General features: G+C 73.7%; 53 protein-coding genes (2 of these 53 running past the window's edge). 24 read left to right on the top strand and 29 right to left on the bottom strand.

Annotated features, from left to right (window positions below; all coding sequences use genetic code 11):
• Positions 1-1191, top strand: partial view of a PHB depolymerase family esterase gene (locus ACFYM6_RS04790; protein ID WP_387272294.1) — the 3' portion only. 6 nt of this gene lie to the left of the window's left edge; the window shows 1191 of its 1197 coding nt (coding positions 7-1197); its start codon lies off the left edge, out of view; it ends in the stop codon at positions 1189-1191.
• A gap of 24 nt (positions 1192-1215) precedes the next feature.
• On the opposite strand, the gene ACFYM6_RS04785 is transcribed toward ACFYM6_RS04790, so the two are convergent.
• The 5 genes from ACFYM6_RS04785 to ACFYM6_RS04765 all read right to left on the bottom strand — a co-directional run bounded on the left by ACFYM6_RS04785 (position 1216) and on the right by ACFYM6_RS04765 (position 4016).
• A complete protein-coding gene (locus ACFYM6_RS04785) occupies positions 1216-2115 on the bottom strand; it encodes a TIGR01777 family oxidoreductase (protein WP_387272292.1) in 900 nt (299 codons plus the stop codon).
• A gap of 141 nt (positions 2116-2256) precedes the next feature.
• On the bottom strand, positions 2257-3258 hold the full coding sequence (locus ACFYM6_RS04780; RefSeq protein WP_387272290.1) for an aldo/keto reductase: 1002 nt from the start codon (positions 3256-3258) through the stop codon (positions 2257-2259).
• A gap of 97 nt (positions 3259-3355) precedes the next feature.
• Positions 3356-3631 (bottom strand): hypothetical protein, encoded by a 276-nt coding sequence (locus ACFYM6_RS04775; RefSeq protein WP_387272288.1) that lies wholly within the window; start codon positions 3629-3631, stop codon positions 3356-3358.
• Positions 3628-3888 (bottom strand): hypothetical protein, encoded by a 261-nt coding sequence (locus ACFYM6_RS04770; RefSeq protein WP_387272286.1) that lies wholly within the window; start codon positions 3886-3888, stop codon positions 3628-3630. The genes ACFYM6_RS04775 and ACFYM6_RS04770 overlap by 4 nt, the downstream gene beginning before the upstream one ends.
• Before the next feature lie 2 nt (positions 3889-3890).
• Entirely contained in the window at positions 3891-4016 is a 126-nt protein-coding gene (locus ACFYM6_RS04765) for a hypothetical protein (protein WP_387272284.1), read from the bottom strand.
• 337 nt (positions 4017-4353) lie between these two features.
• Here ACFYM6_RS04765 and ACFYM6_RS04760 point away from each other — a divergent pair, with 337 nt between their 5' ends.
• Positions 4354-4593: a winged helix-turn-helix domain-containing protein gene (locus tag ACFYM6_RS04760; RefSeq protein WP_387272282.1), complete on the top strand. Its 240-nt coding sequence runs from the start codon at positions 4354-4356 to the stop codon at positions 4591-4593.
• A 13-nt stretch (positions 4594-4606) separates the two neighbouring features.
• Positions 4607-5059, top strand: a complete 453-nt coding sequence (locus tag ACFYM6_RS04755) for a YfbM family protein (protein WP_387272280.1) — start codon at positions 4607-4609, stop codon at positions 5057-5059.
• Here the strand turns inward: ACFYM6_RS04755 and ACFYM6_RS04750 are convergent.
• Positions 5049-5834 carry an aminoglycoside adenylyltransferase domain-containing protein gene (locus tag ACFYM6_RS04750; protein WP_387272278.1) on the bottom strand — a complete coding sequence of 262 codons (786 nt, stop codon included), beginning with the start codon at positions 5832-5834 and terminating at the stop codon, positions 5049-5051. The two genes, ACFYM6_RS04755 and ACFYM6_RS04750, sit on opposite strands and share 11 nt — an antisense overlap.
• Positions 5835-6058: 224 nt before the next feature.
• Here ACFYM6_RS04750 and ACFYM6_RS04745 point away from each other — a divergent pair, with 224 nt between their 5' ends.
• On the top strand, positions 6059-6820 hold the full coding sequence (locus tag ACFYM6_RS04745) for an SGNH/GDSL hydrolase family protein (RefSeq protein ID WP_387272276.1): 762 nt from the start codon (positions 6059-6061) through the stop codon (positions 6818-6820).
• A gap of 163 nt (positions 6821-6983) precedes the next feature.
• On the opposite strand, the gene ACFYM6_RS04740 is transcribed toward ACFYM6_RS04745, so the two are convergent.
• From ACFYM6_RS04740 to lpdA, 5 genes are all read right to left on the bottom strand, one after another.
• Positions 6984-7907, bottom strand: a complete 924-nt coding sequence (locus tag ACFYM6_RS04740) for an LLM class flavin-dependent oxidoreductase (protein ID WP_387272274.1) — start codon at positions 7905-7907, stop codon at positions 6984-6986.
• 163 nt (positions 7908-8070) lie between these two features.
• Positions 8071-8565, bottom strand: a complete 495-nt coding sequence (locus ACFYM6_RS04735) for a hemerythrin domain-containing protein (protein WP_387272272.1) — start codon at positions 8563-8565, stop codon at positions 8071-8073.
• Between the two features lie 109 nt (positions 8566-8674).
• Positions 8675-10006, bottom strand: coding sequence for a low temperature requirement protein A (locus ACFYM6_RS04730; protein ID WP_387272270.1), 1332 nt, complete (start codon positions 10004-10006; stop codon positions 8675-8677).
• 95 nt (positions 10007-10101) lie between these two features.
• Positions 10102-11916, bottom strand: a complete 1815-nt coding sequence (sucB, locus tag ACFYM6_RS04725; RefSeq protein ID WP_387272268.1) for a 2-oxoglutarate dehydrogenase, E2 component, dihydrolipoamide succinyltransferase — start codon at positions 11914-11916, stop codon at positions 10102-10104.
• Between the two features lie 67 nt (positions 11917-11983).
• Entirely contained in the window at positions 11984-13375 is a 1392-nt protein-coding gene (gene lpdA / locus ACFYM6_RS04720; RefSeq protein ID WP_387272266.1) for a dihydrolipoyl dehydrogenase, read from the bottom strand.
• A 177-nt stretch (positions 13376-13552) separates the two neighbouring features.
• Here lpdA and ACFYM6_RS04715 point away from each other — a divergent pair, with 177 nt between their 5' ends.
• Positions 13553-13882, top strand: a complete 330-nt coding sequence (locus ACFYM6_RS04715; RefSeq protein WP_387272798.1) for a hypothetical protein — start codon at positions 13553-13555, stop codon at positions 13880-13882.
• A gap of 155 nt (positions 13883-14037) precedes the next feature.
• Here the strand turns inward: ACFYM6_RS04715 and ACFYM6_RS04710 are convergent, their stop codons facing one another.
• Positions 14038-15606 carry a leucyl aminopeptidase gene (locus tag ACFYM6_RS04710; RefSeq protein ID WP_387272264.1) on the bottom strand — a complete coding sequence of 523 codons (1569 nt, stop codon included), beginning with the start codon at positions 15604-15606 and terminating at the stop codon, positions 14038-14040.
• Between the two features lie 162 nt (positions 15607-15768).
• On the opposite strand from ACFYM6_RS04710, the gene gcvT reads away from it, so the two are divergent.
• Complete coding sequence (gene gcvT, locus ACFYM6_RS04705) at positions 15769-16899, top strand: glycine cleavage system aminomethyltransferase GcvT (RefSeq protein ID WP_387272262.1); 1131 nt, start codon at positions 15769-15771, stop codon at positions 16897-16899.
• An 82-nt stretch (positions 16900-16981) separates the two neighbouring features.
• On the opposite strand, the gene ACFYM6_RS04700 is transcribed toward gcvT, so the two are convergent.
• The 4 genes from ACFYM6_RS04700 to ACFYM6_RS04685 all read right to left on the bottom strand — a co-directional run bounded on the left by ACFYM6_RS04700 (position 16982) and on the right by ACFYM6_RS04685 (position 23254).
• The gene (locus tag ACFYM6_RS04700; protein WP_387272260.1) at positions 16982-18274 is read right to left on the bottom strand and encodes a DUF2314 domain-containing protein; all 1293 of its coding nucleotides are present in this window, start codon (positions 18272-18274) and stop codon (positions 16982-16984) included.
• Between the two features lie 62 nt (positions 18275-18336).
• Entirely contained in the window at positions 18337-19110 is a 774-nt protein-coding gene (cobS, locus tag ACFYM6_RS04695; RefSeq protein ID WP_387272258.1) for an adenosylcobinamide-GDP ribazoletransferase, read from the bottom strand.
• Positions 19100-21049: a bifunctional adenosylcobinamide kinase/adenosylcobinamide-phosphate guanylyltransferase gene (locus tag ACFYM6_RS04690; RefSeq protein WP_387272256.1), complete on the bottom strand. Its 1950-nt coding sequence runs from the start codon at positions 21047-21049 to the stop codon at positions 19100-19102. Before ACFYM6_RS04690 ends, cobS begins: the two co-directional genes overlap by 11 nt.
• Positions 21050-21133: 84 nt before the next feature.
• Positions 21134-23254, bottom strand: coding sequence for a protein kinase (locus ACFYM6_RS04685; protein WP_387272254.1), 2121 nt, complete (start codon positions 23252-23254; stop codon positions 21134-21136).
• Between the two features lie 135 nt (positions 23255-23389).
• Here ACFYM6_RS04685 and ACFYM6_RS04680 point away from each other — a divergent pair, with 135 nt between their 5' ends.
• Entirely contained in the window at positions 23390-23590 is a 201-nt protein-coding gene (locus ACFYM6_RS04680) for a hypothetical protein (RefSeq protein ID WP_387272252.1), read from the top strand.
• Positions 23590-24384: a site-2 protease family protein gene (locus tag ACFYM6_RS04675; protein WP_073833656.1), complete on the top strand. Its 795-nt coding sequence runs from the start codon at positions 23590-23592 to the stop codon at positions 24382-24384. Before ACFYM6_RS04680 ends, ACFYM6_RS04675 begins: the two co-directional genes overlap by 1 nt.
• Before the next feature lie 103 nt (positions 24385-24487).
• Here the strand turns inward: ACFYM6_RS04675 and ACFYM6_RS04670 are convergent, their stop codons facing one another.
• Positions 24488-25486: an aldo/keto reductase family protein gene (locus ACFYM6_RS04670; protein WP_387272250.1), complete on the bottom strand. Its 999-nt coding sequence runs from the start codon at positions 25484-25486 to the stop codon at positions 24488-24490.
• Between the two features lie 85 nt (positions 25487-25571).
• Positions 25572-29927, bottom strand: coding sequence for a WG repeat-containing protein (locus ACFYM6_RS04665; RefSeq protein WP_387272248.1), 4356 nt, complete (start codon positions 29925-29927; stop codon positions 25572-25574).
• 161 nt (positions 29928-30088) lie between these two features.
• On the opposite strand from ACFYM6_RS04665, the gene ACFYM6_RS04660 reads away from it, so the two are divergent.
• The 3 genes from ACFYM6_RS04660 (at position 30089) to ACFYM6_RS04650 (ending at position 32819) form a co-directional block, all read left to right on the top strand.
• The gene (locus tag ACFYM6_RS04660) at positions 30089-30940 is read left to right on the top strand and encodes an ABC transporter permease (protein ID WP_387272246.1); all 852 of its coding nucleotides are present in this window, start codon (positions 30089-30091) and stop codon (positions 30938-30940) included.
• 113 nt (positions 30941-31053) lie between these two features.
• On the top strand, positions 31054-31845 hold the full coding sequence (locus ACFYM6_RS04655; RefSeq protein ID WP_387272796.1) for an ABC transporter permease: 792 nt from the start codon (positions 31054-31056) through the stop codon (positions 31843-31845).
• Positions 31842-32819 (top strand): ATP-binding cassette domain-containing protein, encoded by a 978-nt coding sequence (locus ACFYM6_RS04650; RefSeq protein ID WP_387272245.1) that lies wholly within the window; start codon positions 31842-31844, stop codon positions 32817-32819. The genes ACFYM6_RS04655 and ACFYM6_RS04650 overlap by 4 nt, the downstream gene beginning before the upstream one ends.
• 34 nt (positions 32820-32853) lie before the next feature.
• Here ACFYM6_RS04650 and ACFYM6_RS04645 read toward each other — a convergent pair whose 3' ends face one another.
• On the bottom strand, positions 32854-33414 hold the full coding sequence (locus ACFYM6_RS04645) for a helix-turn-helix domain-containing protein (protein WP_387272243.1): 561 nt from the start codon (positions 33412-33414) through the stop codon (positions 32854-32856).
• A gap of 66 nt (positions 33415-33480) precedes the next feature.
• Here ACFYM6_RS04645 and ACFYM6_RS04640 point away from each other — a divergent pair, with 66 nt between their 5' ends.
• Positions 33481-34290 (top strand): AzlC family ABC transporter permease, encoded by an 810-nt coding sequence (locus tag ACFYM6_RS04640; protein WP_387272241.1) that lies wholly within the window; start codon positions 33481-33483, stop codon positions 34288-34290.
• Positions 34284-34592 carry an AzlD domain-containing protein gene (locus ACFYM6_RS04635; protein ID WP_387272239.1) on the top strand — a complete coding sequence of 103 codons (309 nt, stop codon included), beginning with the start codon at positions 34284-34286 and terminating at the stop codon, positions 34590-34592. The genes ACFYM6_RS04640 and ACFYM6_RS04635 overlap by 7 nt, the downstream gene beginning before the upstream one ends.
• A gap of 52 nt (positions 34593-34644) precedes the next feature.
• Here ACFYM6_RS04635 and ACFYM6_RS04630 read toward each other — a convergent pair whose 3' ends face one another.
• The 3 genes from ACFYM6_RS04630 to nadA form a co-directional block, all read right to left on the bottom strand.
• The gene (locus tag ACFYM6_RS04630; protein WP_387272237.1) at positions 34645-35292 is read right to left on the bottom strand and encodes a DUF3043 domain-containing protein; all 648 of its coding nucleotides are present in this window, start codon (positions 35290-35292) and stop codon (positions 34645-34647) included.
• A 36-nt stretch (positions 35293-35328) separates the two neighbouring features.
• On the bottom strand, positions 35329-36684 hold the full coding sequence (murA, locus tag ACFYM6_RS04625) for a UDP-N-acetylglucosamine 1-carboxyvinyltransferase (protein WP_387272235.1): 1356 nt from the start codon (positions 36682-36684) through the stop codon (positions 35329-35331).
• 213 nt (positions 36685-36897) lie between these two features.
• Positions 36898-38073, bottom strand: coding sequence for a quinolinate synthase NadA (gene nadA / locus ACFYM6_RS04620; protein WP_387272233.1), 1176 nt, complete (start codon positions 38071-38073; stop codon positions 36898-36900).
• A gap of 68 nt (positions 38074-38141) precedes the next feature.
• Between nadA and ACFYM6_RS04615 the strand changes: the two genes are divergently transcribed.
• The 3 genes from ACFYM6_RS04615 (at position 38142) to ACFYM6_RS04605 (ending at position 41012) form a co-directional block, all read left to right on the top strand.
• Positions 38142-39278 (top strand): glycerate kinase, encoded by a 1137-nt coding sequence (locus tag ACFYM6_RS04615; protein ID WP_387272231.1) that lies wholly within the window; start codon positions 38142-38144, stop codon positions 39276-39278.
• A 164-nt stretch (positions 39279-39442) separates the two neighbouring features.
• Positions 39443-39811 carry an iron-sulfur cluster insertion protein ErpA gene (gene erpA, locus ACFYM6_RS04610; RefSeq protein ID WP_387272229.1) on the top strand — a complete coding sequence of 123 codons (369 nt, stop codon included), beginning with the start codon at positions 39443-39445 and terminating at the stop codon, positions 39809-39811.
• Positions 39812-40034: 223 nt separating this feature from the next.
• Entirely contained in the window at positions 40035-41012 is a 978-nt protein-coding gene (locus ACFYM6_RS04605; protein WP_387272227.1) for a carbohydrate kinase family protein, read from the top strand.
• Positions 41013-41240: 228 nt separating this feature from the next.
• Here ACFYM6_RS04605 and ACFYM6_RS04600 read toward each other — a convergent pair whose 3' ends face one another.
• Complete coding sequence (locus ACFYM6_RS04600) at positions 41241-43274, bottom strand: BTAD domain-containing putative transcriptional regulator (protein WP_387272225.1); 2034 nt, start codon at positions 43272-43274, stop codon at positions 41241-41243.
• Between the two features lie 170 nt (positions 43275-43444).
• On the opposite strand from ACFYM6_RS04600, the gene ACFYM6_RS04595 reads away from it, so the two are divergent.
• The gene (locus tag ACFYM6_RS04595) at positions 43445-44317 is read left to right on the top strand and encodes a M23 family metallopeptidase (protein ID WP_387272223.1); all 873 of its coding nucleotides are present in this window, start codon (positions 43445-43447) and stop codon (positions 44315-44317) included.
• A 112-nt stretch (positions 44318-44429) separates the two neighbouring features.
• On the opposite strand, the gene ACFYM6_RS04590 is transcribed toward ACFYM6_RS04595, so the two are convergent.
• Together ACFYM6_RS04590 and ACFYM6_RS04585 are read right to left on the bottom strand one after the other, a co-directional pair.
• Positions 44430-44657 carry a sulfurtransferase TusA family protein gene (locus ACFYM6_RS04590; RefSeq protein ID WP_357435065.1) on the bottom strand — a complete coding sequence of 76 codons (228 nt, stop codon included), beginning with the start codon at positions 44655-44657 and terminating at the stop codon, positions 44430-44432.
• 144 nt (positions 44658-44801) lie between these two features.
• Entirely contained in the window at positions 44802-45953 is a 1152-nt protein-coding gene (locus tag ACFYM6_RS04585; protein WP_387272221.1) for a cysteine desulfurase family protein, read from the bottom strand.
• A gap of 241 nt (positions 45954-46194) precedes the next feature.
• On the opposite strand from ACFYM6_RS04585, the gene coxB reads away from it, so the two are divergent.
• Both coxB and ACFYM6_RS04575 read left to right on the top strand, forming a co-directional pair.
• Positions 46195-47166 carry a cytochrome c oxidase subunit II gene (coxB, locus tag ACFYM6_RS04580; RefSeq protein ID WP_387272219.1) on the top strand — a complete coding sequence of 324 codons (972 nt, stop codon included), beginning with the start codon at positions 46195-46197 and terminating at the stop codon, positions 47164-47166.
• A gap of 10 nt (positions 47167-47176) precedes the next feature.
• Complete coding sequence (locus tag ACFYM6_RS04575; RefSeq protein ID WP_387272217.1) at positions 47177-47602, top strand: cytochrome c oxidase subunit 4; 426 nt, start codon at positions 47177-47179, stop codon at positions 47600-47602.
• A gap of 199 nt (positions 47603-47801) precedes the next feature.
• Here ACFYM6_RS04575 and ACFYM6_RS04570 read toward each other — a convergent pair whose 3' ends face one another.
• From ACFYM6_RS04570 to ACFYM6_RS04555, 4 genes are all read right to left on the bottom strand, one after another.
• Positions 47802-48011, bottom strand: coding sequence for a hypothetical protein (locus ACFYM6_RS04570; RefSeq protein WP_387272215.1), 210 nt, complete (start codon positions 48009-48011; stop codon positions 47802-47804).
• A 185-nt stretch (positions 48012-48196) separates the two neighbouring features.
• Positions 48197-49243: an anthranilate phosphoribosyltransferase gene (trpD, locus tag ACFYM6_RS04565; RefSeq protein WP_387272213.1), complete on the bottom strand. Its 1047-nt coding sequence runs from the start codon at positions 49241-49243 to the stop codon at positions 48197-48199.
• A 77-nt stretch (positions 49244-49320) separates the two neighbouring features.
• Positions 49321-49719, bottom strand: a complete 399-nt coding sequence (locus tag ACFYM6_RS04560) for a hypothetical protein (protein ID WP_387272211.1) — start codon at positions 49717-49719, stop codon at positions 49321-49323.
• Positions 49720-49866: 147 nt separating this feature from the next.
• The gene (locus ACFYM6_RS04555) at positions 49867-50820 is read right to left on the bottom strand and encodes a cytochrome c oxidase assembly protein (RefSeq protein ID WP_387272209.1); all 954 of its coding nucleotides are present in this window, start codon (positions 50818-50820) and stop codon (positions 49867-49869) included.
• Positions 50821-50928: 108 nt separating this feature from the next.
• Between ACFYM6_RS04555 and ACFYM6_RS04550 the strand changes: the two genes are divergently transcribed.
• The 5 genes from ACFYM6_RS04550 to ACFYM6_RS04530 all read left to right on the top strand — a co-directional run.
• Positions 50929-51528 (top strand): heme-copper oxidase subunit III, encoded by a 600-nt coding sequence (locus ACFYM6_RS04550; RefSeq protein WP_387272207.1) that lies wholly within the window; start codon positions 50929-50931, stop codon positions 51526-51528.
• Between the two features lie 72 nt (positions 51529-51600).
• Positions 51601-52434: a c-type cytochrome gene (locus tag ACFYM6_RS04545; RefSeq protein WP_387272205.1), complete on the top strand. Its 834-nt coding sequence runs from the start codon at positions 51601-51603 to the stop codon at positions 52432-52434.
• Between the two features lie 67 nt (positions 52435-52501).
• The gene (locus tag ACFYM6_RS04540; protein WP_387272203.1) at positions 52502-53587 is read left to right on the top strand and encodes a ubiquinol-cytochrome c reductase iron-sulfur subunit; all 1086 of its coding nucleotides are present in this window, start codon (positions 52502-52504) and stop codon (positions 53585-53587) included.
• On the top strand, positions 53584-55209 hold the full coding sequence (locus tag ACFYM6_RS04535; RefSeq protein ID WP_073833634.1) for a cytochrome b N-terminal domain-containing protein: 1626 nt from the start codon (positions 53584-53586) through the stop codon (positions 55207-55209). The genes ACFYM6_RS04540 and ACFYM6_RS04535 overlap by 4 nt, the downstream gene beginning before the upstream one ends.
• A gap of 208 nt (positions 55210-55417) precedes the next feature.
• On the top strand, positions 55418-55679 hold the 5' portion of the coding sequence (locus tag ACFYM6_RS04530) for a DUF4142 domain-containing protein (RefSeq protein ID WP_387272201.1). The gene runs 440 nt beyond the window's last position; the window shows 262 of its 702 coding nt (coding positions 1-262); it begins with the start codon at positions 55418-55420; its stop codon lies off the right edge, out of view.

Raw genomic sequence — 55679 nt, 5'->3', positions numbered from 1 at the left:
CGCTCCTCATCCATCCTCACCCGCCTAGCCGGGGCGGCGGCCGGGGTCGTGCTGGCCGCGGCCGCGGCGCTCACCGTCGCCCTCCCCGCCCAGGCCGCTTCGCTCACCCAGGTCACCGGCTTCGGCTCCAACCCGGGCAACCTCGGCATGTACGCGTACCGGCCGGACGGCCTGCCGGCCAACGCGCCGGCCGTGGTGCTGCTGCACGGCTGCACCCAGAACGCCGCCGGCTACTTCGCCAACTCCGGCTGGCAGAAGTACGCCGACCTGTGGAAGTTCGCGCTGATCGTGGCGCAGCAGCCGGCTGCCAACAACTCCAGTTCCTGCTTCAACTGGTTCGAGACCGGGGACACCGCGCGCGGCCAGGGCGAGGCCCTGTCGATCAAGCAGATGGTCGACTACGCGAGGACCAACTACGGCACCGACGCCGCCCGGGTGTACGTGAGCGGCCTGTCCGCCGGCGGGGCGATGAGCGCGGTGATGCTCGCCACCTACCCGGACGTCTTCGCCGCCGGCTCGGTCATCGCCGGCCTGCCGTACCGCTGCGCCACCAGCAGCACCAGCGCATACTCCTGCATGAACCCCGGCGTCGACAAGACCCCGGCCCAGTGGGGTGACCTGGTCCGCAACGCCTACCCCGGGTACGCCGGGAAGCGGCCGCGGGTGGCGATCTGGCACGGGACCGGTGACTACACCGTCGCCGTGGCGAACGCCGTCGAATCCCGGGACCAGTGGACCAACGTGCTCGGGGTGTCGCAGACCCCCACCAGCACCGTCACGCTGCCCGCTGGCACCAGCCTGGAGGTGTACGGCAGCGACCAGGTCCGGCTCTACCGGGTCGCCGGGATGGGCCACGGCACCCCGGTCGACCCGGGCTCGGCCACCGACCAGTGCGGGACCGCCGCCGCGTACTTCCTGGACACCATCTGCTCGACGTACCGGGACGCGCTCTTCTTCGGCCTCGACGGTGGGGTGACGCCCAGCCCGACGCCGACCGCGTCGCCGACCCCGACGACGCCGCCGGCCTGCGTGACCGCCAGCAACTACGCCCACGTGAGCGCCGGCCGGGCCTACCAGTCCGGCGGCTACGCCTACGCCCTGGGCAGCAACCAGAGGATGGGCCTCTACAACACCTTCTACACGACCACCCTCAAGCAGACCGGCCCCAGCTACTGGGTCATCGGCTGCTGACCGCCCGCCGCCGCTCCCGCCGGGTCACTCGGTGAGGGCGGCGTGCAGCGCGCTCGGCAGGTCACGGTGGGCCCAGGTGAAGCCGGCCTTGGTCAGCACGCCGGGCAGGACCCGCGCGCTGGTCAGGGCTTCGTGGGCGAAGCCGCCGAGGGCGATCTTCAGGGCCAGTGCGGGGACCGGCATGATCGCCGGCCGGTGCAGCTGGCGGGCCAGTTCCCGGGCGAACTCGGCGTTGGTGACCGGGTTCGGGCCGGCCGCGTTGACCGGGCCGGCGAGGTCGTCGCGGGCCAGCAGGAAGGCCACTGCGTCCAGCCAGTCCCGCATCGAGATCCAGGGCAGCCACTGCCGGCCGCTGCCCAGCTTCCCCCCGACGCCCAGCCGGAACGGCAGCAGCTGCGGTTTGAGCATCCCGCCGGCGCGGTCCAGCGGCAGGCCGGTGCGCAGCCGCACCACCCGTACGCCGGCGTCCTCGGCCGGCCGGGTCGCGGCCTCCCAGACCCGGCACACGTCGGCCAGGAAGCCCTCGCCGGCCGGGGCGTCCTCCTCGACGACCCGGTCGCCCGTGTTGCCGTACCAGCCGACCGCCGACGCGTTCAGCATCGCCGCGGGCCGGTCGGCGGCGGCCAGGCCGGCGATGGTGATCGCCAGCGTGGTGGTGGTGTCCACCCGGCTGGTCCGGATCAGCCGCTTGTACTCGTCGTTCCAGCGCCGGTCACCCACCCCGGCGCCGGCCAGGTTGACCACCGCGTCGGCGTCGGCGACCACCGCCGGGTCGAGCTGCGCGGCGGACGGTTTCCACTGCCGCTCGGCCGGCTTGCGCGGCGGGTGGCGGACGAGACGGGTGATCTGGTGCCCGTCCGCGGTAAGCCGGTCGACCAGTCGGGTGCCGAGGAAGCCGGACACTCCGGCCATGAGGATCCGCATGCTCATATCTTCGGGTACGGACCCGGCGCCGGATGCGTTGAGCGGCATACGTCACTCGCCGGTCCGGCCCGGACGCGGGCGGTCGACGGCTGACCGGGGCGGGAGGCCGCCGCCAGTTCGCTGTCGAGCTGATGGCACGGATCAGCGTGCCGCCCCGGCCGGGCGCAGGTCGGCCAGGAGCCGTTCCACCTCGGCGAACGCCTCGGCGGGCAGCGGACCGAGCGCGAGCGTCGCGAAGTTCTCCTCCGCCTGGGCCACCGTCCGGCAGCCGGGGATGGGCACCGTCCGCGGGCTGCGGGCCAGCAGCCAGCCCAGCGCGCCCTGGGCGGGCGTACGACCGTCGGCGGTCAGCGCCTCCCGGATCTGCGTGACCCGGGCCGACCACTGCGGGGTCGGCCGCCCGTCGGTGAACCAGACCAGCCACTCCGGGGCCACCCCCCGCACGTCGTCCCGGCCGACCGCCCGGGTCGAGCCGGTGAGCAGGCCCATCGCGAGCGGGCCCCGGTCGAGGCTGGCCAGGTCGAGCGAATCGCAGACCGCCAGCATGTCGGGGTTGTCGTGGAGCACCGACTCGTCGTGCTGAATCGCGGTGCAGTGCGGTCCCGCCTCGGCGAACGCCCGCGCCGACGACGGATTGTCCGTGCTCCAGCCGTACGCCCGGATCTTGCCCTGGGTGACCAGGCCCTCCAGGGTGTCGATCAGATCGAGCGCGGCGGACGCCGGCAGGTCGTTGATGTGCAGCTGGTAGAGGTCGACGTGGTCGGTGCCGAGCCGGCGCAGCGACTCGTCCAGGCTCGCCACCGCGTACGCCGGGCTGGCGTCGGTGCCGGTCCAGCGCCGGCTGGCCTCGTCGGAGCGGTTGCCGAACTTGGTGGCGATCACCGCGCCGTCGCGCCGCCCGGCGAGGGCGCGGCCGAGGACCCGCTCGCTGTGGCCGGCGCCGTAGTTGCTGGCCGTGTCGAAGAGGGTGACGCCCAGGTCGAGCGCCCGGTGGATGGTGCGGACAGACTCGTCGTCGTCGACCTCGCCCCAGCCGAACGGCTGCCCGCCGTCGCCCCACAGTGGCCCGCCGATCGCCCAGCATCCCATGCCGACCGCGCTGACCGTGATGCCGCTGCGGCCGAGTGTCCGTGTCATCGTCATGCGGTCCAGTGTTCGACTTCGAGTGCTCTCCAAGTCAAGGCCTGCGCTGCCCCTCCCGTCGCCCCTCCTGACGAAGGCGGAGTGAACTGTTCGGCCGCTACGAACTTGATGACGTGAATGGATCGCGGCGAGAGCCGACTGCCCAGCCGAGGAAGCGGGCGTAGAGCTGCCCCGGCGTCGGCCCGTCCTGCGGGTGCAGGAGGTGTAACTCGCCGGCCGCGTCGTGCAGCATCCCGCCCAGGTAGACCAGCAGCGCCACCCGGTCGTCGACGTACTCGCGGAGCAGGGTGAGCCGCGCGATCGGGCATGGCCAGGGCGCGGCGCAGGCCCGGCAGAGCCAGAGCGGCCGGAGCGGCGTGTGCGGCCGACTCACCACCGGCCGCCGTTGGCCCGCCAGGTCTGCGCCGGGGTCAGCCAACCGGCCCGCCCGACCTGCGGGTTCGCCCGGGTGGCCTCGTCCCACCACCGGCTGTTCGGCGGCGGCGCGGGCGGCTCGGTGGGGATCGGCGAGTGCCGGTCCGGGCAGGCGGTCCAGCGCAGGCCGCACGAGCACCAGCGCCGCCCGCGTCGCCAGGTCCGCCGGTGCCGGGGCGCGAGCGGCACCGGCGCCGCGTTCCGTCGTGGCCACATCGTCAGCACCCCCCATCGGGTACACGGACCAGCAGCTCACCGTGGGCCTGCAGCTCGTCGATCACCATCCAGGGCATCGGCGGCTCGCCGAGCACCTTCTCCATCGCGTCCACCGGTTGGTCGACCACTGACCGCACGCTGCTCCGCCTCCTCTTGGATGCGGCGCCGAGACGGGCGGGGTCGACCGTGCGCGCGCATGGCCGGCCGGAGCCCGGCACCCGCCCCGGGCCTGCTCACGAGCCCGTCGACACCGGGTCGCGGGCATGGGTGGCACCCGGCCGACTACCGGGGGAGTACTCGGCCGGGTGGTCCTACGGGACGACCAGCTCCGGGTTTGCAGACCAGGAGGAGCCGGTCGAGCCGAGCCTAGGATAGGCGCTTATATAAAGCAAGGGTATGGCTGGGCATTGGTTGCCATAACAAGCTGGCTCGTGCTCAAATGGCGGTGCAGACCAGGGAGAACAGATGCCCGCCAAGCCCAAATGGGCGCAGCTTGCGGACCACATCCGTGGGCAGATCGCGTCCGGTGAACTCGCTCCGGGAGACAAGCTCCCGTCCACGGCTCAGCTCTGCCAGGAGCACGGAGTCTCGACCATCGTCGTCCGCCAGGCCATCTTCGCGCTCAGGACCGAGGGCCTGGTCGAGGGCGTCCAAGGCGTCGGGGTGTTCGTCGCCGAGGAGTTGCCGAACGCGCCCGACCGGTGAGCGCGGTGGATTCATGGGCATGACCCTGTGGTTCACCCGGGTGACGCCGCAGGAACTGGACCGGGCGATCGCGGACCCGGAGTGGGTGGCGGAATACCTGGACGGCGAGAACCTGCCGATCTGCTACCTCGAAAAGTCCTGGGCCGGCATCCAGTTCCTGCTGGACGCGGCCGAGGTGGGCGTCGACCTGTACGAGGACGGCTTCCTTATCGACAAGGAGTGCACCCTCCTGGGCTGGGACGACGGCATGGTCGCCGATGCCGCCCGGGCCCTGAGCGCGACGCCGTTCGAGGCGTTGGCCGGCCACTACGACCCGGCGAAGCTGAGCGCGGAGGAGATCTACCCGCATCGGCGGGTGTGGGAAGACGACCTCGACTACCTGCGGGACCACCACGAGGAACTGGTCCGGTTCTTCGCGGCGACCGCCGCCTCGGGCGGCGCGGCGATCCGGAGTTTCAGCTTCTGACGGAGCGCGTGTTCACCGTGCCGGGGGTGGTTTCGCGCAGTACGGTGTCGAGCACCTGGGCGACGCCGTCCGCGTCGATCGGCGCCGCCGGGTTCATCTCGTACTGATGAAGCGCCTGCCGGACCGCGGTCAGTGACGGGTCGCGGTCGAGTGCCCACCCGGCGGCCTGGGCCTTGGCGCAGTGCCTGCCCTCGACCGCGAAGCGCCAGATCCGGCAGGCGGTGAGGACCATGAGCGCGGCGTCCTCCGCGTCGTCGGTGCGTGACTGCCAGGTCGTCAGCCAGTACCGGCCGCGCTCGTGGAGCCACTCGCCCGGCACCGGCGCGAGCGCCTCGTCCGGCTGAGCACCGCGGAGCGCGTGCCCGTCGGCGCGCGCCATCGACAGTTCGGCCGGCAGGTCGGGGGCGGCGGGCACCCGGCGGTCGACCTCGAACCCGACGGACGAGCCGTCGTACCGGCCGACGTGCAGCTCCAGCGGGGGCACCGGCGTCGGCGCGCCGGCCACCGCGGCGGTCACGACGTGCAGGTCGATGCCGGCCGCACTGTCGAGCCGGGCGTGGCGCACCCGGTCTGTCAGGGCGTCGAGCTGCGGGTCGGACAGTCCGCCGTCGACGACGACGAGCAGGTCGATGTCACTGCGACCGGGGCGGAAGCCGCCGGCCGCCAGTGATCCGTGCAGGATCATCGACCGGAGCGCCTCGTCGACGATGTCCACAACGGACCCGGCCAGTTCCTCCGCAGCGGTCCGGGCGGAGATTTCGTCAACGCGTGCCACCCGGACTTTCTAGCAGGCGTCCCCATATCGGCCTGGCTGTGTGCCCTCCCGCCGTGGCAACCCTGCCGGCCGAGGTTGCCGCTGCCCCCGCCGGAGGGCTTGCCCGAATTTCCCGATAGGCCTTCCGGGGCAGATGCATCCAGTGCTATCTATATAGATCTGAATCATTCCTTCGCCCCCCCTCGGAGGATCCCGTGCTCAGATCCCGCCTCGCAACCCTCACCATGAGCCTGGCGACGGCGCTTGCCAGCGTTATCGCGCTGGCCACGCCGGCCCAAGCGGCCTCCACCGTCCGATACGTCGCCCTCGGCGACTCGTACGCCTCCGGCGTGGGCGCCGGTAACGAGAGCGGCTCGTGCCGCCGCAGCCCCAACGCCTACCCGTCGCTGTGGGCCACGGCCAACGCTCCCGCGTCGTACACCTTCGTGGCCTGCTCGGGTGCGACCACGACGAGCGTGCGCGACACCCAGCTGGGCTACCTGTCGACCAGCACCACGCTGGTGAGCATCACCGTCGGTGGTAACGACGTCGGGTTCAGCGACGTCATGACCACCTGCGTGGTGTACGGCGAGTCGGCGTGCATCGCGGCCGTCAACGCGGCCGAGGACAAGGCTCGCACTGAGCTGCCGCCGAAGCTGAACAACCTGTACCAGGCGATCCGCGCACGTGCGCCGTCCGCCCGCGTGGTGGTCATCGCCTACCCGGTCTTCTACCGGATCGACACCTACTGCGCCGGCCTCAGCGACGCGTCCCGCACGAAGATCAACGAAGGCATCAACCTCCTGGACGACATCACCAAGAATGCCGCTGTCCAGAACAGCTTCGTCTTCGCCGATGTCCGCCCGATTTTCCGGGGCAACGAGCTCTGCGCCTACGGCGAGAAGTGGCTGCACGCGTTGAACTGGGCCGACACGAGCATTTCGTACCACCCGACGGCCGCCGGGCAGTCCGGCGGTTACTACCCGACCTTCGCCCGGGCCGTGTGACGGGTCCGGCTTCTCGTGGTCAGCGGTCCCGCCGCTGACCACGGGACGGTCGGCGAACCGCGACCGAGTTCGCGTGTACGTGGCCGCCGATCAGACGTCGGTGCGGGGATGTGGCGGTGTCTGGGCGGGTGGGACACCGCCACATCGGCGAATCGGGGGTGGATCAGGACAACGCGGCCAGGTGGGGGAGGAGCGGGGCCAGGGCGTCGACGGCATCGGCGCGTACCACGAAGCGGGTGATCCCCCAGCGGCGCTGGTGGTCCGCGACCGCCGCGACGATCTCCTCGGCCGTGCCGATCAGCACGAACGGCGTGGCGAGCAGCTCGCCGGTGGTGAGGCCGGCGTGCTCGGCGAACCGCACGGCGGCGGCCTCGGCGTCGTCGGTCACGGTGACCTGCTGGACCAGCGCCTCCAGCACGGGCGGCGTGTCGCGGCCAGCGGCACCGGCCGCCACGTGGGCAAGCTGCGCCTCGATCTGGTCGGCCCGCCACCGCACCTCGTGCGTGTGGCCGTCGGGGAGGGTACGGCCGGCGCCGAACAGGCCCACCACGTCGGCGTGCGCGCCGGCCCAGCGCAGCAGCGTCGAGTTGGACGTACCGATGGTGAGCGGGACCGGGTCCTGCACCGGCCTCAGCTCGGTGAGGCGCGCGGCGTGGGCGACCAGGTCTGGGCTGTCCACGGTGACCTCCTTGCCAGCCAGCAGGTCGCGCACGGCCTCGGCCACGGCGATGCAGCGGCGCACCCGGCCGGGCACGTCGGGGCGCTCGCGGCCGACGGCCCGCCACTCGGCCGGGGTGTGGCCGGCGCCGACGCCGAGCCGGGCCCGCCCGCCGGAGACCACGTCGAGGGTGGCCACGTCGGTGGCCAGCAGGATGGGCTCCCGGACCCCGGCGTTGGAGACGTACGAGCCGAGGCCCAGCGTCGAGGTCACCGCCGCCGCGGCGGCGAGCGCCACGAACGGCGACGCGCCGTGGCCCGGGTGGTCGGCGGCGAACAGGGCGTCGAAGCCGGCCGCCTCGACCCGGCGGGCCAGGTCGAGCCAGCTCGCGGCGTCGGTCGGTCGGGCCTGGACGGAGAAGGTCACCATCGCCCCAGCATGGTGCGTCCCCACCTGCGCCGGCCAGCCCACGCAGGCCGATTCTGCCAACGGGCGAATCTGCCCGCGTGCCCCCTTCGGGGAGCAACTTCGGGGAAAGCGCTGCCTGCCGGCGCCCGGAGGCAGCAACCTCCCCGAAGGTGCGCCTCCGAGGTCAATCCGCGACCGTCGGGACGTCCATGCCGAACAGTTCGTGGGGCGTGCCGGCGGTCAGCGCGTCGAGGGCGGCGACCAGCTTCCGCTCCTCGTAGCTGAAGTGCGACTCGAGCAGCGCGGCGAGGCCGTCCAGCTCGGCCCGGACCGCCGGCCCGTCGGCCGCCCCGGCGAGCAGGGCGTCGACCCGGCGCAGCAGGTCCGCCACCACCCGGTGGTCCTCGCTCAGTTGGGCGAGGACGGGGCGCAGCTCGGGCACCTGCTCGGCCAGGACGCGGAACGCGCCGGCGTCCTCGCCGGTGTGGTGCCGGTCCAGGGCTGCACAGAAGCCGACGCAGTGGGCCCGTAGCTCGCGGGACAGGCCGGCACCGGCGCCGTCGGGGGAGTCGAGGCTCGCGCGGAGCCGGGCCAGCTCCTCGCGGAGCCAGTGGTGGATCTCGATCAACTGGGTGCCGAGGGCGGTCAGCCGCTCGGCCGGTGAGTGGGATGGGTGCACATGGTCCCCTGCTCTCCCGCGCCTCCATGCCCTCGACGGCCTTCGTGCCGGGTGCACCGCGACGCTACGCCGCACCCTACGCGACCCGGCTGCCGTACGCCGCCCCGCGTCACTCGCCCTCGTCCCGCTCGTCCGGCTCGTGCCAGCGGGCCCGGTAGGCGGCCTCGTGCGCCTCGTGGGCGGTCCGTTCCTCGAAGATCAGCTTGCGCAGCGCCGTCCGGCCCTCTTCGAAGATCACCACCTCGGCGGCCACCATGCCCACGCAGATCACGGTCAGCAGTGCCAGGGTGCCCAGCGCCGGCAGCTGGTTGACCAGCGGGGGGCAGACGGCAAGCAGCCCGAGGGTGCCGACCCGGGTCCAGCTCAGGGTGTGCAGGGTCCGCAGCTGGAACAGCATGTTGCCGCAGAGGTACAGGAACACCCCGCCGAAGAGCAGCGGCTCGGCCGGGCCGCGGGCCGGCGCCCAGTCGGAGACGTTCGGGCTGGTGATCTGGTGCACGACCTGCTCGGCACCGAGCGCGAACAGGATGATCCCGGCGATCATCGGCAAATAGCAGTACGCGTATGCGTCCCGGGCCATGGTGAGCCGGGGTTTGCCCTGTGCCGAGTGCAGTGCGATCCGGGCGGCCGGCCCGATCATGTCGTAGTGCGCCCACCAGAGCGCGGCGGTGAAGAAGATGCTGAGCACCGCCGCCCCCACCGCTGGCAGGGTGGGTGGCTGCCCGATCAGGTTGCTCCCGACGCCGACCGAGATGACCGACTCGCCCAGGGCGATGATCAGGATCAGGTCGTACCGTTCGGTCCAGTGCTCGGCCGAGGCGATGCCCCAGCCCGAGGCGCTGGCGAGTTGGCCGGTGGTGTACTGGAGCAGCACGGCCAGGCCCCACAGCCCGTCCCGGACCACTGGCGCCGCGGCGGAGTCGTGTATCGCCCCAGGGATGAGCGCGGCGGCGAGCAGCAGCAGGGTGCTGCCGATCAACTCCGGGGCCAACTTCAGCACCTGTCGGCGTTCGTCCGGGCTGCCCCGCATCGCCTGCAGGAGGAGCAGCACGTGGACCAGGCGGAACACGATGTAGCTGACCGCCGCCACGACCGGCCCGGCGGCGTTGCCCCGCACGTCGTGGAACGCCTGCGGCAGCGACAGGGCGAAGGTGAACAGCGCCGCCATGCCGACCGTCATCAGCACCGGCACGAAGCCCTCGCCGAGCCGGACCCGGGTGGCGACCACGCTGTGCAACACCCACGACCACCAGAGCACCGCGAGGACCAGCAGGGCGTGCAGCAGCGCCCCGCCGCTGACATCCCGCGCGGTGGACCGGGTGATGATGAAGAACGAGAAGACGAAAACCAGGTCGAAGAAGACCTCGAACCGGTCCACCCGGGCCGCGGGGGCCATGGGCACGGCGGGCCCCAGGCGCCTCCGCCACCCGAAGCCGCTCACCCGACGAGTCTCTCAGCGGCCGGGCGCTTCGGCGCCGGATTCCGATACAACGAAGGGCGCGCGGCTCAAGCCGCGCGCCCTTCGTCGTCAGGGCGTCAGAGCCCCAGCTCGGCCTCGAAGTTGCCGGCCTCCAGCCGCTCCTTGACCGCGACGAGGAAGCGGGCCGCGTCCGCGCCGTCGATCAGCCGGTGGTCGTACGACAGGGCCAGGTAGACCATCGAGCGGACCGCGATGACCTCGCCCAGCTCCGGGTCGTTGACCACGACCGGACGCTTCACCACGGCACCCGTGCCGAGCATCGCCGACTGCGGCGACGGCACGATCGGGGTGTCGAAGAGGGCGCCCCGGCTGCCGGTGTTGGTCAGCGTGAAGGTCGCCCCGGCGATCTCGTCCGGGCTGATCTTGTTGGTCCGGGTGCGCTCGGCCAGGTCGGCGATCCGCTTGGCGATCCCGCCCAGGTTCAGGTCGCCGGCGCTGTGGATGACCGGCACCATCAGGCCCCGCTCGGTGTCCACGGCGATGCCGAGGTGCTCCGCGTCCGGGTAGGTGATCGTCCCGCCGTCGAGGTCCATGCTGGCGTTGACGATCGGGTAGGTCTGCAGCGCCTCGACCGCCGCCAGGGCGAAGAACGGCAGGAAGGACAGCTTCACGCCGTGCCGCTGCAGGAACGAGTCCTTCGCCTGCGCCCGCAGCTTGGCGACCTTGGTGACGTCCACCTCGATCACCGTGGTGAGCTGCGCCATCTCGTGCAGCGACTCCTGCATCCGCTTGGCGATGACCGCGCGGATCCGGGGCAGCTTCTCGGTGGTGCCGCGCTTCGCGCTCGGCTGCGGCTTTGCGGCCGGCTTCGCCGGGACCCCCGGAACAGCCGGGGCGGCGGGCTGCGGGGCCGGCGCGGCCTTGGCGGCCTTCGCCTTCTCGGCCGCCTCCAGGACGTCCTGCTTGCGGATCCGCCCGCCGACGCCGGTGCCGTTCACCGAGGACAGGTTCACCCCGTGCTCGGCGGCCAGCTTGCGGACCAGCGGGGTCACGTAGCCGGCGGCCTCCTCGCCGCCACCCTGGACGGGGGCGGTCGGACGCTGCGGGGCGGGGGCCGGCGCGGCCGGCTGCGCGGCCTGCTCGGCCCGCATCGGCTGGGCGGCGGTCTCCGCCTCCGGGGCCGGCTGGTTGTACGACACGCCCGGGGTCGGCTCCTCGGCCTTCGGCGCCGGCTGGGCCGGGGTCGGCGGCGCGGGCTTGGCCTCGGGCTGCGGCGCGGGCTTGGCCTCGGGCTGCGGCGCAGCCGGGGTGGCGCCGGCCGCACCGATGATCGCCAGGTCGGCGCCGACCTCGGCGGTCTCGTCCTCGGCGACCTTGATCTCCAGCAGCGTGCCGGCGACCGGCGACGGGATCTCCGTGTCGACCTTGTCGGTGGACACCTCCAGCAGCGGCTCGTCGACCTCGACGCTGTCGCCGACCTGCTTGAGCCAGCGGGTGACCGTACCCTCGGTGACGCTCTCCCCGAGGGCCGGCATCTTGACCGGGGTGCCCGCGCCCGACGGCGCCGGGGCCGCCTGGGCCGCCGGCTGCTCGACGGCCGGCTGCTCCGCCTCGGCCTGGGGCTCGGCGGCGGCCTCCTCGGCCTCCTCGGCCGGAGCCGCCTGCGGCGCGACCGCCCCGCCGGCCTGCTCGCCCTCGCCGGCGATGACCGCCAGCTCGCTGCCGACCTCGGCGGTCTCGTCCTCGCCGACCACGATCCGGCTCAGCACGCCCGCCGCGGGCGACGGGATCTCGGTGTCCACCTTGTCCGTGGACACCTCCAGCAGCGGCTCGTCGACCTCGACGGTGTCGCCCTCCTGCTTGAGCCAGCGCGTGACGGTGCCCTCGGTGACGCTCTCACCGAGCCGGGGCATGGTGACCGATACCGGCATGTTCTCCAGACTCCTTCATTCCCCTGGTGGGATCATCGCCCGTCGCCGGACGCCGCGGTTGTCGTGGTCAGTTGTGCGCGTGCAGCGGCTTGCCGGCGAGGGCCAGGTGCGCCTCGCCCAGGGCCTCGTTCTGCGTCGGGTGGGCGTGCACGAGCTGCGCCACCTCGGCCGGGTACGCCTCCCAGTTGTAGATGAGCTGCGCCTCGCCGATCAGCTCGCCGACCCGCGCGCCGACCATGTGCACGCCGACCACCGGGCCGTCCTCGACCCGGACCAGCTTCACGTGGCCGGTGGTCTTGAGGATCTGGCTCTTGCCGTTGCCACCCAGCGGGTAGTTGTAGGTCTTGATCTTGTCGGCGCCGTACTGCTCCTTGGCCTTCGTCTCGGTCAGGCCGACCGACGCCAGCTCCGGGTCGCAGTAGGTGACCCGCGGGATGCCGGCCTCGTCGATCACGGCCGGGTTCTGGCCGGCGATCTCCTCGGCGACGAAGATGCCCTGCTGGAAGCCGCGGTGCGCGAGCTGCAGGCCGGGCACGATGTCGCCGACCGCGTAGACGTTCGGCACGCTGGTGCGCAGCCGCTCGTCGGTCAGCACGTAGCCGCGGTCCATCTTGACGCCCTGCTCCTCGTAGCCGAGGTTGGCGGTGTTCGGCCCGCGCCCGACGGCGACCAGCAGGAGCTCGGCCTCGACGGTGTCGCCACCCTGGATGGTCAGCCGGACGCCGTTCTCGGTCTTCTCGACCTTCTCGAACGGCTTGCCGACCTTGAAGTTGATCTTCCGCTTGCGGAACGCCCGCTCCAGCGCCTTGGACGACTCCTCGTCCTCTGCGGCGACCAGGCGGGGCAGCGCCTCGACGATGGTCACGTCGACGCCGAAGGACTTCCACACGCTGGCGAACTCGACGCCGATCACGCCGCCGCCGAGCACGATCGCCGAGGCCGGGACCCGGTCCATGACCAGGGCGTGGTCACTGGTGATGATCCGCTCGCCGTCGATCTCCAGGCCGGGCAGGCTCTTCGCGTACGAGCCGGAGGCCAGGACGACGTTGCGGCCGGTGTAGCGCTTGCCGTCGACCTCGACGGTGTTCGGCGCGACCAGCTTGCCGGCGCCCGCCACGAAGGTGATGTTCTTGGCGCCGCCCACCAGGCCCTGGAGGCCCTTGTAGAGCCGCGAGATCACGCCGTCCTTGTACGAGTTGACCGCGGCCATGTCGATGCCGACCAGCTCGGCCTTGACGCCGAACTGCTCCGACTCGCGGGTCTGGTCGGCGATCTCGGCGGCGTGCAGCAGGGCCTTGGTCGGGATGCAGCCGTTGTGCAGGCAGGTGCCCCCGAGCTTGCCCTTCTCGATCAGGGCCACGGACAGGTTCAGCTGGGCGGCGCGCAGCGCGGTCGCGTAGCCGCCGCTACCACCTCCGAGGATCACGATGTCGAAGGTTGCGTCGTTCGGCTCGCTCACGTCCAACTCCCAGGTCGCGTCACTGCTTCGGGGGTTACGGTGGAGTAACAGGCACACCCCACCTCGGTCATCTTGTCACCACCGCCGACGAAGCGCGTAGTGAGGTGCCCAACGACACGTCGCCGCCACGTACGCTTGGCACCGTCTTCGATGACGTACGGGGAGGGGTTGGGCGCGGTGGGACTGTTCCGACGACGCAAGCGGACGGACGCGGTGAGTCGCGACCGCGTCGGTCAGCGCGCCGATCTGGACCACCTTGAGAACTTTGTCCGCACCCGGCGTGGCGTCGAGGCGTACCTCGAGCCCCGGACCACGGTCACCGAGACCACCGTCATGCTCATCGCCGACGACGGCGAGTGGACCCGGCGGCGGGTCGGCAGCCCGGAGGAGGCGCGCCGCTTCGCCCACAAGCTCGCCATCCCGATCTACGACGTCCGGCTGATGGGCTATCCGCAGCGCATGCGCGACTACAACGAACGCCGCAAGCGCCGCCCCGAACTCTTCTGACGCCCGCTCCTTCAGCGCTGAGGCGGCAACGCCGCGGAAGTCGCCGCACGCGTCCGGACCCGGCAACCTCCCCGAAGTCGCGCGGCTCTTCCAGCGGGCAGACGCGCGGACGGGGTGCCCCCGGAAGGGGGCACCCCGTCGACAAGAGGTGAGGGTCAGCCGTTGGCGGCGACGTCCTCGACCAGGTGGACCAGGGTGCGGACCGGGACGCCGGTGCCGCCCTTGGTCCAGTAGCCCGTCGCCTCGCCCGAGTGGTAGCCGGGGCCGGCGATGTCGATGTGCGCCCAGGCCACGTCCTCGGTGACGAACTCGCGCAGGAAGACGCCGCCCTGGAGCATGTGACCGGCCCGGTCCATGCCGGCGTTGACCTGCGAGATGTCCGCCACGTCGGAGTCCATGCCCTTGCGCACGTCGTCCGGCAGCGGCATCGGCCAGGCCGGCTCGCCGGTGGCCTCACCGGCCGCCTGCACCCGTTCGCACAGCTCCGGGGTGCCCATCACGCCGGCGATCTTCTTGCCCAGCGAGATCACCTGACCGCCGGTCAGGGTCGAGGTCTCGAACAGGTAGTCGGCGCCGTCCTCGCAGGCCCGGGCGATGCCGTCGGCGAGGATCATCCGGCCCTCGGCGTCGGTGTTGAGCACCTCCACCTTCTTGCCGCTGTACATGGTGATCACGTCGCCCGGCCGGTAGCTGGTGCCAGACGGCATGTTCTCCGCCATCGGCAGGTAGCCGGTCACCGCCACGGACGGCTTGAGCGCCGCGACCGCCAGCATGGCCGCGCCGACCGCCGCCGCGCCGGCCATGTCGGACTTCATCTCCCACATGCCCTGGGCCGGCTTGATCGAGATGCCGCCGGTGTCGAAGGTGATGCCCTTGCCGACCAGCGCCACCCGCTTGCAATTGCCGCCACCGTCCGGGGTGTAGGTCAGCTTCACCAGCCGCGGCGGGGCCTCCGAGCCCTGCCCGACGGCGAGGATGCCGCCGTACCCGCCGGAGGACAGGGCCGCCTCGTCGAGCACCTCGACGCCGAGCCCGGCCTCCCGGGCGGCGGCGGCCACGGCCTCGGCGAACGCCGGCGGGCGCAGCTCGTTCGGGGCGGTGTTGACCCAGTCCCGGCTGGTCAGCACCGCGCCGGCGACCGCCAGGGCCCGGGTGACCTCGGCCTGCGCGGTCGCGTCGGCGGCGTCCGGCACGGCGATCAGCACGTCGGCCACCGGCTCGCGCCGGCCGGGCTGCGGCTTGGTCTTGTAGCCGGCGAACCGGTACCCGCCGAGCAGCGCACCCTCGGCGACCGCGCGCAGCGCGGCCGGGGCGTCGGCGTCGTCGGGCAACGGCAGGGCGAGCGCGACGCGCGGCGCGCCGGCCAGGGCGCGCACCGCCGCGCCGGCGGCCCGGCGCAGGGCCTCCGGGGCGGGGGCCGCGCCGGACGGCTCGGGGCCGAGGCCGACGGCGGTGACCACCGGGGCGGTGATCGTGCCCAGCGTGGCCAGCTTGATCACCTCACCGGGGCCGCCGGTCGCGCCGAGCAGTGCCAGCGTCTCGGTCAGCTTGCCGTCGAACGCGGCGGCGATGCTCTCCGCGCCGCTGGCCAGCAGCAGGGCGCCGGCGGGTGAGCCCGAGCTCTGCTCTGCGGTCTGGCTGTGCACGCCGATCACGATCGCGTCGACGGTGAGTTCGGCGGGGTCGGTGTCGACCAGGCTGAGGGTGGTGCGGGGCGATGTCACTGAAGCTACTCCGGGCGGGCCGGGCCGGCCGCGGGGTCGCGTACCGGCGATGAAGGTCTCCGGCGGCAACCTACCCGCCGGACGCGTTGCTGTCCCGCCGATGGGCTCCGACGGGTCCCGCCGATGCTAACCAGGCGTTCAGGTGACGGTAAGTTGCCACCCATGACCGAGGTGACCTCCGACGCCGCCGCGACCCGGCTGCGCCGTTCCCCGTTGCACGAGCGGCACACCGCCGCCGGCGCCAAGTTCGCCCCCTTCGGCGGCTGGGAGATGCCGCTGGAGTACGCCGGTGGCGGCGTGCTCAAGGAGCACACCGCGGTACGTACCGGGGTGGGTGTCTTCGACGTCTCGCACCTCGGCAAGGCCCGGGTCGCCGGGCCGGGCGCCGCCGACTTCGTCAACGCCTGCCTCACCAACGACCTCGGCCGGATCGCTCCCGGCAAGGCGCAGTACACGCTCTGCTGCGACGACGCGACCGGCGGCGTGCTGGACGACATCATCGCCTACCTGCACGCCGACGACCACGTCTTCCTGATCCCGAACGCGGCGAACACCGCCGAGGTGGTCCGCCGGCTGCGCGTCGCCGCGCCGGCCGGGGTGGCCGTCTACGACGAGCACGAGGAGTACGCCGTCCTCGCCGTGCAGGGGCCGCGTTCGGCGGAGCTGCTCGCCGCGCTGGGCCTGCCCACCGAGCACGACTACATGAGCTTCTCGGCGGCGACGCTGGACGGCGTCGAGCTGACCGTGTGCCGTACCGGCTACACCGGCGAGCTGGGCTACGAGCTGGTCGTACGGGCCGAGCACGCGGTCGCCGTCTGGGACGCGCTGTTCGCCGCCGGGGCCGCGTACGAGCTGCGGGCCTGCGGGCTGGCCGCGCGGGACACCCTGCGCACTGAGATGGGATACCCGCTGCACGGGCAGGACCTCTCGCTGGAGATCACCCCGGTGCAGGCCCGCTCCGGCTGGGCGGTGGGCTGGGACAAGCCAGCCTTCTGGGGCCGGGACGTGCTGCTCGCCGAGAAGGCCGCTGGCCCCCGGCGTACGCTGCGCGGGCTGGAGGCGGTCGACCGGGCGATTCCGCGCCCGGGGATGGCCGTGTACGCCGGCGACACCCGGGTCGGCACGGTCACCAGCGGCACGTTCAGCCCGACGAAGAAGCAGGGCATCGCGCTCGCCCTGATCGACACCGAGCCCAAGCTCGCCGACGGCGAGGTCCTCGAGGTCGACATCCGCGGCCGCCGCGCCCCCCTGCGCCTTCACCGCCCACCCTTCGTCCAGCCCTCGGTCCGCTGACCTGTTGCGTTGATCATGAGGTTGGCGGCGATGTCGATCTCCGTTGACGCCGCCAACCTCATGATCGACGGAGAAACGGGCGTCAGTCGGCGGTGGGGGGTTCGCCGGCGTCCAGGACCGCCTGGGTCCAGCCGCCCTCGATGACGCCGGTGCTGTCGAGCAGGGCCCAGTCGACGACATCCGTCGCCGCCACGACCACCGGGGCGCCGATCCGGACCGTGGGGTCGGTGGCGGCGTCGCTGGCACTGGCCCCGACGATCCGCTCCGGGCTATCCCAGGACGTCACCCCGGCCCAGACGAACTCGGGACCCTCGTCGCCGGGCAGGCCGTACTTCACCACGAGCTGGGTCTCGGCGGGCAACTGACCGGCGAGGAAACGGGCTCGGATGTCGCCCAGGCCGGCCCGGGCGGTGGCGATCGCCCGGCTCATCGCGTCGCCCGACCGGGCGTACCGGACGTCCGGCTGGATGCCGTTGAACAGGGTGGCGCAGGCGGCGGCGAAATAGCGGCCGGCCGGGCCGGGATGCCCGGGCGGCGGGTTGAGGCTGAGGAACGAGTCGGCGTCCGGGTCGGTGGCCGGGTCCAGCTCCAGCCGCAGCAGCACCGGCGCGGTCGCACCGTGCTGCTCCGGATTGCCGTACGCCACCGCGATGTCGTGCCCGGTCACCGTGGCCAGCACCGGGAGCTGCACGAACGCGGGCACCTCCTCGCCGGCCAGCCCCTCGGTCCAGTCCCGCAGCAGCCGCCGGGCGGCACCGGTCATCACCGCGCCCCAGGCCCGGGTCAGGTGGTCCGGCACCCCCTGGGCCTGCAGCTCCAGCAGCCCGAACCGGCGCAGCCCCTTGGTGGTGAACCACAGCCCGTCGGCGTCCGACGAATACGGCACCAGCACCCAGTCGACCAGCCGGATCCGGCCCTGCTCGTCGGGGAGCGAGCGCAGCGCGGCCGCCGGGTCGAGGAACTGGAGGCCGAAGACGTCCACCACGTCCCCGTCGACCGTCTCGGCGATCGCCGCGGCCACCGCCCGGGCCGCCCACTCGTGCGCCGGCGGCCAGCCCGGCCGGTATTCGGCCTGGACCACCACGAGGTGGGTGGCGGCGGCCAGCCGGGCCAGCTGGGCCTCGGTGGCGCCGAACGCGGTGAGCAGGTCCGGCGGCAGCTCGGGGAACTCGCCGATCGGCCGGGTGTCGACGCTCATCAGCGGGCTGTCCAGCATCTGCCGCGCCAGCCCGTGCACCGGCTCGGCGAGCCGCCCGGTCAGGCGCTCCACCGCCGTCTTCGGGCTGACCTTCGGCAGCCCCGCGATGGGCACCAGATAGGTCGCGTCCAGCGACTCCGGCACCGGTACGGGCAGGAAGTCGTCCGTGATGAGCATGTCGTCCCCCTCGACCGTGCCGGTGCCTCGTCCCGAACGCTACCTGCCCGGACGGGTGACGCTCAGCCGGACAGCGCCAGTCCCAGGTAGACCAGCGTGGTGGCGATCTCCACGGTGGCCCCGAGCACGTCCCCGGTGATCCCGCCGAGCCGGCGTACCACGTGGGTGCCGAGCCCGGCCGCGACGGCGAGCGCCGCGACGACGGCGAGTGGCCCCTGCCACGGACGGCCCGGCACCGCCGGCACGGCCAGCAGCGCGACGGCGGCCGTGCCGACCACCAGGGCGACCGGCCCCACCGTGCCGGCCACCAGCGCGCCCAGCCCCTCCGGCCGGGCCGCCGGCACCCCGCGCCGGCAGGCCAGGGCCACCCCGAGCCGGCCGGCGGCGGTGGCGGCGGCCACCGCGGCGAGCGCCGCCGGCCACGACCGCCCGGCCAGCTCCGCGAGCACCGCCGCCTGCAGCAGCAGTACGACCACCAGCGCGACCACCCCGAACGGGCCGACGTCCGGCTTCTTCATGATCTCCAGCGCCGCCGCGCCCCGCCGGTACGACCCCAGCGCGTCCACGGTGTCGGCCAGCCCGTCCAGGTGCAGGCCCCGGGTGAGCAGCGCGCCGAGCCCGACGGTGACCCCGGCGGCGACCAGCGGGGGAGCGAGGGCGGCGGTCAACAGCAGCACCGCCGCGAGGAACGCGCCCAGCAGTGCCCCGACCGCCGGGGCGAGCGCCATCGCGGTGCCGGCCGCCGCCCGGTCGACCCGACCGGCCCGCACCGGCAGCGTGGTGAAGGTGGTGACCGCCAGCCGGATCCCGTCCGCGAACCGGGGCTCAGTCGGCACGCCGGTCGGCCGACTCCGGCACCGCGACCGGCTCGTCCGGCTCCGCGGTAACGGGCCTGCTGGGTCCCGGCCCGGCGGGCTCCGGCTCGGCGAACTCCGGCTCGGCGAACTCCGGCTCGTAGGGGGGCGGAACGGGCTCCGGCTCGGTGGTGGTGGGCCCGGGGCCGGCCGGCTCCGGCTCGGCGAACTCCTCGTCGTCCGCGCCGCCCCGCAGTGCCGGGTGCACCGGCAGGCCGGCGGCGAGCGCCAGCATCGAGTTCAACAGCGGCAGGGTGGCCAGCGCGGTGGCCCCCTCGCCCAGGTTGAGCCGCAGGTCCACCAGCGGGGTCAGGCCGAGCACGTCGGCGGCGAGCCGCACGGCGGGCTGCCCGCCGTGGTCGGGCAGCAGGCACCAGTGCCGGGCCTGCCCGGCCAGGTCGCGGCTGACCAGGCCGGCGGCCACCCCGACCGGCCCGTCCAGCAGCACCGGTATGCGGCGGGCGGTCGCCCCGAGCAGCACGCCGGTGGCCATCGCGATGTCGCCGCCGCCCAGCTCGGCCAGCACCTCCTTGGCGTCGCGCGAGCTGCGGCGGGTGCGGTGCAGGGCGTCCCGGACCGCCGCGCAGCGGGCCATCCAGGCCGCGTCGTCGATCAGGCCCTGCTCGCTGATCACCCGGCCCAGCACCGCCGGGGGCTCCGCGCCGGCCGTCGCCGCCAGCACCGCCGCGGCCGCCGCCTCGGTGCCCGCGCCGCACGCCGCCAGCACCAGGACGTGTACGCCCGCGTCGGCGGCCTGTTCGGCCAGCCGCCAGCCGTACCGCAGGGCCGACTCGACCTGCTCGGCGGAGAGCGCCGGCCCGTCCTCCATGGCGGCGGAGGCGGGCGCCTCGACCACCTGGAGGCTGGCCCCGCACTCGGCGGCGAGCCGGGCGAGCGCCCCCTGGCCGGCCCGGGCCTGCCGGGCGCGGCGGGCCGACTCGCCGGAGGCCACCCCGGCCGACGCTCCGCCGGCGTGGTCACCGTGCAGCAGCAGGACGCGCACCGAGTTCCACGGCGCGGGGGTCGGGGTGCCCTGGGTGGCGGCGGCGAAGCCGACCACCCGGTCCAGCACGCCGAGGCCGGCGCCGGGGAGGTCCAGGGTGGCGAGCCGGTCGATCGCCTGCGGGCCCGCGTACTCGTCGGGCATCGGCAGTTCCATGCCGGGCTGGATGACCAGGCCGGTGGCGATCATCGGCAGCGCCATGGTGGGGGCGGCCCAGGCGGTGGGCTCCCCTGCGGGGGCGGGGCTCGGTGCGGGCGCCACGGCCGGGGTGAGCACCTCGGGCAGCGCCTCGTCCGGCTGCGCCGGCGCGGCGGGGGCGCCCGCCTGGCCGGGGCCGGCCGGCCCCGGCACGGTGGGGCGCGGCGGCGCGCCGGCCGGCTTCAGCCACGCGGCCTGACCGGCCAGCACCAGCACCACCGCGTCGCAGGCGTCGGCGACCGCCCGGTTGGTCGCGCCGAGCGCGTCGGTGAACGCCCGGCCCAGCGGGGTGGTCGGCACCAGGGAGAGCCCCACCTCCGGGCTGACCAGCACCAGCCGGGCGGCGCTGCCGCGGACCGCCGCCGCCAGCTCGGCGATGGTGGCGGAGTCGTCGGCGGGCTGGTGGGCCGGGTCGAGCAGCACGGTCACCCAGCCGCCCAGGTCGTCCACGAGCAGCGTCTCGTTCGGCCCGGCCGCCGCGATCACCTCGGCCAGCCGGCCCGGGTCGGCGGCGGTCTCCTCGGTGGTCCAGCTCCCCGGCCGGCGGGCCCGGTGCGCCGCCAGGCGGGTCGCCCACTCGGTGTCCTCCGGGTCCCCCTCGGGGGCGGTGGCCACGTACCGGACCGTGGGCGCGTCGGCGACCAGCGATTCCGCGAACTCGGACTTGCCGGACCGGATACCGCCGAGCACCAGGAGTGTGTTCCACCCGTCAACGGACATGCCCGTACCTTACGGCCGCCCGGCCGGTCACCGCCTGCCGGCCCGGACGCTGACCGGCGGGCCGTCCCGGGCGGCCGGGCGGGCTCAGCCGCAGTGCTCGAAGCCGCTGCCGTAGCTGGCCCCGCCGAGCGACCCGCCCCACTTCACGCAGGCCCCGGCGGCACCGGCCCGGACCGGCCCGGCGTAGTACTCGAACGCCCCGCGGTCGGTCTCGCGGGTCTTCCCCTGCACCTCCAGGTAGGCCGACACCGTGGTGGCCCGGCCGACGTCGGTGTCCTTGAGCGTGACCACGCAGTTGGCCCCGCTGGCCGTGTTGTAGAGCAGGTAGACCCGACCCTTGCGGACGCCGTTCGCGGTCAGCGTCGCCGAGTCGATCACCTGGTACCCGCTGCCGCACGCCTGTCCGGCCGTGTACGGGTTGGGCTTCTGCGGGGCGGTCGTGGTCTTCGTCGGCTTCGGTGCGCCGGTGGCGCCGCCGGTCGGTGCCGACGACGCGCCGGCCGACGGAACCGTGGTACCCGGCGCGGAGCGGCTCGGCGTGGCCGAGGGCGACCGGCCGGGCCGCCCGGTGGGGCTTGCCGGCGACTCGGGGGCCGCCCCGGTGGCCGACGGCTCCGGCTGCCCGGAGTCGGCCGGGGCCGACTCGCCGGTCAGCGCCGTCCGGCTGCCCGACGGGGCCTGGTCCTCGGGACCCAGCGCTGCCACCGCCCCGGCGGTCGCCAGCGCGACGAGGACGACGGCGGCCGCGCCCGCCAGGGCGAGGACCCGCCCCCGCCCCCGGCGCCCCGTCGACTCCTCCAGCGTCGGCGGTACGCCCGGGCCGGCGTGCCGGTCCTGCTCCGGGCCGTACCCGCCGGGGCGCGGACCGGGATGCGCGGCCCCGACCGACCAGGCGGGACCGGCCGGGGCCGGACTCGCGGGCCCGGCGGGCTGCCCGGCGGTGGGGTGGGCGCTCGGTCCGGACCGGCCACCGGGGCCGGCGCCCGCGCCGGCACCGGCGGCCGGGCTGACGCCGCCGACCGTGCCGGGGTGGGCCGGCCCCGGGCCGACCGTCGCGGCCGGGCCGGCATGCGCTGGGGCGGCACCCGGAGCGGCCGGCCCGACGCCACGCGCCGGACCAGCGGCGGGGCGCTCCGCCCCGCCCGGACCGGCGGGGGCGGCGGACACCGGGCCCGGGCCGGCCGGGAACCCGGCGTGGGCCGACCCGCCCGGCGGGGTACCGCCGGCGAGGCCCGGGGCCGCGGCGCCCGGACCGGCCGTGGCGGGCGAATCGGGAGCGGCCGGGGCGTCCGGCGTCGGGAGCACGGCGGGCCCCGGCACGGCCGGGCCGGCCACCGCCCACGGCGGGCGGGCCGGGACGGGCACGCTGGCCAGCGTGGCGTCCCGGACGTCCTGGGCGGCCTCGGCCAGGGCCAGCGCGGTCGGGTACCGGTCGGCGGGGCGCTTCGCCAGCGCCCGGCGGACCACCTCGACCACCGCCGGGGGCGTGCCCACCGGCAGCGGTGGCGGCTCGTCCTGGGCATGCCGCAGCGCCACCTGGAGCGGGTTGTCGCCGTCGAACGGCGGCCGGCCGGCCAGGCAGTAGTAGGCGACCGCGCCGAGCGCGTACACGTCGGTGGCGGCCGACACGGCCTGGCCGGTGGCCTGCTCCGGCGACATGTACGAGGCGGTGCCGAGCACCATGTGCGCGGCCGTGATCCCCGCCATGGTGCTGGCCCGGGCGATCCCGAAGTCGACCAGCACCACCGTGCCGTCCCGCTTGACCAGCAGGTTGCCCGGCTTGACGTCCCGGTGCACGATCCCGGCGAGGTGGGCGGCGTGCAGCGCGTGGGCGGCCTGCGCCACCACCGACATGGTGGACGCCGGGTCGAGCCGGCCGGCCTGGCGGATCCAGGCCACCAGCGGCTCGCCGTCGACGTACTCCATCACCAGGTAGCTGACCTGGCTGCCGTCGGCGAGCGTGGCGGAGCCGGCGTCGTGCACCTGCACGATGCCGGGGTGCCGCAGCGCGGCCAGCATCCGGGCCTCGGCCTGGAAGCGGGTGGTGAACTCGGGGTCGGCGACCAGCGACGGCAGCAGCACCTTCACCGCGACCTCGCGACCCAGCAGGGTGTCGGTGCACTTCCAGACGGCCCCCATGCCGCCGGTCGCGATGCGTTCGTTCAGCCGGTAGCGGTCGCGGAGCACGACTCCTTCAGTCAGCACCGGGCCACCGTACCGGCCGGCCGGCGGGCGCCATGATCCAGCGGCGGCCCCGTCCGGAACGTGGTGCCCGCGTGCGGCCGACTACGCTTGCGGGGGTTCCGTCCCAGGAACGACGGCGGCGAGGGGAGACGCGGCATGGCGTGGAGCTGGCGGTACGAGGGCGCTAACGGCGAATCGGTCGACGGACCGACCGAGTCGTTCAGCAGCCAGGCGGACGCCGAGTCGTGGATCGGCCAGACCTGGCGGGAGCTCGCGGCGTCCGGCGTCACCTCCGTCGCGCTCGTCGAGGACGACCGGGTGGAATACCGGATGAGCCTGCAGCCCCCGGCCCAGTGATGGGCTACGACCGCCCGGGCGAACCGCTCGTGCTCGGGGTGCCCCGCGCGGCGTTCCGGCCCAGCCCGATCTTCCTCGCCCTGGTCGCGCTCTTCGTGGTCAGCGGGGTGATGACCTGGCACGGCTACGGCAACGTCCGGTTCGACGTCTTCCTCTTCGCGGTCTCGGGCTGGCTGGTCTCGCTCTGCCTGCACGAGTACGCCCACGCGGTGGTCGCCTACCGCGCCGGCGACCGGGACATCGCCCACCGCGGCTACCTGACGCTCAACCCGCTGAAGTACACCAACCCGCTGCTGTCGATCGTGCTGCCCGTGGTGGTGGTGCTGCTCGGCGGCATCGGCCTGCCCGGCGGGGCGGTCTGGGTCGACCGGCACGCCATCCCCGGCCGGCTGCGGCACACCCTGGTCAGCCTGGCCGGTCCGGCCACCAACGTGCTGTTCACCCTGGTCCTGGTGGCGGCGCTGTGGCTCGGGTACGGCAACGTCGGTCCGCTGCAGTTCTGGGCCGGGGTGGGGCTGCTGGCGTTCCTCCAGCTCACCGCCAGCGTGCTCAACCTGCTGCCGGTGCCCGGGCTGGACGGCGGCAACATGATCCAGCCGTGGCTCAGCCCGCAGTACCGCCGGATGTACGACCTGTTCGCCCCGTACGGCTTCATCCTGCTGTTCGCGCTGCTGTGGAGTCCGCGGATCAACGGCTGGTTCTTCGGCGCGCTCTTCAGCGTGGCGGATTTCCTCGGGCTGCCGCCCCAGCTCTACGCACTCGGGTTCGAGCTGATCCGCTTCTGGCGGGGCTGACCGGGCGGCGGGAGCCGCCGCGCAGCGGCGGAGGCGGCCATGCCTCGGCGTACCCGGGAAGGGCCCGGGCCGGCGCGGTGGCCGCGCCGGCCCGGGGAGAGCGTCACGGGCGCTGCGCCGGGCTCTCGGTCTTCGCCGGGTCCCGCTCGGTGACCGGCTCGACGATCTCGTCGATCGCCTTGAGCAGGTCGGCGTCGAGCTTCACGCCCGCCGCCTTGACGTTGTCGTGCACCTGCTCGGGCCGAGACGCCCCGACGATCGCCGAGGAGACGTTCGGGTTCTGCAGCACCCAGGCGATGGCGAGCTGCGGCATGGTCAGCCCGGCCTGCTCGGCCAGCGGCTTGAGCCGCTGCACCCGGGTGAGCACCTCGTCGCCGAGCCACTTGGCGATGAACCCGGCGCCCGACTTCTCGTCGGTGGCCCGGGAGCCGACCGGCGGCGGCTGGCCCGGCAGGTACTTGCCGGACAGGACGCCCTGCGCCATCGGCGACCAGACGATCTGGCCGACGCCCAGCTCCTCGCAGGTGGGGATCACCTCGGTCTCGATGACCCGCCACAGCATCGAGTACTGCGGCTGGCTGGAGACCAGCGGGATGCGCAGCTCGCGGGCGAGCTGGTGGGCCTCGCGGATCTGCGACGCCTTCCACTCCGAGACGCCGATGTAGTGCGCCTTGCCGGAGTGCACGACGTCGGCGAACGCCTCCATCGTCTCCTCCAGCGGGGTGCTGTAGTCGTAGCGGTGGGCCTGGTAGAGGTCCACGTAGTCGGTCTGCAGGCGGCGCAGCGAGCCGTTGATCGACTCCATGATGTGCTTGCGGGACAGGCCGCGGTCGTTGCGCCCCGGGCCGGTCGGCCAGAAGACCTTGGTGAAGATCTCCAGCCCCTCGCGGCGCTCGCCCTTGAGCGCGCGGCCGAGCACCTCCTCGGCCTTGGTGCCGGCGTACACGTCGGCGGTGTCGAAGGTGGTGATGCCGGTGTCCAGGGCGGCCCGCACACAGGCGGCCGCGGCCTGCTCCTCGACCTGCGAGCCGTGAGTGATCCAGTTGCCGTACGAGATCTCGCTGACCATCAGGCCCGAGCGGCCTAGGTGTCGGAATTCCATGCCTCGACCCTAGTCCCGCCGGGTGGCCGCGCCGAGGCGCGACGCGGGTGTGATGCTCGGCCGGGCAGGCGGCGTGATCCGGGGGTCAGAGCACCGGTGTCGTGTCGGCGAGCAGCCGGTCGATCTCGGCGATCACCGCCGCGCGGCCGGGGTGTACCGGGTCGATCAGCGGCTCGCCCCGGCGGTCCAGCGCGCCCCAGCGGCCCGACCCGTCGCCGACCAGGAAGGCGACCGGGTGCACGACCAGCGCCGGGTACGCCGGCGGGACCAGCACCCGGCCGCTGCGGTCCACCACCCCCCGACGACCGGCCAGCTCCACCACGGCCAGCCCCTCCTCGGTGAAGCCGTCCACCTGGCGGCCGTCGGCCAGGGCGGTGGTGAAGGCGTGGTAGCGGGTCGGCACGACGACCTGACCGGTAAGGTCGACCGCGCCCCAGCCGCCGTTCTGGCGGACCGCCGCCAGGCCCCCCCGGAACGGTCGCACGTCCTCGAACCCTGGCGGGATCTTCACGATGTTGGTGTGGTCGACCGCCATCCACCGGCCCTTGCCGTCCATCGACACCCAGGCCAGACCCTCCGAGAACGAGCCGACCGCCCGGTAGCCGTTGTTCGCCTCGATCAGCGCCGCGCCCGTGGTGTCGATCAGCGCCCAGCGGGACGCCTCCGGCCGCCGTACCCAGGCCACACCCTCATGGAACGGCTGCACCTCGGCGTATCGGTGCTCGACCACCAGCTCGCCCGCCTCGTCCGCGTACCCCCACAGCTCCTGCTGCTCGTCGAAGGTCGGCACCGGGTACCGCTCGCGGCCCAGGATCGCCTCCCGGCTCCGCGGCTTCGGCCCGAAGCCGTCCGTCGCGGCCCGCGCGGCGACCGCGTCCAGCGCCATCGCCGTACGCGCGTTCAGCTCGGCGTCCTCGGCCTGGCGCAGGTCCAGGGCACGCTCGAAGTGCAGGCACGCCTCGGTCAGCCGGCCCTGGTCGTAGCAGGACCGACCGGCGTGCTCGTGCAGCGCCGCGCGCAGCCGGTCGGGCAGCTCCGGCGAGTTGGCCTCGGCGAAGAGCCGGTCGGCCTCGGTGTGCTCGCCCCGCCAGCGCAGCACCTCGGCCAGCCGCGCGCGGGCCAGCGCGGTCCGCCGCAGTTCGCCGGTGGCGTCCGCGTACGTGAGGGCGAGCCGGGCGTCGGCGACGGCGTCGTCCAGCTCGCCGAGGATCCGGGACGCCACCGACCGCAGGCTCAGCAGCCGGGCCCGGCTGCGGTTGTCCAGCGCGCTGCCGAGCTTCGTGGTGAGCCCCTCCCGGACCTCGCGCAGCGCCTCCGGATCGGGAGCCTCCTCACGCAGCGTCTCCGGGTGCAGCCGCCACCGGAACGCGCCCAGCGCCTGCTCCGGGTCCGCCGGGCGTACCTCCTGCGGTTCGGTCTCCGCCGTCGGCCGCTCCGCCGACGCCGCCGACACTGACGCCTGTACCGCTGGTGCGGAGACCTGCGCGGGTGGTGCCGACACCTGCATCGGTGGTGCGGACACCTGGGCCGGTGGTGCGAAGACCTGGGCCGGCGGTGCGGAGACCTGCGCGGGCTGTGCGGAGACCTGGGCCGGCGGTGCGGAGACCTGCGCGGGCTGTGCGGAGACCTGGGCCGGTGGTGCCGACACGGGTGGCGTTGCGGGTGGGGGCCCATCGGTCGGACCTGCCGACGCCGAGGGTACGGCGGCCGGGACCGGAGGCGCCGAGGGTGCGGCGACCTGGGCCGGAGGCGCCGACACCGGCGGTGTGCCGGGCTCGGCAGGCGAGCCCGACCCGGGCCGCAGCGAGGGCGCCCCGCCCTCCGAACCGGTCTGGGCGGAAGCGTCGGCGGCCGGGGCGGATGGTGCGTGGTGTTCCGGTCGGGGCTGGACGGCAGCGTCCGGAGCGGCTGGCGCCGACACGGGCGGAGCGGCGGCTGCGGGGGGTTCCGGCTCCGTCTGGGGGGCCTCCGGAGCAGTTGGTTCCAAAGTGGTGGGCGCAGCGTACTCCGGCGGCGCAGGGGCGGCGGGGGTTCCGGACTCGGGCTCCGCGGCGGCCTCCGGGGCGGGCCGGGCGGCGGCCGGTGCCGGGTCGCGGTCGGCCGGCCGCAGCTGCCCGGCGGCGGGCTGGGCGGCGACCGCGGAGCGGTCCGGGGACTCCTCGCCGGGCCCGGCCGGCACCGCGGGCTGCGGCGCGCTGACCGGCCGTGCGGCCTCCGGGTCCCCCTGCCGGACCGGCGGTACGGACTCGGGTGCGACCGGGCGCGCCGGGGCAGCCTCGTCCACCGGGGCGGTCGGCGGCGGTACGGGGTGGCTCGGCCGGAACCAGGCCTCCACCTCCTCGACCCTCCGGCTGGCCCCGTCGTGGCCCGGTCGGTCCGGCCCCGCCGCCGCCTCGGGGCGGTCGCCGCCGTCCTCCAGCGGGGCCGGCGTCGCGGCCACACCGTCGGCCGCCTCCCCGGACGTCGAGGTGCCCGGCATGACCGGCCGCGCCTCGGCGGTGGGTGCCGGCCGCCGGGGCATGTCGGTGGCCGCCGCCGGAGGCGCGGCAGAGGACGGGGCCGGGCCGGCCGCCGCAGGAGTGGCCGTGCCGGGTCCGGTTGGTGCCGGGGAGACGGGTGGCGCCGGTACGGGCGGGCGTGCCGCCGCGCTCCTGGCCTCGGGCGGAGCAGCCGGTCCGGCGGCCGGAGTGCCGACGGGCGGGCTGGAGACCGGAGCCTCGGCGGGAGGGGTCGCGGCGGTGGCCGGCGTGGCCGTCGGGGGCGGTGGGGCCGGGTGCGCGGGCACGCCGGAGACCGGCCGGGGCTGGGCGGGTGCCGTCCGGTCGCGTACCTCGTCGGGCGGGGTCGGCGCGGAGGGCGTCGCGGCGCGTACCTCTTCGGGGCGAGCCGGCGTCGGTCGTTCCCGCCCGGCGTCGGGGCGGGTCCGGGCGGCCGGGTCGGCCGGCGGACGCCAGCCGTCGCCGGGGCGTGCCGGACCGGGCTCAGCCGGGCGGCCCTGCCACGGCTCCGGGCGGAACGCCGGCCCGTCCTCGGCCCGCGGGCCGACCGGCTCGGGGTGCGGACGGTGCGCGGCCGGGTCGGGACGGCGGGCGTCGTACCGGGCCTCGTCGCCGGGGCGCGGCGGCGGCCCGTCCGGGCGGGGGCGGTCGGGGCTGGCCGGCGGGCGGTGCCGCTCGTCGGGCCGGTACGCGGCCGGCTCGGTCCGGGGCCGGCGCTCGCCGACCGGCCACTCCTCGGCCCGTGGGCGCCCGGGGTCGCCCGGGAGACGCCGGCCGTCCCACCGGTCGCCCGGCCCGAAACCGGCGGGCTGCGGTTCGTCGTACCGGCCGGGCTCCGGCCGGTACGGATCCACCGATCGGCGGGGGCCGTCCGGCGCGTCCCGGTACGTCTCGGCCCGCGCGGCGGCCTCCCGGCGCGGGTCGGGCTGGCGGCGTGGCCCGTCGAAGCCGGGGTCCCGTTCGCGGCGGGGTGGACCATCGAATCCCGCGTCGGGCCGGTCCGCCGGCGGCCCGAAGGCGGGGCCGCGCCGGTCGGTGGGGGGCCCGAAGCTCGGGTCGCGCCGGTCGGTTGGGCGCTCGAAGCCGCGCTCCCGCCGGTCGGCCGGGCCGTCGGATGCCGGGCGCCGCTGGTCGGCCGGGCCGTCGTACCCCGGCTGCCGCCGGTCCATCGGGCTGGGCGGGGTGCCGTTGGGTCGCCCGTCGGCCGGGCCCCGGCGCGGCTCCGACCAGGGCGGTCGCGGCTGGGGACGGGGCGGGAACTCGCCGGGCTCCGGGAGCCAGCCGGGCTCGGGCGCGGGGGAGACCGGCCGCTGCGCGTCCGGCGTCCACCGTCCCGGCTCGGGGTGCACCCAGCGCTGGTCGTACCGGTCGTCGGGCCGGCCCGCGGCGCGCTCCGGGATCCGCTCGTGCGGGTCGTACCGGTCGCCGGGGTGCGGTACCGGGCCGCGCCGGGGTCCGTCGCCGGGGACGCGCCGGTCCGCCCACGCCCGCCGCCCGTCCGGGTGCGGCTCCTCCGCGCCGCGCCCGTCCGGGTGCCCGCGCCGCTCGCCCGGACCGCGCGGTCCCGGGAATCCGCCGCGCCGCTCGTCCGGTCCCGCCGGGCTCACCGGGTACGCGCCGCGCCGGCCGTCTGGGCCTGCCGGGCTGACCGGGTAGGCGCCGCGCCGGCCGTCCGGGCCTGCCGGACTCACCGGGTGGCCGCCGCGCCGCTCGTCCGGGCCCGCCGGGCTGACCGGGTACGGGTCCTCGGCCGGCGCGGGGCTGACGGGGTGCACCTCGGCCCGGCCGACGACGGCCCGGCCACGCGGCGCGGGTGAGGTCAGGTACTCGATGCCGATGTCACCGGGGTAGCGCTGGCCCGGAAACTGTGGACGCCACTCGTGGGTGGGTTCGGCGGCCCAGGACGGTTCGGCCGGCTCGCGCCACTGGTCCCAGCCGCTCATCGGTAGTTCCCGTCGCCGCCGGCGCGGCGCGGCCCCCGGGCCGGCTCGCGTCGCTCGCTCACGGCGATGTCACCTCGTTGGAAATTGTCGCGCTGGGCGCCCGGCGCGCCGGTAGAGTCGCCCGGTCCGGCACGTCGTGACTGCGGAAGGAGGGTAGCGGCGTGGGCTCTGTCACCGCCACTGTGGCACCGCCCACGGACTCAAACGTTACCCGATGGTTTCGGACATTCGGCGCCATAGTGGGATCTGGGTTTCGGCGTCACGCCACCTACCGCCAGGCCGCCGTGGCGGGAGTGGTCACCAACAGCGTTTTCGGCTTCCTGCGCTACTACATCTTCGTCGCGGCCGCCGGCGCGGCGGGCCGGGTCGCCGGCTACGACCGCGCCCAGCTCGCCACCTTCGTCTGGGTCGGGCAGGGGCTGCTGGCGGTGGTCGCGATCTGGGGTTGGACCGAGCTGGCCGACCGGATCCGGACCGGCGAGATCGCCGCCGACCTGCTCCGCCCGATCCACCCCGTGACCAGCTACTTCGCCACCGACCTGGGCCGCGCCGGGTTCGCCTCGCTGTCCCGGCTGGTGCCGCCGGTGCTGGTCGGCCTGCTCTTTTTCGACGTGTACCTGCCCCGCCACTGGGCCACTCTGCCGCTCTTCGCGCTCTCCGTGCTGCTCGCCGTGGTGGTCTGCTTCGGCTGCCGATACCTGGTCAACGCCACCGCGTACTGGTTGCAGGACGTCCGGGGTCCGCTGATCCTGTGGACGCTCTGCTCCGGCGTGCTCGCCGGCCTCTACTTCCCGCTGGGCTTCCTGCCCGGCTGGCTGGAGGCCGGGCTGCGGTACGGGACTCCGTTCCCGAGCCTGCTCCAGATCCCGCTCGACGTGCTGGTCGAACGGGACCCGGCAGCGATGCAGTTCGGCCTGGTCGGGGTGCAGCTCGGCTGGGCCGTGGCGCTGCTCGCCCTGTGCCGCCTGGTGCAGCGCCGAGCCGAGCGCCGCCTGGTGGTGCAGGGTGGCTGAACCGCGGCAGGCGGTGCGGGGTGGCTGAGCCGGGGACGCTGACCGACCCGGGCCGGTCGGCCGTGGCGAGTGGACCGGTGTGGCCGGGTGGTGCGGACCGGCGACCGCCCGGGCTGGCCGCGTACCGGGCGCTGCTCGGCGCGCAGGCCCGGTCGCAGGCCGCGTACCGGGCGTCGTTCGTGGTGGACCTGGTCGGCAACGTCGGGGCCACGGTGTTCGACGTGGTCACCGTGCTGGTGCTCTTCGGGGTCACCCGCGAGCTCGGCGGCTTCACGCTCCGCGAGACGCTGGTGATCGTCGGCCTGTCGTCGTTCGCGTTCGCCACCGCGGACCTGCTGGTCGGCAACATCGAGCGGCTGCCCCGGTACGTCCGCACCGGCCTCTTCGACGCCGTGCTGGTCCGCCCACTGGCCGCGCTGCCCCAGTTGCTGCTGATGGACCTGCCGCTGCGCAAGGTCTCCCGGGCGGTCTTCGGGCTGGCCGTGCTGGTGGTGGCGCTCGCCTCGGCCGGCATCCAGTGGACGCCGGAGCGGGTGGCGCTGGCGGTGGTCGCCCCGCTCGCCGCGGTGGTCTTCTTCAGTTCGGTCTTCGTCACCACGGCCACCGTGTCGTTCTACTGGATCGACTCCGGCGAGCTGGCCAACTCGGTCACCTACGGCGGGCGTGACTTCACCTCGTACCCGGTCACCGTCTACGGCAGCTGGTTCCGGGCGCTCTTCGCGTACGGGATGGGGTTCGCCTTCGTCAGCTATCACCCGGCGCTGGCGTTGCTCGGCCGGGCCGACCCGCTCGGCCTGCCCGGCTGGGTCGGCTGGGTGGCGCCGGGCGTCGCGGTGGTCGCCGCGGCGATCGCCACCCTGGCCTGGCGGGTCGGGATCCGTCACTACCGGAGTACGGGATCATGAGCGTCATCGAGATGCGCGGGCTGCGCAAGGAGTTCACGGTCCGAATCAAGGCGGGCCGGCTGCGCCGGGAGAAGCGGACGGTCACCGCGGTCGACGGGGTCGACCTGCGGGTCGAGCGCGGCGAGATGCTCGGCTACATCGGCCCGAACGGCGCCGGGAAGTCGACCACGCTGAAGATGCTCACCGGCGTGTTGATGCCGTCGGCGGGGGAGGCCCGGGTGTGCGGGCTGCGCCCGGTGGCCGAGCGTACCCGGCTGGCGCTGCGCATCGGCGTGGTCTTCGGCCAGCGCTCGCAGCTCTGGTGGGACCTGCCGCTGCGCGACTCGTTCGAGCTGCTCCGGCACGTCTACCGGGTGCCCGCGGGCGAGCACGCGGCCCGGCTGGCCCGGTGCCGGAGCCTGCTCGACCTCGACGAGTTCCTGGACACCCCGGTCCGGCAGCTCTCCCTCGGCCAGCGGATGCGTGGCGAGCTGACCGCCGCGCTGCTGCACGGCCCGGAGGTGCTCTTCCTCGACGAGCCGACCATCGGGCTGGACGTGGTGAGCAAGCAGGCGGTGCGCGGCTTCCTGGCCGAGCTGGGCCGGGCGGGCGACACCACGCTGGTGCTCACCACCCACGACCTGGCCGACATCGAGCGGCTCTGCCGGCGCCTGGTGGTGATCGACCACGGCCGGGTGGTGCACGACGGCTCGATCGCCGCCCTGCACAGCCGGTACGGCTCCCGCCGGATGGTCGTCGCCGAGCTGGACACCGCGCTGCCCGAGCCGCCGGCACTGCCCGGCGCCCCGTTGCAGCGGGTGGAGGCGGACGGGCACCGGCTGGTCTTCGTGCTGGAGTCGGCGACCGTCGCCGAGGTGGTGGCCGGGCTGGCCGGCCTGGCCGCGTTGCGGGACATCGCGATCGTCGAGCCGGACATCGAGGAGGTCGTCGCCCGGCTCTACCGCGCCCCGGCCGAGGTCGGTGAGCATGGGTGACCGAGTCGCAGGGGCCTGCCGGGCCGTCGCCGGCTCACGGGTGCTCCATCACCAGCACCGCGAAAGTGCCTGGGACCAGGGCCTCGTACCGGTGCGGCGTGTCACCGGGGAACGTGGCGTAGTCGCCCGGACCCAGCTCGACCAGGTCGGACTCCGGGCCGAGGCGCATCCGCCCGGCGGCGACCACGACATGCTCGACGCTGCGCGGGGTGTGCGGCTCGGCCACCCGCACCGCGCCCGGCTCCAGCTCCATCACGTAGACGTCGCGGCGGGCGTGCGGCGCTCCGGCGGCGAGCAGCGTGGCGCTGAAGTCGGCGTGCTCGGAGCGGATCCGCGGGCCCTCGCCGGCGCGGACCACCCGGACGGCGGCCGTGGGCGGCTCGACCAGCCGGCTGAACGGCACGCCCAGCGCCACCCCCAGCGCCCACAGCGTCTCGACGCTCGGGTTGCCGACCCCGGACTCCAACTGGGACAGGGTGGACTTGGCGATGCCGGCCCGGCGGGCGAGCTCGGTCAGCGAGATCCCGGCCCGGTCGCGCTCGCGGCGCAGCGCGGCCGCGATGGTGGCCAGCGGGGGAGCGGGTTCGACGGCCATTGTTCGCTCCAGAGGTCGGTTTGTTCGGTTTGACGAACGCGTGCTGTCGTGTTCAGGATAATGGACATGCGTACGGCATATCGAACGGCCGACCGGGCAGTGCTCCGCGACGTCGCCGCCATCGGGGCGGCCATGCTCGCCGTGGGCGCCTCGTTCGGCGCCGTGGCGGTGGCCGCCGGCCTCCCGGTCTGGGCGACCCTCGCCATGTCCGTGTTCCTCTACGCCGGCGGCGCGCAGTTCATGGCGGTGGGTCTGGTCGCCGCCGGCAGTCCGGTCGCCGCCGTTCTCGCCGGCCTCCTGCTCAACGCCCGGCACCTGCCGTTCGGCCTGGCTCTCGGCGGCGCCCTCGGGCGACGGCGCTGGCAGCGGCTGCTCGGCAGCCACCTGATGACCGACGAGGCGACCGCCTTCGCCCTGGCCCGACCGGCCGGGCCCGGGCGCCGTCGGGCGTTCTGGCTCGCCGGGACGCTGCTCTTCCTGGCCTGGAACGCCGGCACCCTGCTCGGCGTGCTCGCCGGCGGCGCGGTGGGCGACCCGGCTGCCCTGGGGCTCGACGCCGCCTTCCCGGCCGGGCTGGCCGCCCTGCTGCTGCCGAGCCTGCGCGACCGGGACACCCGCCGGGTCGCGCTGGCCGGCGCCGGGCTGGCGGTGCTGGCCACCCCGGTCCTGCCGGCCGGGGTGCCGGTGCTGCTCGCGCTCGCCGCCCTGATCGTGCCCGCACTCCGCGGCCGGGGCGCGAGCAGCGCCGACCAGGTGCCCGACGGGACGGCCGTGGCCGGCCCGGAGCAGCACGGCCCGCCCGGCCCGGACGGGGCCGCACCGGACCCCGCCCACCACGCCGGACCGGTGGTCCGGGCCGGGGAGGCCTCGTGCTGATCGCCGTGATCCTCGCCCTGGCCGTCGGCACGTACGGCTTCCGGGTCGCCGGGGTGCTGCTCCGCGACCGGGTGGAGTTGCCCGAGTGGGCCCGGCACCTGTTGCCGGTGGCTGCCGCCGCCCTGCTGGCCGCCCTCGCCGCGACCGCGGCACTGACCGAGGCCGGCCGCTTCGCCGGCTACGCCCGGCCCGCGGGGGTGCTGGTCGGGCTGCTGCTCGCCTGGCGACGGGCGCCCTTCGTGCTGGTCGTGGTCGCGGCGGCCGGCACCACCGCGCTGCTGCGCCTGCTCGGGGTGGCATGACGCGGCCCCTCCCCGCGAGTGCGGGAAGGGGCCGCGTCCGGGCCGGAACAGCTCAGATCTTGTCGCCGACGTTCACCTGCGGCGCGGGGGCGCGCATCTTGCGGAACGTGATCGACCGCATGATCGCGTAGAAGTAGAGCGAGCCCAGCTTCTCGGTGCTCTTCGGGTAGCGCTCGCGGACCAGCTTCTTGATCTTGCGGGAGATCAGGATCGAGTCGATCACCAGGCCGAGTGCCAGCGCACCCCACAGCAGATTGGAGATCAGCCGCACGATCGGCGGCATGGCCTGGTTGGAGCCGAGCAGCACGATCAGCGCGCCGCCGAAGAACCAGGTGCCGACGGTACGCCGGGAGTCCACCACGTTGCGGGCCAGCAGCCGCTCGGGGCCCCGGTCGCGCGGACCGCCCTCGCGGCGGAACTCGGCCGCCGCCTCGGCGCGGGCCGCCCGGCGCTGCTCCCGCGCCTCATCCTTGGTCAGCGGCTTGCTCGGCGCGCCCGGCCGGCGGCCGGCGGTGGGCCGCTTCGGCGTCACCACGCCCAGTTCCTTCTTGCTCGGGGTGTGGCCCCGGGACGGGGCAGCGGTGGACGCCTCGTCGGTCGTCACCGTGGTGACGGATTCCTCGACGAGGTCGGCGGGCTTACGACGAAACAGCGACGGCACGTCGTGAAGGGTAGCCAAACAGCCGCGCCCGGTGCACATCGCGGGTGCACCGGGCGCGGAAAACGCAGTGTGATGTTACGGACGCTCTGCGTGCGCGCCGAGGTTGGCCAGCTTGGCTTCGAAGTCCTCGTAGCCCCGGTTGATCAGGTCGACGCCGTACACCCGGGAGGTGCCCTCGGCGGCCAGCGCCGCGATCAGGTGACTGAAACCGGCCCGCAGGTCCGGGATGACCAGATCGGCCGCGTGCAGCTTGCTCGGGCCGGCGATCACCGCGGAGTGCTTGAAGTTGCGGCGGCCGAAGCGGCACGGGGTGCCGCCCAGGCAGTCCCGGTAGACCTGGATGTTGGCGCCCATCGAGTTGAGCGCCGTGGTGTAGCCGAGCCGCTGCTCGTACACCGTCTCGTGGACGATCGACAGCCCCCGGGCCTGGGTCAGCGCGACCACGAGCGGCTGCTGCCAGTCGGTCATGAAGCCGGGGTGCACGTCGGTCTCGAGGGCGACCGACTTCAGCTCGCCACCCGGGTGCCAGAACCGGATGCCGCCCTCCTGGCCCGGCCGGTCGGCCCGCGGCGGCCGGAGGTCGGTCACCTCGTACTCGCCGCCGACCGAGCGGAAGATGTTCAGGAAGGTCATCATGTCGGCCTGCTGGGCGCCCAGCACCTCGACGTGGCCGCGGGTGGCCAGCGCGGCCGCCGCCCAGCTCGCCGCCTCGATCCGGTCGGGGATCGGCCGGTGGGTGTAGCCGTGCAGCTTCGGTACGCCCTGGATCTCGATCACCCGGTCGGTGTGCACCTTGATGATCGCGCCCATCTTCTGCAGCACGCAGATCAGGTCGATGATCTCCGGCTCGACGGCGGCGTTGCGCAGCTCGGTGACGCCCTCGGCCATCACCGCGGTGAGCAGCACCTGCTCCGTGGCGCCGACGCTCGGGTACGGCAGGGCGAACTTCGTGCCGTGCAGCCCGTTCGGGGCGGACAGGTGCAGCCCTTCCGGCCGCTTGTCGACGGTCGCGCCGAACTCGCGCAGGGCCTGCAGGTGGAAGTCGATCGGGCGCGGCCCGATGTGGCAGCCGCCCAGGTCCGGGATGAAGGCGTGGCCGAGCCGGTGCAGCAGCGGGCCGCAGAACAGGATCGGGATCCGGCTGGAGCCGGCGTGCACGTTGATCTGGTCGGTGCTGGCGCTCTCGACGTTGGACGGGTCGAAGATGAGCTCGCCGTCCTCCTCGCCGTCACTGACCTTGACCCCGTGCAGGCCGAGCAGCCCGCGGACCACCTCGACGTCCCGGATCCGCGGCACCTCGAACAGCCGGCTGGGGGTGTCACCCAGGAGGGCGGCGACCATCGCCTTGGACACGAGATTCTTCGCGCCGCGCACGCGGATCCGCCCTTCGAGCGGAGTGCCTCCGTGTACGACCAGGACGTCGTCGGTCAACGCAACCTCCAGCGCGTTGGTATTTCCGTGCAGATGATCGGGCTCACGATGTGCATCGCTACCCACAATTGGGCCGCAGGAAAACGACCCGCGTCTTTCGTCGCCCCGGCAGCATAGCCCTCCGTGACGAGAATGGAATCGGTCACATCACCAGCGAGGGCACGAACCGGGGTGTCCGGTGCGTTTCCGTACCAGTGATGTGACCGAGGGTGATCAAGCGCCGGGGAGTGCGAGCATCTGGTCCAGCGCCGCCCGGGCGTGCCGCGCGGTGTCCGGGTCGACGGTGATCTGGTTGACGACCCGGCCGGCCACCAGCTCCTCCAGCGCCCACACCAGGTGCGGCAGATCGATCCGGTTCATCGTCGAGCAGTAGCAGACCGCCCGGTCCAGGAACATGATCTGCTTGTCCGGGTGGGCCAGCGCCAGCCGGCGGACCAGATTCAGCTCGGTGCCGACCGCCCACGCCGAGCCGGCCGGGGCCGCCTCGATGGTCTTGATGATGTGCTCGGTCGAGCCCACGTGGTCGGCGGCGGTCACCACCTCGTGCCGGCACTCCGGGTGGACCAGCACGTTGACCCCCGGCACCCGCTCCCGGACGTCGTTGACGCTGTCCAGCGTGAACCGGCCGTGCACCGAGCAGTGCCCGCGCCACAGGATCATCTTCGCGTCGCGGAGCTGCTCCGGGGTCAGCCCACCGTTCGGCTTGTGCGGGTCGTAGAGGACGCAGTCGTCCAGCGAGTAGCCCATCTCCAGCACCGCGGTGTTGCGGCCGAGGTGCTGGTCGGGCAGGAAGAGCACCTTCGACCCCTGCTGGTACGCCCAGTCCAGCGCCCGCTTCGCGTTCGACGAGGTGCAGACCACGCCGCCGTGCCGGCCGACGAAGCCCTTGATGTCCGCCGAGGAGTTCATGTAGGTCACCGGGACGGTGTCCTGCGCCACGCCCAGCTCGGTCAGCACGTCCCAGGCGGTCTCGACCTGCGACAGCACCGCCATGTCGGCCATCGAGCAGCCGGCGGCGAGGTCGGGCAGGATCACCTGCTGGCTGTCCGAGGTCAGGATGTCCGCGCTCTCCGCCATGAAGTGCACGCCGCAGAAGACGATGTACTCCGCGTCGGGGCGGGCCGCCGCCTCCCGGGCCAGCTTGAACGAGTCGCCGGTCACGTCGGCGAACTGGATCACCTCGTCGCGCTGGTAGTGGTGGCCCAGCACGAAGACCTTCGTGCCCAGCGCGGCCTTGGCGGCCGCCGCCCGGGCCACCAGGTCCGGGTCGCTCGGCGCGGGGAGGTCACCCGGACACTCCACGCCGCGTTCGGTGGCGGGGTCGCTGCCGCGGCCGAGGAGCAGCAACGCAGTGGCGGTGTTGGAGGGCTCAACCCAGGTCGAAGTCACGCCCCCCATGGTCCCACAGCGCGCCCGGCATACGACCACCGTCGGTGTGGCCTGCCACACTGCTCGGCATGCGCGTGCTGCTCTGTCCGGACAAGTTCGCCGGCACGCTGCCGGCTCAGGAGGTGGCCGCCGCGGTGGCCGAGGGCTGGCGGACCGTGGCCCCCGGGGACGAACTGCTGCTCCGGCCGCTCGCCGACGGCGGGCCCGGGTTCGTCGCCGTCCTCGCCGAGGCGCTCGGCGGGCGGCGGCTGCCGGTCCCGACCGTCGACCCGCTCGGCCGCCCCGCCGCCGGTGAGATCCTGCTCACCGACGACGGCACCGCGTACCTGGAGAGCGCCCAGGCGTGCGGGCTGCACCTGCTGTCGGCCGCCGAGCGAGACCCGAAGGCCACCACCTCGTACGGGCTGGGGCTGCTGGTGGCCGCGGCGGTCGAGGCGGGGGCGCGGACCCTGGTGATCGGGCTGGGCGGCTCCGCCACCAACGACGGGGGCGCCGGGATGCTCATCCCGCTCGGCGTCACCGCGCTGGACGAGGCGGGCCGCGCCCTGCCGTACGGCGGGGCGGCGCTGGCCGCGGTGGCCGCGCTGGACGGCGCGCCCCGGGTCCGCGGCGCCACCCTGATCGCCGCCACCGACGTCGACAACCCGCTGCTCGGGCTGCACGGCGCCAGCAACGTCTACGGCCCGCAGAAGGGCGCCACGCGGGAGGACGTCCTGCTGCTCGACGGCGCTCTCGAGCGCTGGGCCGAGCTGCTGGAGCGCGAGCTGCCCGACTGCCCGCCCGGGTTCGCCGCGCGGCCCGGCGCCGGGGCGGCCGGGGGGCTCGGCGCGGCGGTGCTCGCCCTCGGCGGCCGGTGCGAGTCCGGCATCGGGCTGGTCAGCCGGGCCATCGGGCTGGACGCGGCGCTGGACGCCGCCGACCTGGTGATCACGGGGGAGGGCTCCTTCGACCACCAGTCGCTGCGCGGCAAGGTGGTCGCCGGGGTGGCCGGGGCGGCCCGGGACCGGGGGGTGCCCTGCGTGGTGCTGGCCGGCCGGGTGAGCACCGGGCGGCGGGAGGCCGCCGCGGCGGGCGTGACCGAGGCGTACAGCCTGGTGGAGCACTTCGGCGGCGAGGAGCGCGGCGGGGCGGCGGCGGCGCTGGACCGGCCCGCCGAGGGGCTGCGCGCGCTCGGCGCCCGCCTGGCCCGGCAGTGGAGCCGCTGACCGCTGCCTGGCCTGCGGCGCGGCTCACCCGCCGCGGATCACGCCACCGGGGGTGGCGCGCGGCGGGACGGCGTACGATCGGATCTGGACCACACCGGGAATGACTGGGCGACAGGAGATGTTGGCCAGTGCGTCCGGACCCACACGCGCAGGGAGATTTCCACGTGACCACGCCAGCGCAGACCGAGTCGACCGAGGCCAAGGCCCCCAGCACCGTCGTCCTCACCGACGTCGCGGCGCAGAAGGTCAAGGCCCTGATCGAGCAGGAAGGCCGCGACGACCTGCGGCTCCGGATCGCGGTGCAGCCGGGCGGCTGCTCCGGCCTGCGGTACCAGCTCTTCTTCGACGAGCGGTCGCTCGACGGTGACATCGTCACCGACTTCGACGGTGTCGAGGTCGTCGTCGACCGGATGAGCGCCCCCTACCTGGCCGGCGCGACCATCGACTTCGCCGACCGGATCGACGCCCAGGGCTTCACCATCGACAACCCCAACGCCGGCAACTCCTGCGCCTGCGGCGACTCGTTCAGCTGAGTCGACGCCGGCCGGCCCGGACGGGCCGCGACGGCTGACATACGGACACGGCGGGACCGCCCCTCACCGGGTGGTCCCGCCGTGCTGTCTCCGCCTCCGGCAGGTGTCCACGCGGTGACCTTCGTACGTGCGGAGTATGGCCGGTTGTCGACCGACCCCGGTCCGCCCGGGCTGAGTGACCGGTAGGCTGACCCGCGCCGTGCTCCCGACCGCGAGGGTTGACATGAAGATCGCCGTGACCGGTTCGATCGCGACCGACCACCTGATGAGCTTCCCCGGCCGGTTCGCCGACCAGCTCATCGCCGACCAGTTGGACAAGGTGTCGCTGTCCTTCCTCGTCGACGAGCTGGTGCTCCGGCGCGGAGGCACCGCCGCCAACATCGCCTTCGGCATGGCCCAGCTCGGCCTGCGTCCGGTGCTGCTCGGCGCGGTCGGCGCGGACTTCGCCGACTACCGCTCCTGGCTCGAACGGCACGGCGTGGACTGCGACTCGGTGCACGTCAGCGAGGTGGCGCACACCGCCCGGTTCGTCTGCACCACCGACACCGACATGTGCCAGATCGCCTCGTTCTACGCCGGCGCGATGAGCGAGGCCCGCAACATCGAGCTGGCCCCGGTGGCCGACCGCCTCGGCGGTCTGGATCTGGTGCTGGTCAGCGCCAACGACCCGGCCGCGATGATCCGCCACTCGACCGAGTGCCGCGAGCGGGAGTACGCCTTCGTGGCCGACCCGTCGCAGCAGCTCGCCCGGATGGACGGCGGCGACGTGCTCGGCCTGATCGACGGCGCCGACTACCTGATGACCAACGAGTACGAGAAGTCGCTGCTGCAGAGCAAGGCCGGGCTGACCGACGCGCAGCTGCTGGACCGGGTGCGGGTGCGGGTCACCACGCTGGGCAAGCAGGGCGTGGAGATCGCCGGCCGGGACATCGACACCATCCACGTGCCGATCGCCCGGGAGATGCAGGCGGTCGACCCGACCGGCGTCGGCGACGGCTTCCGGGCCGGCTTCTTCGCCGCCCTCGACTGGGGTGTCAACCTGGAGCGGGCCGCCCAGGTGGGCTGCCTGCTCGCCACCCTCGTGCTGGAGAACTTCGGCGGCCAGGAGTACGAGGTCCGCCGGGATCTGTTCGTCAAGCGGCTCGCCGAGTCGTACGGGGACGCGGCCGCCGAAGACGTCCGGCCGTACCTGCTGCCGTGACCTCCGGCCCACCGGCCCGGGCGGCGGCGTGGACCCCGGCGCCGTCCGCCCCGGTACGGGCGGCCCGGTGCTGGTCTCCTTCGCCGGGCTGCCCGGGGTGGGCAAGACCACTTTCGCCGTCCGGGTCGGTGCGGCGGGAGGGCCCTCCTGCCCGGACAGAGTGGCCATCGCGCGGAGAATGAGCCCTCTTTCCGGAAAACTGCCCGGATCGCGCGGCGGGCGGGCAGCTCAGCCGGCGCGGTTCATCTCGTCCTCGACAGTGGAGCGCAGCCGGCGCGCCTCGGCCAGATAGGCGTCGCCGAGCCGTTCCCGCCCGGCCACCCGGTGCAGCTCACCGAGGCGCCGGGCGGTCTGCTCCTGGCCGCGGCGGTCGCCGATCTGCTCGAAGACCTCCAGCGCCCGGCCGAGCCGAGTGATCGCCGCGGCACCCTGCTCCAGTTCGGCCAGGTCGCTGAGGCAGTACGCCTGACCGTGCGCGTCGCCGAGGACGGTGAACCGGCCGAGCGCGGTGATGAAGCAGTCCCGGGCGGCCGCCGCCTCGTCGAGCGCCACCCGGACCAGCCCGAGCCGGTGCAACAGGTGCGCCACCCGGTGCTGGTCGTCCAGTTCGGTGGCGAGCGGCAGGCCGGCGTTCAGCGAGCGGAGCGCTTCGGCCGGGTTCCGGCGGGCCAGCCACACCTGGGCCAGTGCCCCGTGCACGTACGCCTGGCCGTGCCGGTCGCCGACCGCCAGGTAGGACGCCAACGCCTGCCGGTAGCAGTCGTACGCGGCGTCGTGGTCGCCGCGTAGCCGGTGCACCGAGCCCAGCCCGGCCAGGGCGCCCGCCTCGCCGTACGTGTTGCCCAGTCGGGCGTACGCCAGCCGGGCCCGGCTGAACGCCTCGGCGGCGGCGCCGTACTGGTCGCGGTACAGGTGCAGCTGCCCGAGACCGCGCAGGCTCACCGCCTCGCCGAGCAGGTCTCCGGTGCGCCGGCAGACGTCGAGCGCGGTGCGATGGCTCTGCTCCCACTCGGCGCTGTGGCCGCCGAGGTCGCACCAGGGCAGCATGGCGTGCGCGAACGCCCAGGCCAGTTCGGAGCGGCCCAGCCGGGCGGCCAGGTCGACGGCGGCGAGCAACGCCTGCCGCTCGACCGTGAACCAGGCGACCGGATCCTTGGTCAGCTCGGCAGTGGCGGGTACCGGCCAGCGGGCCGCGACGCTCACCCCGGGCCCGAAGATCTGGGCCGGCAGACCCTGCGCGGCCCGCCCGGCCAGGTCGAGGTAGCCGCCGAGTACCCGGCACAGCATCGCCTCGTCGGCCGGGTCGGGCAGCTCCGGGGCCAGCAGGCTGGCGACGATCGACAGCACGAACCGCGGTTGCCCCAGCTCGTCCCGGCCGATCCGGCGTACCAGCCGGCCGCGCTCCAGGTTGTCCAGCACGGTCTGGGCGTCGTCCCGGTCCAGCAGGGCCGCCGCCACCCAGCCGGGTGCCGGCCCGAGGTTGAGCAGGGCGAACCCGCGCAGCATCGTGGCCGCGACGCTGTCCAACCGGGCCGATCCGGCCGGGGCCGCCGGTGCGTCCTGGGTCAGCAGGCTGCGGTGCAACCGGCGGAGCGGCTCGCTGGGCTCGATGCCCAGCTCTTCCACGAGGAAGCGGCGGGCGCTGGAGTACATCGACAGCGCCTCCGCCCGGCGGCCGGTCGCATCGAGCGCGGTGACCAGCAGTCGCCAGGCCTCTTCCCGCAACGGATCCTCGGTCACCAGCGCCCGTAGGTCGGCGATCGCCCCGGCCGGATCGCCCGACTCGATGCGTACCCGGGCGCGCTGCTCCCGTAGCAGCCGCCAGCGTTCGACCAGGCGCTCCACTTCGGGCCGCCACAGCGGCGAGTGCGGCAGGTTCTCCATCGGGTCGCCCCGCCACAGCGCCAAGGCGGCGTCCAGCCGGGCCGGGTCGGTGGCCCGGGCGTCCTCGTCGAAGCGGGCCACGTCGAGTTCGGCGGGGCCCAGCAGCAGCCGGTAGCCGGGCGGTTGCCGGCGCAGCTGGGCCCCGCCGAGGTGGGTGCGCAGCGCATGGACGTACGTGTGCACGTTGGCCACCGCCGAGCGGGGTGGGTCCTGCGGCCAGAGCACCTCGATCAGGTGCTCCACCGCGACCGTCCGTCGGTGTCGGAGGGCGAGCGTGGCGAGCAACTGGCGGGGTTTCACCCCGGCCAGCGGGATGGGAACGCCGTCGCGCAGCAACTCCAGTGGACCAAGTATGCGCAGCTCAAGTCCTTCTGGCATCGCTACACCGCCCACGATCCTTGATCGTCTTTGGAGCCTACGCGGGGGCAACCGGGCGGGCCAGTGGCGACCGCCGGCCGGACATCGATCGATTGTAGGGAATGTGGAGTCGGGCTGGAGGAGGCCGGGCGAGCCTGGGTGCCCAGAGCAGCTACGGAAAGGACGGCCAGATGCGACTACGCCATCTGCTGCGGGCCGTGAGCGCCTTCGTCATCGGTATCGCGGGGACCCTCCTGATCGCGAACCCGGCGCACGCCGCGCCGGCCTTCCAGCTCCCCTTCCCGTGCGGGCAGACCTGGCAGGGCAACAGCAGCAACAGCAGCGCCCACGTGTCGTGGGAGATCGACTTCAACCGGGGGTCCACCGCGTCCGCCGATCTTGGTGACACCGTGGTGGCCGCGGCCGCCGGCACGGTCGAGGTCTCCGCCCACCAGGGCGAGCTCAACGGGTACGGCAACCTGATCGTGCTCAATCACGGCGGTGGGTACTACACGTACTACGCGCACCTCGACAAGCGGGCGGTGGCCGCCGGGGAGTCGGTCCTGCGTGGGCAGGTCATCGGGGCGGTCGGCAACACCAGCAGGTCGGGCAACAACATCTCCCCGCACCTGCACTACGAGGTGCGCTACCCGGACCGTTCCCAGTCGCACATCATCAAGGCCGTTTTCAACGGCTCCACCTTCTCCTACCCGGACGCCTCGGTGACCAGCCGGAACTGTGCCACCTCGTACGACCCGGCGGAGGTGTGTGGCGCCGGGTTCGAGGTCACCGACTCGAAGGCGCTCGGTTCGGCCGGCACCGTCAACCTGCTGTGGAAGGGCGCCACCAGCCAGAACTGCGTGGTCACCCTGAAGATGGCGAACGTCGGCACGGCCACCGCCACGAGCGCCTTCCTCGAACCACAGGGCTCGACGAGATCAACGGACTCCGGCAACTACTCGTACTACGCGGGGCCGGTGATCCGAACGGCGCCGGGCTGCGTGAAGTGGGGCGGCAGCGCCGGTGGCGCCAGTTACACCTCCCCCTTCGAGCACTGCGGCTGACACCCGACCCTCGCTCGGTCGATCCGCTGGTGTTGATCAAGAGGTTTGCGTCGGGCCCTGGGCCGTGCGTGACGCAAACCTCTTGATCATCGGGGTGGACCGGGCGGCCGGGTCAGTGGGTGCGGCGGACGTCGTAGGCGGGGGGATCGGGGTGGGCGGCCAGGAACTCCTGGTCGCGCATCCGGCACCAGGCGGGGATGTCGACGGCGGCGGCCGGGTCGTCGGCGAGCACCCGGACCACCGCGCCGACCGGCAGCTCGGGCAGCCGGCGGGCCAGGTTGATCACGGGCAGGGGGCAGCGCTGCCCCCGGCAGTCGAGCACCTCGTCCGGTTCGCTCACGCCGCCACCTCAGTTCGCGACTGCGGGGCTCGCAAGATCGGCTCACTCCTCGCGCTCACGTTGCCACCTCAGTTCGCGACTGCGGGGCTCGCAAGATCGGCTCACTCCTCGCGCTCACGTCGCCACCTCGCTCGCTCCGCTCGCTCACAGGCCGGTGACCCCCGCCTCGGCGCGCAGGTCGGCGACGATCCCGGGCAGCTCGGCGAGGAAGCGGTCCACGTCCGCCGCCGTGGTGTCCCGGTGCAGCGACACCCGGACGTTGCCGTGCGACAGCACCCCCATCGCCTCCAGCACGTGCGACGGCCGCAGCGTCGACGAGGTGCACGAGGAGCCGGAGGAGACCGCGAAGCCCCGCCGGTCCAGCGCGTGCAGCAGCGCCTCGCCGTCCACGTAGAGACAGGAGAACGTGACCAGGTGGGGGAGCCGGTCGACCGGGTCGCCGACCACCTCCACGTCCGGCACCTCGGCCGCCACCCGGGCCCGGATCCGGTCCACCAGCGGCGCCAGCCGGGCCGTCTCGGCCGCCGCCTCCGCCGCCGCCGCGCGCAGGCTCGCCGCCGCCGCCACCACCGCGGGCAGGTTCAACACCCCGGGGGTACGCCCCGACTCCCGCTCGTCGGCCGGGAACGGCGACTCCCACCGGGTGCCCTTGCGGATCACCAGCAGCCCGACGCCGGGTGGCCCGCCCCACTTGTGCGCGCTGGCGCTCAGCACCGACCAGCCGGCCGGCAGCGGCGCCCGGCCGACCAGTTGCGCCGCGTCGACGTACAAGGGCACCCCGGCCTGGGCGCACGCCTCGGCCGCCGCCGGCACCGGCTGCACTGTGCCCACCTCGTGGCTGGCCGCGATCAGCGCCGCGAAGGCCACCCCCGGCGCAGCAGCCGCCGCCGTCCAGGCGTCCAGGTCCAGCCGGCCGAGCCGGTCCACCGCCACGGGCACCGCGTCGCCGCCGGCCGCCACGTGGCGCTCCGCGGCGTGCAGCACTGCCGAGTGTTCGATCGCGGAGTGCACGAGGGTCGCCCCCACCCGGCGCCGCCCCGCCAGCCCGCCCAGCACGGCCGCGTGCGCGGCGCTCGTACCGCTGGGGGTGAAGGAGAGCTCGTCGGCGCGGACGCCGAGGGTCTGCGCGGCGGCCTCGCGGGCGGCGTCGAGGAGCTGGCGGGCCCGGCGGGCCTGGGTGTAGAGCCGGCCGGGGTCGGCCCAGCCGTCGTCCAGCGCGGCCAGCAACGCCTGCCGCGCGACCGGGTGCAGCGGGGCCGCGGTGGCCGCGTCCAGGTAGACCGGGGACGGGTTCACGCCGCCGCCTCGCTCCGCTCCGCGGCGGCGCGCGGCGCCGCGCCACTGAGCCTGATGGTTCGCTCGCTCACGACTGCCGACGCTATCGCGTCGCCCGCCCGCGGCACCCCCGATGGGGGCGGACAGTGACCCCAACACGGTCAGGCCCCTCATGGTCGAGTAATCTGCGACCGTCGGTGACGCCTTTGCCGTCGGTATGGAGAGAAACCCCCACCGCGGCGCGCTAGGGAGGCAGGACCAGGTGGTCGCAAGGAGTTCGGAGGTACGGTCGTCGGCCGTACGGCACAGCGCTTCCCCGGGAGCCGGTGGGCACCGGCGGCGTGGTGCTGGTCGGCTCGCCGGGCTCGGTCTCGGCGGAGCCGCGCTGCTGATGCTGCTCACCGGCTGCGACGTCGGCAAGACGTTCGCCGGCTTCGGCTGGCCGCAGGGCGGCATCACGCCGGAGTCGCACCGGATGTACGACCTGTGGATCGCGTCCTGCATCGCGGCCCTGGCGGTCGGCATCTTCGTCTGGGGCCTGATCTTCTGGTGCGTGATCCGCTACCGGAAGCGGGGCAACACGCTGCCGGTGCAGACCCGCTACAACATGCCGATGGAGTTCCTCTACACGATCGCGCCGATCCTGATCGTCTCGGTGCTCTTCTACTACACGGCGATCGTGCAGACCGGCGTGGACAAGACGACGAAGAACCCGGACGTCACGGTCGAGGTCGTCGCCTTCAAGTGGAACTGGCAGTTCAACTACCGCGACGGCCAGGGCCGCGACGCCAACACCGTCGCCTCGGTCCTCGGCACCAGCGAGGTCATCCCGATCCTGGTGCTGCCGACCGGCAAGTCGATCCGGTTCGAGGAGCAGAGCCGCGACGTCGTGCACTCGTTCTGGGTGCCGGAGCTGCTGTTCAAGCGGGACGTCTTCCCGGGCAGCATCCGGAACGTCTTCGAGGTCACCAGCCTCGACCAGGAGGGCGCGTACGTGGGCCGCTGCGCCGAGCTGTGCGGCACCTACCACGCCTTCATGAACTTCGAGCTGCGGGTCGTCTCGCCGGAGAAGTACGAGCAGTTCCTGGCGGCCAAGAAGGCCGGCAAGTCGACCCAGGAGGCGCTCACGGCCATCGGCGAGAAGCCGATCGCCGACACGACCAAGCCGTTCGACACCCGGCGCGACAAGAACAACTTCAACCCGAGCGGCGCCACCGCCGGCGCGGGCAGCTGAGGGGGCCGGCATGAAGACCGAGTGGAAGATCTTCCTGACCGTCGCGACGTTCCTCTTGGGCGTCAGCATCCTCTACGCCGCCTGGACGTACGGCGAGGGCGGTCGGGTCGAGTGGGTCGGCACGGTGGCGCTGCTGCTGTCCTTCCTGCTCTGCTCGATGTGCGGTGGCTTCTTCTGGTTCGTCTCGCGCCGGATCGACCTGCGCCCCGAGGACCGGTCGGACGCCGAGGTCGCCGACGGCGCGGGCGAGGTCGGCTTCTTCAGCCCCGGCAGCTACTGGCCGTTCGGCCTGGCCCTGGCCGCGTCGATCGCCGGCCTGGGGCTGGTCTACTGGCAGATGTGGCTGCTCGGCGCGGGCCTGGTCGCGGTGATCTTCGCCGCCTGCGGCCTGCTCTTCGAGTACTACTCCGGCACCCGCCGGACCGCCGAGCACTGAGTTAACGGCTCGTCCCGAGGCCCGCGTCCCGTTGGGACGCGGGCCTCGACGCATGGGTCCAGGTGTGCGGGCGGGTCCCGCCCGGGCGCCGAGCCCGGGTCTCGCTGCTTGATCGACTCCGCTCCGCCGACCTGGCGGTGTCCGGTTACCCGGGATCACCCCGCGTCGGCGGCCCGGCGGCGGGGGAGCGGCCGCTGGGTCAGGCGGCGCGGCGGTGCGCCGGGCGGGCGCCGCGGCGCCGCTGGTCCAGCCGCGGCGCGCGGAAGGCGAAGGTGGCGATCAGCAGGGCCGCACCGCAGCCGGTGCAGACCAGCTCAGGGCAGTCGGCGCCGTGACCGTCGACGCAGGGCGGGGCCTCGAACAACGCAACGCCCTCGCAGGTGTCGCAGTGGAACTCACGGTCCGACACGGGCGTCTCCTCTCCTACCCGGTGCCCGCCGCGGGGCGGTGCCCGCATTGGCGGAAAACGGAAAATTACTCCCGTGTAGTTTGGCACGCCGGTCTGACACTTCCGGGCGTGGGCCCGCCCCGGCATGCCGTCCCGGGACGCCTCCAGGCGTACCAGTGGGGTGTGACAGCGCCCGGGGCCGGGCGTCAGAGCGAGCGGGCCACCTCGAGCCAGCGGTCCAGGACGCCGGCGGCGGCACCCGAGTCGATGGCCTCCTCCGCCCGGGCCATGCCGGCCCGCAGCGCCTCGTGCAGGTCACCGTCGAGCGGGCCCTGGGTGGCCAGCGCGACTGCGGCGTTCACCAGCACCGCGTCCCGGACCGGGCCGGTCTCGCCGGCCAGCAGCCGCCGGGCCACCCCGGCGTTGTACGCGGCGTCCCCGCCCCGCAGGTCGGCCAGGGTGGACCGGGGTACCCCCAGCTCCGCCGCGTCCAGCAGCGCCTCCCTGACGGTGCCCTGCTGGGCCACCCAGACCCGGGTCGGCGCGGCGGTGGTGAACTCGTCCAGCCCGTCCTCGCCGCGCATCACCACCACCGAGTCGCCCCGGGCCGCGAAGACGGCCGCCATCACCGGCGCCATCCGCAGGTCGAAGCAGCCGACCGCGCCGGCCCGGGGACGCGCCGGGTTGGTCAGCGGGCCGAGGAAGTTGAACGCGGTCGGCACGCCGATCTCCCGGCGTACCGGGCCGGCGTGGCGCATCCCCGGGTGGAAGCGGCCCGCGAAGCAGAAGCCGATGCCGGCCTCGGTGACGCACCGGGCCACCTGCTCGGGGGCCAGGTCCAGCGGGACACCCAGGAATTCCAGCAGGTCGGCGGTGCCGCACGAGGAGGAGGCGGCGCGGTTGCCGTGCTTCACCACGCGGACGCCGGCCCCGGCCACCACCAGCGCGGTCATCGTGGAGATGTTCACCGTGTGGGCGAGGTCGCCGCCGGTGCCGACCACGTCCAGCGCGGTGGCCCGGATCTCCTCCGGGAGCTCGACCTGCACCGACCGGCCGAGCATCGCCTGCACCAGGCCGGCCAACTCGGCGGGGGTCTCACCCTTGGCGCGCAGCGCCACCACGAAGCCGGCCACCTGCGCCGAACTGGCCGAGCCGGTCATGATCTCGTCCATCGCCCAGGCGGTGTCGGCGGTGGAGAGCTCCTCGCCGCGCAGCAGCGCGTTGAGCAGCAGCGGCCAGGTCCGGTCGCCCATGGCGGCCCTCCCGTGTGGGGTGAGAGCGGGGGTGGAACGGCGCCATGGCCTCGTTGCCGTGGCGCCGAAGGGGTCGCTCAGGCCGCGGCGTGCGTACGCCGCAGCAGCTCGGCGACGGTGCTGCCGGTGGTCACCGGGTCGAGCGGGTGGGTCAGCGTGGCGTCGACCTCGGCGTACGCGGCCAGCCAGCGGTCGGCGGCGCGGGCCAGCACCACGCAGGTCGGCGGGGCGTCGTCCCGGTCGTCCTTGATCTGGCGGGCGATGCCGAGGCCGCCGCCCGGGCTGGCCTCACCGTCCAGCAGGAGCAGGTCGATCTCGTAGTCGTCGACCAGCCGGACGCACCCGGCGTAGTCGGCGGCCTCCACGAACTCGATCTCGAGGCCGGGCGCGGGCCGGGTGCCGACGGCGAGTCGCATCCGGTCACGGACCTTCGGGTCGTCGCTGTAGAGCAGGACGGTGTAAAGACGATCGCTCATCGCTGACTAGCTCCCACCTCTGTAGCTGCCCGCTGATCGTAGCGGGCGTCACATCCGGCCGGTCGGCCCGCCCTGGCGTGCCGCCGACGGGCTCCAGGTCGCGGCGCGGCGTCAGACGAGCCGAGCTGGAGTTGTCGCCGGGGCAGCTCAGGCGGTGGCCTCGGCGGCGCGCTCGCGGGCCTCCTGGCGGTCCAGCTCGCGGTCCAGCCGGCGGGCCTCGCGCTCGGAGTGCTTGATCCACTGGACGACCAGCACGGCCAGCATGGTGACGCTGACGAACTCGCCGCCGGCCCACAGCACCCCGCCGGCGACCACCTGGTCGTTCGCCGGGTCCGACCAGGTCAGGTGCAGCGACGGGTACCAGTCGCCACCGAGCAGCGTGGTGCTCTGCATGATGGTGAGCCCGAGCACGGTGTGGAACGGCACGGAGAGCACCATCAGCAGCGCGCGGGCCGGGTGCGGCCAGCGGCCGGGCAGCGGGTCGAGGCCGAGCAGCGGCCAGAAGAACACGCACCCGGTGGCGATGAAGTGCGCGTGGACCAGCTCGTGCGCCCACCCGTGCTGCAGGGTGTACTCGTACAGGTTGGTGAAGTAGAGCACGAACGGGTTCACCACGAAGATGGCGAACGCCACCAGCGGGAAGGTGTAGATCCGCGCGATCCGGCTGTGCACGACCGCCAGCAGCCGCTTCCGCGGGCGCAGCGGCAGGGTACGCAGGGCGAGCGTCACCGGGGCGCCCAGCGCCAGGAAGATCGGCGCGACCATGGACAGCACCATGTGCTGCACCATGTGCACCGACAGCAGGGTGGTGTCATACGCCCCCAGCCCGCTGACCGTCACCGCCGCGATGCCGCCCAGGCCCGGGCCGAGGAAGCAGACCGTGCGCAGGACCGGCCAGTGGTCGCCGCGCAGCCGCAGCCGGTACACGCCGTAGAGGTAGAGGCCGGCGGCCAGCACCAGCCCGATGGCGAGCCAGTTGTCCAGCCGGGTCTCGGTGAACACCCGGGCGATGGTGAAGGGCGGCGGGACGCCCTCGCCCCCGACGGCCAGGGTCGACGGAGCGGCCGAGGTGGCGGCGAAGATCGGATCGACGTGCAGCACGCTTTTCAGGGTAGGTCAGGCGAAGCGGACGCCCCCGATCGGGCCACTGATGGCACGGGATTGCCACCCCGCTGATCGTCGGTCCCGGTCAAGGGCAATAATGACCGCGTGACTGCGGCCCCAGCCATTGACAAGAGCCGGATCCACTCCCTGACGCGCCCCAACATGGTCAGCGTCGGGACGATCGTGTGGCTCTCCAGTGAACTCATGTTCTTCGCGGCGTTGTTCGCGATGTACTTCTCGGTCCGCGCGGCGGCGCCGGAGCAGTGGGAGAAGCACACCGAGGTCCTGAACATCCCCTACGCGACCACCTTCACGGTGATCCTGGTGCTGTCCTCGGTGACCTGCCAGCTCGGTGTCTTCGCCGCCGAGAAGGGTGACGTCCACGCCCTGCGGCGATGGTTCACGATCACCTTCGTGATGGGCCTGATCTTCGTGCTCGGCCAGGCGAACGAGTACCGGACCCTGGTGCACGAGGGCGTGAAGATCAACGGAGACGGTTACGGGTCGATGTTCTATCTGACCACCGGCTTCCACGGTCTGCACGTGACCGGCGGTCTGATCGCCTTCATCATCTTCATGATCCGCACCACCATGGGCCGGTTCACCCCGGCCCAGGCCACGTCGGCCATCGTCGTGTCGTACTACTGGCACTTCGTCGACGTCGTGTGGATCGGGCTCTACGCCATGATCTACTGGCTCCAGTGATCTTGGCGCGTCACGTATCGCGCCGCTGCTTCGTCCCCTGAGACAAGGTCCAACCGGTTAAGGACACAGGTCATGACTTCTGACAACGACCGCCGACGCGGTCTGCTCGCGCGGCTGCGCGGGCGGCCCGTAGCGCGCAGCAGGGGCCGCCGCCGGCTGGGTGCCGCGGTCCGGCTGGCCGCCGCGCTGATGCTGGCCGGCGGTGCCTACACCCTCTTCGCCCCGGGCGTGCAGGCGCAGGAAAACCCGCCCCTGAGCGCCGCCGCCAACGAGGGCAAGGCGCTGTTCGACGTGAGCTGTGTGACCTGTCACGGTCGCAACGCCCAGGGCGTCGCGGGACGCGGTCCGAGCCTGATCGGCGTCGGGTCGGCCTCGGTGGAGTTCCAGGTCAGCAGCGGTCGGATGCCGATGGCCCGGCAGGAGGCCCAGGCCCCCCGCAAGAAGCCCCAGTTCACTGACGAGCAGGTGCGCCAGCTCAGCCAGTACATCCAGGAGCTCGGCGGCGGGCCGGAGGTCCCCCACGGCAACCTGCGCGAGGGTGCCGACCTCGCCACCGGTGGTGAGCTGTTCCGGATCAACTGCTCGCAGTGCCACGCGTTCAGCGCCGGCGGCGGTGCCCTCTCCTCGGGCAAGTACGCGCCGAGCCTGTACCCGGCCACCGACCGGCAGATCTACGCCGCCATGCTGAGCGGCCCGCAGAACATGCCGGTGTTCGGCGACAACCAGATCTCTCCGCAGGAGAAGGCGGACATCATCGCCTACATCCAGGAGAACCTGAAGGGCACCCAGGACCAGGGCGGTTTCAACCTGGGCCGGTACGGCCCGTCGACCGAGGGTCTGGCGGCCTTCCTGGTCGGCATCGTCGCGCTGGTCTTCGCGAGCCTGTGGATTGCGGGCAAGTCGTGACCGAGCGGATCATTCGTTTCAGTGCTGTGGCGTCGACCCCCGGCGCCACCCGTAGCGAGGTGACGGCATGAGCACCCACACCGAGCACCAGGCCCCGGCGGGCCGGGAACCGCTCGACGTGCACGACCCCCGGCTCTCCCGGTTCGACGTGGTCCAGGAGGGCGCGCGGCGGGACGACATCGAGATCGTCCACTACGAGCCGCAGGTGGTCCCGGGCAGCAAGGCGGAGCGCCGGCTGACCCGCACGGTCGCCCTGATGTTCCTGCTGACCGGCGCGGCCGCGACCGCGTTCCTGATCATCTACATCTGGTGGCCCTGGGAGTGGGCGCCGGGCCGCGGCGGCGACAAGTACTTCACCCCGCTGCTCGGCCTGAGCCTCGGCATCGCGCTCCTCGGCATCGGCTTCGGCATCCTCACCTGGGGCAAGAAGCTGCTGCCCAAGGAGGTGTCGATCCAGGACCGGCACGACCAGCCGAGTTCCCCGGACGATCGCAAGATCACCGGCGAGACCATGCTCTTCCTGGCCGACGAGATGGGCGTCCGGCGTCGGCCGCTGCTCGGCGTCTCGCTGCTCGCCGGCCTGGTGCCGGTCGGCGCGGTCGTCGCGGCGCCGCTGGTCGGTGGCCTGATCTCCGACCCGCACAAGAACAACCAGATGTTCACCACCGGCTTCAAGCCGGAGAACGGGAAGAAGATCCGGCTGGTCCGCGAGGACGGCCGGCCACTCCGCCCGGCGGACGTCAGCGTCGGCGGCCAGCTCACCGTCTTCCCGGGCATCGACGGCGGCGTGAGCAACAAGCACGCCGACTCGCCGACCCTGCTGATCCACCTGCGCGAGGAGGACGCGCAGAAGTCGCGCGAAGCCAACGCCCGGATCGGCCACGGCGACTACATGTGGGGCAACTTCGCGGCATACTCCAAGATCTGCACGCACGCCGGTTGCCCGGCCAGCCTCTACGAGCAGCAGACCAACCGGCTGCTCTGCCCGTGCCACCAGTCGCAGTTCCTCATCACCGACAACGCCAAGCCGGTCTTCGGCCCGGCGAGCCGGCGGCTGCCGCAGCTGCCGATCGAGGTGGACGAGGAGGGCTTCTTCGTGGCGAGGTCCGACTACACCGAGACCATCGGTCCCGACTTCTGGGAGCGGCCATGAAGCGCCGAAAGTTTGACGTAGCCGCGGTGCCGGCCAGGAGCGCGGGCGCGCTGGACGACCGCTTCCAGGCGGCCACCCCGCTGCGGAAGCTGCTGAACAAGGTCTTCCCGGACCACTGGTCGTTCCTGCTGGGCGAGATTGCGCTCTTCTCGTTCATCGTCCTGATCCTGACCGGCGTCTTCCTGACCTTCTTCTTCGAGCCGGCGATGACCGAGGTCATCTACAACGGCAGCTACGCCCCGCTGCGGGGCACCCCGATGTCGGCCGCCTACGCCTCCAGCCTGAACCTGTCGTTCGACGTCAGGGGCGGCCTGATCATGCGGCAGATGCACCACTGGGCGGCCCTGCTGTTCATGGCCTCGATCGTGGTGCACATGCTCCGGGTCTTCTTCACCGGCGCGTTCCGCAAGCCGCGTGAGACGAACTGGATCATCGGCTCGCTGCTGTTCTGGGTCGGCTTCCTGGCCGGCTTCACCGGCTACTCGCTGCCGGACGACGGCCTCTCCGGCACCGGTCTGCGGATCGCCTCCGGCATCATGCTGTCGATCCCGGTGATCGGCTCCTGGGTCACCTCGTCCATCTTCGGCGGGGAGTTCCCCGGCACCATCATCATCAGCCGGTTCTTCATCGCCCACGTGCTGCTCATCCCGGGTCTGCTGGTCGCCCTGATCAGCGTCCACCTGGGCCTGGTCTTCAAGCAGAAGCACACCCAGTGGCCCGGCCCCGGCCGGACCAACGAGAACGTGGTCGGCGAGCGGATGTTCCCCCGCTACGCGCTCAAGCAGGGCGGCTTCTTCATGGTCGTCTTCGGCGTGATCGCGCTGATGGGTGGCCTGTTCCAGATCAACCCGATCTGGTACTTCGGCCCGTACGAGGCGTGGGTGGTGTCGGCGGCCAGCCAGCCCGACTGGTACGTCATGTTCCTCGACGGCTCGACCCGACTGATGCCGGCCTGGGAGATCAACATCCCGATCGGCGACGGCTACGTCATCCCGCCGCTGTTCTGGCCGACGGTCGTCCTGCCCGGCATCCTGGTCGGCCTGTCGCTGTTGTACCCGTTCCTGGAGGCCCGCCGCCTCAAGGACTACCGCCACCACAACCTGCTCCAGCGGCCCCGGGACGTGCCGGCCCGGACCGCGGCGGGCGCGATGGCCGTGGCCTTCTTCATCGTGCTCACCCTCTCCGGCGGCAACGACGTCATCGCCGACAAGTTCCACATCAGCCTGAACGCGATGACCTGGGCGGGCCGGATCGGCCTGCTGATCCTCCCGCCGCTGGCGTACTACTTCACCTACCGGATCTGCCTGGGTCTTCAGCAGCACGACCGGGAGGTGCTGGCCCACGGTGTGGAGACCGGCATCATCAAGCGGCTGCCCGACGGCCGGTTCGTCGAGGTCCACCAGCCGCTCAGCGAGGCCGACCACGACGGGCACGGCGCGCTGGACTACGTCGGCTGGGTGGTCCCGAAGAAGATGAACCGGCTCGGTGCCCTGGGCCCGGCGATCCGGGGCTTCTTCTACCCGATCGAGAAGCCGGCCGAGGCGCCGGTGTCGCCTGGGCACCCGCCGGTCGAGACCCGACCGGAGCGGGAGGAGATCACCAGCGGCGAGAGCCGCCGCTGACCCGCTCGCGCACGACTGACCGTGGCGCCCGCCGGAGTCCCCGGCGGGCGCCACGGCCGTTTCCGGGCCGGGTGTCCCGTCCCGCCCGCCGCGGGCCGGACGCTCCCGCTCCGGCGGCCCGCCACCCCCCGACACGGACGGGTGGAATCGCAGGAATAACCCCGGTCAGCCGGGTATCCGTGCGGTCCAACGAAAAAGGGGGGGAAACATGTTGGGTATCAAACGCCTCGGACTGCTCGCCGCCATGGTGGTGGTCGGGGTGGCGCCCGCCGCGGCGGCGCAGGCCGCGGCACAGCCGTCGACGCAGGACACCCAGTACCTGCAGGCGCTGCACCAGGTCAACCTGTTCGAGATCACGTCGGGCAACCTGGCCCAGCAGAAGGGCCAGAACGCGCAGGTGAAGGACCTGGGCAAGCAGTTCGTGACGGACCACACCCAGCTGGACCAGACGGTGAAGTCCACCGCGCAGC

This window comes from Micromonospora sp. NPDC006431 (assembly GCF_042870725.1).
GTDB lineage: Bacteria > Actinomycetota > Actinomycetes > Mycobacteriales > Micromonosporaceae > Micromonospora.
Note: the sequence above shows the minus strand (reverse complement) of the source record. Positions and strands in the feature narration are given on the sequence as shown.

What these genes read in the sequence shown, in the direction of transcription:
- ACFYM6_RS04535 (WP_073833634.1), top strand. Translation starts at nt 53,584, where the DNA reads ATGAAGCGCCGAAAGTTTGACGTAGCCGCGGTGCCGGCCAGGAGCGCG.
- ACFYM6_RS04665 (WP_387272248.1), bottom strand. Translation starts at nt 29,927, where the DNA reads ATGAGCGGCTGGGACCAGTGGCGCGAGCCGGCCGAACCGTCCTGGGCC.
- ACFYM6_RS04540 (WP_387272203.1), top strand. Translation starts at nt 52,502, where the DNA reads ATGAGCACCCACACCGAGCACCAGGCCCCGGCGGGCCGGGAACCGCTC.
- ACFYM6_RS04645 (WP_387272243.1), bottom strand. Translation starts at nt 33,414, where the DNA reads ATGGCCGTCGAACCCGCTCCCCCGCTGGCCACCATCGCGGCCGCGCTG.
- ACFYM6_RS04780 (WP_387272290.1), bottom strand. Translation starts at nt 3,258, where the DNA reads ATGACGATGACACGGACACTCGGCCGCAGCGGCATCACGGTCAGCGCG.
- ACFYM6_RS04650 (WP_387272245.1), top strand. Translation starts at nt 31,842, where the DNA reads ATGAGCGTCATCGAGATGCGCGGGCTGCGCAAGGAGTTCACGGTCCGA.
- ACFYM6_RS04740 (WP_387272274.1), bottom strand. Translation starts at nt 7,907, where the DNA reads ATGGTGACCTTCTCCGTCCAGGCCCGACCGACCGACGCCGCGAGCTGG.
- trpD (WP_387272213.1), bottom strand. Translation starts at nt 49,243, where the DNA reads ATGGGCGACCGGACCTGGCCGCTGCTGCTCAACGCGCTGCTGCGCGGC.
- gcvT (WP_387272262.1), top strand. Translation starts at nt 15,769, where the DNA reads ATGACCGAGGTGACCTCCGACGCCGCCGCGACCCGGCTGCGCCGTTCC.
- ACFYM6_RS04700 (WP_387272260.1), bottom strand. Translation starts at nt 18,274, where the DNA reads ATGCTCATCACGGACGACTTCCTGCCCGTACCGGTGCCGGAGTCGCTG.
- ACFYM6_RS04575 (WP_387272217.1), top strand. Translation starts at nt 47,177, where the DNA reads ATGAAGACCGAGTGGAAGATCTTCCTGACCGTCGCGACGTTCCTCTTG.
- ACFYM6_RS04630 (WP_387272237.1), bottom strand. Translation starts at nt 35,292, where the DNA reads ATGTGCACCGGGCGCGGCTGTTTGGCTACCCTTCACGACGTGCCGTCG.
- ACFYM6_RS04615 (WP_387272231.1), top strand. Translation starts at nt 38,142, where the DNA reads ATGCGCGTGCTGCTCTGTCCGGACAAGTTCGCCGGCACGCTGCCGGCT.
- ACFYM6_RS04755 (WP_387272280.1), top strand. Translation starts at nt 4,607, where the DNA reads ATGGGCATGACCCTGTGGTTCACCCGGGTGACGCCGCAGGAACTGGAC.
- ACFYM6_RS04690 (WP_387272256.1), bottom strand. Translation starts at nt 21,049, where the DNA reads ATGTCCGTTGACGGGTGGAACACACTCCTGGTGCTCGGCGGTATCCGG.
- ACFYM6_RS04595 (WP_387272223.1), top strand. Translation starts at nt 43,445, where the DNA reads ATGCGACTACGCCATCTGCTGCGGGCCGTGAGCGCCTTCGTCATCGGT.
- sucB (WP_387272268.1), bottom strand. Translation starts at nt 11,916, where the DNA reads ATGCCGGTATCGGTCACCATGCCCCGGCTCGGTGAGAGCGTCACCGAG.
- ACFYM6_RS04640 (WP_387272241.1), top strand. Translation starts at nt 33,481, where the DNA reads ATGCGTACGGCATATCGAACGGCCGACCGGGCAGTGCTCCGCGACGTC.
- ACFYM6_RS04560 (WP_387272211.1), bottom strand. Translation starts at nt 49,719, where the DNA reads ATGAGCGATCGTCTTTACACCGTCCTGCTCTACAGCGACGACCCGAAG.
- ACFYM6_RS04670 (WP_387272250.1), bottom strand. Translation starts at nt 25,486, where the DNA reads ATGGAATTCCGACACCTAGGCCGCTCGGGCCTGATGGTCAGCGAGATC.
- ACFYM6_RS04680 (WP_387272252.1), top strand. Translation starts at nt 23,390, where the DNA reads ATGGCGTGGAGCTGGCGGTACGAGGGCGCTAACGGCGAATCGGTCGAC.
- ACFYM6_RS04545 (WP_387272205.1), top strand. Translation starts at nt 51,601, where the DNA reads ATGACTTCTGACAACGACCGCCGACGCGGTCTGCTCGCGCGGCTGCGC.
- ACFYM6_RS04785 (WP_387272292.1), bottom strand. Translation starts at nt 2,115, where the DNA reads ATGCGGATCCTCATGGCCGGAGTGTCCGGCTTCCTCGGCACCCGACTG.
- ACFYM6_RS04605 (WP_387272227.1), top strand. Translation starts at nt 40,035, where the DNA reads ATGAAGATCGCCGTGACCGGTTCGATCGCGACCGACCACCTGATGAGC.
- ACFYM6_RS04770 (WP_387272286.1), bottom strand. Translation starts at nt 3,888, where the DNA reads ATGTGGCCACGACGGAACGCGGCGCCGGTGCCGCTCGCGCCCCGGCAC.
- ACFYM6_RS04745 (WP_387272276.1), top strand. Translation starts at nt 6,059, where the DNA reads ATGAGCCTGGCGACGGCGCTTGCCAGCGTTATCGCGCTGGCCACGCCG.
- ACFYM6_RS04760 (WP_387272282.1), top strand. Translation starts at nt 4,354, where the DNA reads ATGCCCGCCAAGCCCAAATGGGCGCAGCTTGCGGACCACATCCGTGGG.
- ACFYM6_RS04600 (WP_387272225.1), bottom strand. Translation starts at nt 43,274, where the DNA reads ATGCCAGAAGGACTTGAGCTGCGCATACTTGGTCCACTGGAGTTGCTG.
- ACFYM6_RS04675 (WP_073833656.1), top strand. Translation starts at nt 23,590, where the DNA reads ATGGGCTACGACCGCCCGGGCGAACCGCTCGTGCTCGGGGTGCCCCGC.